We start from the raw sequence: 46,884 nt of genomic DNA, 5'->3' as shown, positions 1-46,884 counted from the left end.
ATCGTGTCCCACGAGAGTGGCTGGGACCACACCGCCACCAACACCTCCTCGGGTGCCTACGGCCTGGTCCAGGCCCTGCCGGGTTCGAAGATGGCTTCGGCCGGTGCGGACTGGAAGACCAACCCCGCCACCCAGATCAAGTGGGGCCTGGGCTACATGAACGACCGCTACGGCAGCCCCGTGGGTGCCTGGAACTTCTGGCAGACCCACCACTGGTACTGAGCCACCAGTAACAGCTGACGAATGAAGACGCCCGTCCGGGATCATCCCCGGCCGGGCGTCTTTGCGTGTGCGGGGAGCCGCGCCACAGGCGGTCATGAACGAGAACAGGGCGCGATCGCGGTCTGCGGGCACCGGTGATCGGCCGGCGCCGTTGAGCGGTCAGGCGCGGTCGTGGAGCGTGACCTGGTAGCCGTCGGGGTCGGCGAAGGTGAAGGCCCGGCCGAAGGGGCCGTCGATCGGTGCGGAGACGACGGTGTGACCGTCGGCGGCAAGAGCATCGTGGATGGCCTGGACATCAGTGAGGCGTCGAGGTCGCGCACTTGGAGCGAGATGAAGTCGGGGCCGGCGGCGGGCATCACCGAGAACGAGCAGTCGGAAGCGTTCCGGATCCTGCGGAGCATGGTGCGCTCCTTGCGTGACGGCAACGACGGCGCATAGCCAGGAAAGCGAGGGGTCCGTTCGGCCTCTCCGTTGTCGCAGGCGCGTGCTCGCGCCGGCTGATGGCTGGGGAGGCGTCCGCCCGCTCTGCGGCGAGCGCGGTCTCCCGCGGCGATGGTGGTGAGGGACGCGCTGCGGCCCACGGTTTCCGCACCGCCTCCCGGTAAACCGCCTTGACCGCCGACATCCTCGCCTTCTGCGCCGCCCACACCGGCCTGACCCCGCCACCGGAAATGGCCGCGGCCCCCGGATTTCACCGGGTGCGGTGGGTGTGGCGCAGCAGGGCCGCGGCCAGGGTGATGGCGGCCAGCAGCAGGACGGTGGCGATGCCGAACGCGAGGTGGAGACCGCTATTGAGGGCCTGCGCCGGGGAGCTGCCCGCCCTGGTGAGGGACTCGGTACGGGCGGCGGCGAGGGTGGACAGGATGGCCACCCCGAGCGCCGCGCCGATCTGCTGGGTGGTGTTGAACAGGCCCGAGGCGAGCCCGGCGTCTTGCTCGTCCGCGCCCGACATCGCCAGGGTGGTCAGCGCGGGCAGGGCCAGACCGAAGCCGGAGGCGAGCAGCATCACCGGCAGCAGGTCGCTGACGTAGTCGGCCCGTACGGGCAACCGGGTCAGCAGGCCCAGTCCCGCAAGGAGCAGGCCGAGGCCGGCGAGGAGGACGCGCCGCTCGCCGAAGCGGGCGTTGAGCCGCGCCGCGAGGCCGAGCGAGACCGCGCCGATGGCCAGGGCGGCGGGCAGCATCGCGAGCCCCGTGGCGGCGGCCGAATAGCCGAGGACGCGCTGCATGTAGAGGGCGACCAGGACCTGGAAGGAGAACAAGGCGGCCACCATCAGCATCTGGACCAGGTTGGCGCCGGCCACGGTGCGCGAGCGCAGTATCCGCAGCGGTACGAGCGGGGTACGGGCCCGGGTCTGCCGTAGGGCGAACGCGGTCAGCAGCACGAGGGAGAGCGCGCCGAGCCCGAGGGTGTGCGCGGCGGTCCAGCCGTACTCCTCGACGCGTACGACTGCGTAGATGCCCGTCATCAGACCGGTGGTGACCAGCACCGCGCCCGCCGTGTCGGCGCCCGCGCGCAGGCCGAGTCCGCGGTCGTCGGGGAGTGCGGGCAGGGCGACCAGGAGGGCGGCGAGGCCGATGGGCAGGTTGATGAAGAAGACCCAGTGCCAGTCGAGGGCGTCGGTGAGGACCCCGCCCAGCACCTGGCCCAGCGAGGCTCCGGCGGCTCCGGTGAAGGAGAAGACGGCGATGGCGCGGGCGCGTTCGCGGGGTTCGGTGAAGAGGGTGACGAGGATGCCCAGGCCGACGGCGGAGGCCATGGCGCTTCCCACGCCCTGGAGGAAGCGGGCGGCGATCAGCACGCCGGGGGAGGTGGCGAAGCCCGCGAGGAGGGAGGCGGCGGTGAAGACGGCGGTGCCGGCGAGGAACATCCGCTTGCGGCCGATCAGGTCGCCCAGGCGCCCGGCGAGCAGCAGCAGGCTGCCGAAGGCGATCAGGTAGGCGTTTACCACCCAGCTGAGGCCGGCGGGGGAGAAGCCGAGGTCGTTCTGGATGGCCGGCATGGCCACGGTGACGATGCTGCCGTCGAGGACCGTCATCAGCATCCCGGTGGACAGCACGCCGAGGGCGGCCCAGCGGGAACGGAGCCGGTGGGCCGGAGCGGAACCGACAGCGGGTTCGACGGTGAGGTGGGGGGCGGATGTAGGGGCGTATGGGGTCATGGGTCTCTCCGGTCGGCACGCATGCGGGAAGCGGGTGACGCCGGATCAGCTCCGGCGAATGGTGAGACCGTAGCAGATGGTTTTGTTGCAGACGATTTACTTCGGATCGAATTGCTAGGCTGGAGTCATGACCGCGATGGCGCCCTCCCGAACCGAGCCCGACCTCTCCTACCTCCTGGACCACACCGGCCACGTCCTGCGCACCCGGATGGCCGCCGCCCTGGACGAGATCGGACTGACCGCCCGTATGCACTGCGTCCTCGTCCACGCCCTGGAGGAGGAGCGCACCCAGGCCCAGCTCGCTGAACTCGGCGACATGGACAAGACGACCATGGTGGTCACCGTCGACGCCCTGGAGAAGGCCGGGCTGGCCGAGCGGCGGCCCTCCAGCACCGACCGCAGGGCGCGGATCATCGCCGTCACCGACAAGGGCGCCGCGCTGGCCGTGGAGAGCACCCGCATCGTCGACCAAGTCCACGCCGACGCCCTCGCCTGCCTGCCCCGCGCCGACCGCGAGGCCCTGTTCCGCATCCTGCGTCTGCTCTCCGAAAGCGCCCTCGCGGTCCCCTCGGAAAGCCCCCGTCCGGCGCGGCGTGCGCGACAGTAGGTGACGTCCGGGCGACGGACCGGAGCAGGTCCAGGCGGTCGACAGGTTCTGCCGGTCGGCCGAAGCTGAGCGGCGAGCTGTTCGCGGCGCAGGAGGCAGAGCTGGTCAAGGGCCCCGTCGCGCGCGGCTGGCGGATCGGACCTGTCATGCGTGGGTGCCGAGCATGACGGGTGCGGCCGTGCTGGTGATGATGTCCTCGACGGTGGTTCCGGGGGCGGTTTCCACCAGCGCCAGACCGCTTTACGTCACGTCGAGGACGCCGAGGTCGGTGATGACGCGGTGGACGCACCGTGTGCCGGTGAGGGGCAGCTCGCACGTTTCGAGGATCTTCGGCGTGCCGTCCTTGGTGGTGTGCTCCATGAGGACGATGACGCGACGAGCACCATGGACGAGATCCATGGCGCCGCCCATCCCTTTGACCATCTTGCCGGGGATCATCCAGTTGGCGAGGTCGCCGTGCGCGGAGATCTGCATGGCGCCGAGGACGGCGGTGTCGATGTGGCCGCCGCGGATCATGCCGAAGGACAGGGCCGAGTCGAAGAAGGCGGCCCCGGGCAGGACGGTGACGGTCTCCTTGCCGGCGTTGATCAGGTCGGGGTCGACCTCCTCCTCGTACGGGGAGGGACCGGTGCCCAGGATGCCGTTCTCGGAGTGCAGGACGACGTGTACGTCGGGAGGAAGGTGGCCGGGGATGAGGGTGGGCAGGCCGATGCCGAGGTTGACGTAGGAGCCGTCGGTGAGTTCGGCGGCCGCTCGCGCTGCCATCTGCTCGCGCGTCCAGGTCATCGGGAACGCACCGTCCTCTTCTCGATGGGTTTGTCGGCCCGCTGGGCGGGGGTGAGCCCCAGGACGCGTTGGACGAAAATGCCGGGTACGTGGACGTGTTCAGCGTCCAGTTCGCCGGGCTCGACCAACTCCTCGACCTCGGCGATCGTGATGCGCCCGGCCATGGCCGCGAGCGGATTGAAGTTGGCGGCGGCCCGGCGGAAGACGAGGTTGCCGTGGTGGTCGCCGCGCCAGGCCCGGACGAGGGCGTAGTCGGTGGTGATGGCGTGCTCCAGGACGTGGGTACGCCCGGCGAAGACCCGGGTTTCCTTGGGCGGGGAGGCGAGGGCGACCGTTCCGTCGGGTGCGTAGCGCCAGGGCAGTCCGCCGGCGGCGACCTGGGTGCCCACTCCCGCCGGGGTGTAGAAGGCCGGGATGCCCGTGCCGCCGGCCCGCAGGCGCTCGGCGAGGGTTCCCTGGGGCACCAGTTCCGCAACTGCTGGCCACGGGCGTCCTCGCGGCACTGACCGCGACACTGTCCGACGCGGCGTTCGACTCCTGGGGGTGGCGGGTGCCGTTCCTGCTCTCCGGCGTGCTGGTCCTCATCGGGCTGTGGATCCGGCTCTCCGTCGACGAGTCACCCGTGTTCAAAGCGGCCCTCGCGGCGGCCGAGAGCCGCAAGACGCCGCACGCCGCGAGGGAGAAGCCGCCCGTACTCGCTGTCCTGCGCGACCACTGGCGCGATGTCCTCATCGCCATGGGCGCCCGCATGGCGGAAAACATCTCCTACTACGTCGTCACGGCATTCATCCTGGTGTACGCCACCGAGCACGCGGATGCGAGCAAGCAGACCGCCCTCAACGCGGTCCTGATCGCCTCCGCCATCCACTTCGTCACCATTCCCCTGTGGGGCGCGCTGTCGGACAAGTGGGGACGTCGTCCCGTCTACCTCGTCGGCGCCGTCGGCATGGGGCTGTGGATCTACCCGTTCTTCGCGCTCGTCGACCGGCAGTCCTTCGCGGCCATGACTGCGGCCGTCGCGGTGGCCCTGCTCTTCCACGGCGCGATGTACGCGCCGCAAGCGGCATTCTTCTCGGAGATGTTCGCCACCCGCATGCGCTACTCCGGAGCATCCATCGGCGCCCAGTTCTCCTCCGTCGCCGCCGGCGCCCCGGCCCCGCTCATCGCCACAGCCCTGCTCTCCGAGTACGACAGCCCCACACCGATCGTCCTCTACGTCATGGCTGCCGCCCTGTTGACGATCATCGCTCTCGGTTGCGCCAACGAGACCCGCCACCGGGATCTGCTGGACGCGGAAGCCGACGAAACCGATCGCGACAGGCCGGGCAAGCGGTGCCCAGCCGCGAAACATCCGCCGTGCGCGGCGTTCTCAGGCGGCGATGATTCTTCGTCGCGCATATGGGTCTTCCTCACCTACGTGGAACAGCTCCCGGAGGAAGAACTTCGGCGTCGCATGGCCGCCGCCAGGTGAGGTTCCCCGGCAGGGGGCCTACTGATTCAGGCGCCGGCATGCACCTTGTGGGCTTGAGGTCCGTACCAGTCCAGGCACATGACGGTCGCGTCGTCCTGCACTTGGCCGGCGCACGCGTCGCGGACCGCGCCGACCATGGCCCGCACAGCCTCACGAGGATGCTCAGCGGCGGTGTCACGCACAAGGCCGTGCAGATCGACGCTCGCCGCTTTCCGGTCCTGCATGCCGTCGGTGAAGAGCAAGAGGCGGTCACCGGGACGCAGGTCGATGTCCTGCACCTCATACGGATATTTCACGGGTACGCCGAACGGAAGGTTGACGTGCAGCTTGACCTCCTCGACCTCGCCCGCGCGCAGGCGTAGCGGCCAGAGGTGGCCGGCGTTGACGAGCTGGGCACCACTCCCGTCCAGGGCGATCCGCAGAAGCTGGCCCGTGGCGAAGGTGCGGCGACCGTGGTCGAGGAGGGCCTGGTGGGTCTGGCGGGCCTGTTCGGCAAGGTCGGCACCGGCGCGGCGGGCGCCGCGGGAGGCGTTGACCAGGAGGGTGGCCATCAGAGCGGCGTCGACGTCGTGGCCCATCGCGTCGGTGATGGACAGGTGCAGCGTGTTCTCGTCGAGGCTGTAGTCGTAGGTGTCACCGGCGATGTCGGAGGCCGGGACCAGGGCGCCGGCGAGGGCGAACTCCGCGGACTCGCACGAGGGTGCCGAGGGCAGGAGCTGACGCTGGATCTCCGCTGCCAGCGTGACCGTGGCGGTACGGTTGCCCCAGTGGTAGAGGTCGGTGAAGCGGCGATCGGTGACGATGATGTACGCGAGCGCGTGCGCGACCTCCTCAACCTGCTCCAGCACGTCCTGGGTCACGTCGGCCAGGCGTACTTCCAGGACCCCGATCGTGTCGCCGCGGTTGGAAACGGGCGCGAACACCTGTTGCTCGGGGGCGCCGTTCGCCTTCACGACCACTTTCTGGGTGCGCAGGACTTCGTTGTACACACTGCCGTCCAAGGGAACCTGGTCAGCGCCATGCTCCTGTGGTGCTGCCCCCTCCTCATTGACCCGTAGCAGACGTCTGCCGACAACATCGACGAACAGGAACGACACATAACGCGCGCCGAACCGCTCGCGCAGATTGTGCGCTACGACATCCAGCGAGCGCACCGGCGCCGCAGCCTCCGCCGCCGTCAGCACGTCCGCAAGCCCGATCCGATCACGCCCCACAGCGACCTCCCTCAGTTCCGGACCGTTCTTCTTCCCCCTGCACCCCCGGTCATCACCGCCCCGACCGAAGCCACAGTTCCAAGGCCCAGCCACTTCGATCCCTTTCCATCGCTGACCGAAATCCCTGGCTCGCGGAGTTGCCGTAAGTGAGCGCCGGGCCTCATGATGCGGCAGGCGGCTCCCGCCACGTACGTCGGCACCGCTTTCACCCGTGGGGGGATCTGTCCAAATGGGCGCTTCGCTGCGCGCCTTGCGCGCTCTCGTCCTGCTCGCCGGCTTCTACCTGCTCGGCGTCTTCCTGCTCGCCGCCCTCGCGGGCGCCGACTACGCCGTCTGCACCCGCTCGCACGGCTCGATCGTCTACGACGTGGTCATCGGCTCGGTCGTCCTCGCGATCCCGATCGTGCGCGGATTCTTCATGCTGCGCACCCCCAAGGGCGATGCTGCGCCGACCGGGACCACCCTCAGCGTCACCGACTCCCAGGAGCCCGCACTGTGGGAGGCCGTGCGGGACATCGCCCGGCAGGTCGGCACCCGCGCGCCCGACGAGATCGTGCTGATGGAGAAGGTGAACGCGGCTGTCAGTGAGGACTCCTCTCTGCTGGGCCTGCGCCCGGGTACCCGCCGCCTCTACCTCGGCCTGCCGCTGATGATCGGCCTGGACGAGATGCAGTTGCGCGCCGTGCTCGCCCACGAGATGGGCCACTACGCCAACTTCGACACCCGCCTCACCCCTTTGATCGCCCGCGGCCGGGCCCAACTGATCCGCACCATCGCCCACTTCCACGAGCGCTCCGACAAGAAGATCGCCAACGAGCGCGCGAGGCAGGAGAAGCATGCCGCCAAGCGGATCGCCAAGGGCAGGAGGGCCACGAAGGTCGACACCCCGGGCCTGGGCGCCACGTACCGCGGCATGGCCGCGATCTACACGGCGTACGGCAACTTCTACCTGCGTGCCACCCACGCCACCGCCCGCAGCCAGGAGCTCGCGGCCGACGTGGCCTCCGTCCGGGTGGCCGGCCGCGACTCCGCCGCGTCCGCCCTACGCGAGATCAACGCCCTCGGCCCGGCCTTCGACTACTACATGAGCGCGTACGCCACCCTCGGCGTCGGCGCCGGCCTGCTGCCCCGCCCCGGGCAGGTCTTCGGCGGACTGCGCAAGCTGCTCGACGCCCGCGCGGAGGAGCTGCGAGAGCTGCGCCGGGAGCTCTCGACCGAACCCGCCTCCCCCTACGACTCCCACCCCGCGCTCGCCGAACGCGTGGCCCGCATCGAGGCCCTGCCCGACGACGGCCGCGCCGGGCAGAGAGCCCGCCCGGCTCTGGAGCTGCTGGCCGACGCGGACGCGGCACTGGTCGCGGTGGAGCAGGCCGTCCTCACCCCGGAGGCACGTGCTCTCCAGCGAGTGGACTGGGAGGACCTCGTCCACCAGTCGATGACCGTGTACGTCAGTCAGGGCGCGGACGAGATCCGCGAGGCCTTCGCCGCCGAGGGCGCCGGCCCCGGGCTCACGGCCGCGCTCGACACGATTGACGCCGACCCTGCGGTGCGCTGGCGGGTGGCCGACCGCCTCCCGAAGCCCGAACAGGCAGCGGCCGCGACCGGCCACGCGGACCGCGAGGCCGCCCGCGCGGTCGTGCGGCGCGCCCTGAACCAGCTGGTCACCGTAGAACTGGCGGTGTGCGGCGCCGCACGCTGGCAACTCTCCTGGTCCGACTCGGCCACCTTGCGCTACCCGGCAGACGACTTCGAGGACCAGCTTGACCAGGCCCTGGACGCCATGATCACCGACACACCCGACACCGAACCCCTGCGGAAGCTGGTGCTCACCGGGCGGTCGGTCTGATCACCTCGGCGTCTGCCGGTGAGTGTGGCCCTGCGGGGGTCAGCTCCCGGTGCGCCACTCGTGGTCGGGCAGAAAGGTCACGTCGTAGCGCTCGGCGCTGGTGCGGAACTTGCCGGGTTCGGGGACGACCGGTTCGCGCGGCAGGGTGAGCTCCTGGGTGGGGGAGCCGAGGTGGTCGAAGAACCGCTCGAAGGTGCCGCCGGGGCCGGCGGCCACGCCGACAACCCGGCTGTGGTGGCGTTCCATGCGGTAGGCGTGCGGGCAGTTCTTGGGTACGAAGCCGAAGTCCCCCGGGGTCAGCAGCCTCTCGTGCTGGTTGCCCTGGAGGTCTTCGACGAACAGGCGTACCGCGCCGTCGGTGATGTAGAAGACCTCGTGGGTGTCGGGGTGGGAGTGCGTCGGGATGATGTTGCCCTTGGGCCCTTCGACAGTGAAGAAGTTGAAGGTGTTCTCGGTCTGTTCGCCGCCCGCGTAGACCGTCACCAGGTCGCCGAAGAGGTGGGCGCGGTCGCCGTGCCCCTTCTCGATGAAGTAGGGCGTGCCCGGCTCCGCGGGGATGTGGGAGCGGGTGCGGTAGCGGGTGGCGTACTCGATGGTCATCTGCGATCTCCCGGTCGTCATGGAAGGAAGGGGCGGCATGCGGGCGAGGCCGCGGGGGTGCCGCGTCCCGTGCCCCGGCGGCGGCGCACGAGGAGCCCAAGGCCTGGTCGGCCCGTTTGAGGGTTTCGGACATTGGCAGAGACCTTGCCTGGCCGTTCCCCTGGGTCGCCCCGACGCGCTCCTCGCCCCACCCACGCTAGATCCGGGCGTTGCCCCGCACTCCTACACTTGGGACACGCCATGAAGAAAAACGGACACACTTCGCGGGGCTCATGCCCAGGAGAGATCGCGGCCGTCCCCTATCGTCCGACGCCGGGCACTCCGCCGGGCATCGAAGTCGTGCCGTTTGACCGCCTGGCCGAGCGCGCCCACAGCCACGGCATCGACCCCTACCGCCTCAGCCGCCCGTTCTTCCACTTGCTCCTCCACGTACGGGCCGGCACCGTGCGCTGCTCAGCCGACTTCCGTACCGACACGATCCGGCCCGGCGACTGGCTCTGGGTGCGGCCCGGGCAGGTTCTGCGGTTCCTTGCCCCGCCGGCGGAGGCCGAGGGCACCGTCGTCGTCTTCCCGGCCGGTTTCCTCAGCGACAACACCACCACGCTGACCAGCGCCGTCGAACTCACCCGAACCGGTCGCGTAACGCCCGCCACCCGACAGGCCGAGTCACTGACCCGCATCCTCAGCGCGCTCGAAGACGATTACGCCCACCTGTCCGACCTGCCGTTGACGGCCCACATCGAGACGATGCGGCATTTGCTGTCCGCCCTCCTGATCCGCCTCGCCCACCTTGAGGGTTCCGCACCTGCGAAAGGCGCGGCTCGTGAACCCTTCTGCCGCTTTCGCGAGGCCGTCGAGCAGGACTTCGCCCATACCCACCGCGTCGAGGACTACGCTGCCCGACTCGGCTACAGCACGCGCACCCTCACCCGGTCCACCCGCGCCGCTACCGGATGCGGAGCCAAACGCTTCATCGACGACCGGGTCCTCCTGGAAGCCAAACGTCTCCTCGTCCACACCACCCTGCCCCCCGCCGCTGTGGGCGACCGCATCGGCTTCAGCCACCCAACCGCCTTCAGCGCCTTCTTCCGTCGGCACACCGGCACCACCCCGACCGATTTCCGCGCCCTCGCCGCGGGCGCGCCTCCGGGACGGACGGCCATTCATCCCGCACCTCGTCCGTCATGGTCAGTACAACCCTTTGGATGAGCCGGGAGTCGTCTGGGTGTCTGCTGGCAAGAAGCACGTACCCGCTGAACACCCTCGACGACCGGGAGGTTTTTCTGTTGCGCAACGCAACTCGTACCACGCTGGCCTGCATGTCCGCGGTGACCGCCGTGTCTGGAGTCGTGGCTGCGGTGGCGGTCGCCATGGCTGATGGCTCTGTCTTCAGCAGTGACGATTCGAAGGCCGCCGCATATGCCCAGGGCTACGCATGGGGGAAGAACAGCGGGGAGGGAACTTCTGACGGAAACGGGTACAGCGCGTCCGCGTCAGCGTCGTCTGTCGCCGTTCCCTCCAGGGCATCCGTGGACCTCCGCAGTATCTACGACCCGTCGCCCGCCGGGTGTCAGGCATACGCGGTGCTCGTCGGTGCGGAAGACCGGAAGGCGTGGCTGCGAGGCTGCAAAGAGGCCCGGTACGTGCAGTTCGGAAAGCTGCACTGGGGACGCTCGTATTGAGCACCGGGCCCGCACGGAGCCAAGCGCCCGGGGGCAGCGCCCCGGTCACGTCGTCGGTGTCTGGTCGGCGGCCAGAGCCCGTACGCCCGGGGCGCAGGCAGACCGGAGCGCGGCCAACTCTGCTGCGGGCAGTCGCAGGGAGGTTCCCTGGCGGCTGCCGTCCAGGCGGGCGACGCCGGTGTCGAGCCACTGGGGGAGTGGTTCGACGCCGATGAAGTCGGCCAGGCGGGTCAGCTCGTTGCGGGGGTCGGCAAGGAGGTCTTCGTAGGCGAGGGTGGTCCGCTGGGGTGCGGGCACGGCGGCAAGGTCGGCCACGCCCTGGACGATGAGCTGTGACCACAGTGCGCCAAAGCCGGGAAGGGGCAGGTCGGGATCGAGGACCAGTGCGGAATCGAAGCGTTCGGTCAGCAGCGGTGACAGGGTGGGTGGCAGAGCACGGATCTGCTCCTCGGTGAGGTTCTCGATCCGGCCGGCCCCGCTGCGGGCGAGGATTTCCCGTAGCAGGAAGATCAGTCGGTAGCCCGTGTGCCGACTCATGGACAGCGCGCAATCGGGTCCGTCCCTGAAGAGATGCACGAACCGTGCGTACGGGAAGACCTTGCGCAGCAACGGCACCCGGTGCAGGGAGTAGCCCGATCGCTCGACCACCGCAGTGCGCCCTTCGCGGCTGCCCAGCAGGCTGAACAGGGCCGCGTAGTGGTCTGCGGCAGTCCGCGGCGGCCACCCGCGCACCTGCTTTTCCAGGTCGTCGAACAGTTCGTCCGGCCGGTCGGTCAGGTGCGGAAGCACCATCAGCGAGATCGCGGGGATGCCCGTGCTTTCGGTCGCGAAGCGTCCAGGACGGCGTGTATAGAGGAACTCCGGCATCGGGACCCCGCTGCGGATCATCGTCTCGAACTGCGGGTTGGGCTCAGCCAGCAGCCGCCAGAACTCCTCACCGTTCACGCGGCCTTCGGGGAAACCCCGGCTCTGCACCGACGACAGAAGTTCGTTGAGGCTGAGGACATCAGGATGCGCGTGGACGATACCCGACAGCGCGGTCGACCCACTGCGGCCTGTTCCGACGACGAACGTCAACGTGCGCACGTCAGTGATCTCCCTCGCAGACGACCGTAGCGATCGGGAGCAGACTTCCCCCTGGTGCCGCGATCTATCCCTGGCCAGGCGCCCAGCCGGTGCGGCGTGGCGTCGATCCGCCTCGCCGTATTCGAGAGCCGAGAGCCAAGAGCTGGCCATTGGCCCGGCGGGCGAGGAAAGGTGGCGACGATCCCCAACACGCCTGCGCGCGGGGCGGGCGTGTGCGCAGGATTGCGTCCATACGAAGCGCTTGTGAACGCCTGGGTGCTTTTGTTGACAGGTATGCATGCGCTCGATGAGGCTCCTGACCCATGCAGATGCCCGGTGGCCCTACGGCCACGCTTGTGGAGCGCCGCCACGTCGACCTGGTACGTGTCGCGAGCGCCATCTGTCGTCGCGCTGTCTGAACCCGACTCCCTTTCTTTCGACTCTCTCGGGTACGTGACGCCGTGGTGCGCCGTGCCCTGCTCAGGAGCGCACTGTGCCCTCGTACGACGATTCCCCCGCGACTCGCCTTTCCCCACCCTCCCCGCTGTCCCGGCGGTCCTTCGGCGGTGCTGTCGCCGCAGGCGTCACCGCCGCGGCCGTGGGTGTGCCCGCCGCCGACGCCCAGGCCCAAGCTCCGGAGCGTGAGCAGCCGTTCAGGGCAGCGCCGCACCGACGGGCCGAGCGGCCCAACATTCTCTTCATCCTCGGCGACGATCTCGGCTGGGCCGATCTGTCCTGCTACGGCGCCCCGCACATCAAGACCCCGAACCTGGACCGGCTCGCGCGGCAGGGGGTGCGGTTCACGGACGCCTACGCCGGGTCCGCGACCTGCTCGCCGACCCGGTTCAGCCTGTACACGGGGCGCCTGCCCGGACGTACGAAGGGTGGCCTCGCGGAGCCGATCGCGGACAGGTCCGTCGGGCTCGAGCCGTCCCACCCCACACTTGCCTCGCTGCTGCGCGACGCGGGTTACGCGACCGCGCTCATCGGCAAGTGGCACTGCGGATACCTGCCGGACTACTCGCCCACGAAGTCCGGTTGGGAGGAGTTCTTCGGGAACTTCGGCGGGGCCCTCGAGTACTACTCGAAATTGGGGCTCGGCGGGGAGTACGACCTGTACGCGGGCGACAGACGCGAGGGGGATGCCGAGTACAAGGACCTGCGGTATTACACGCGCATCCTCACCGAGCGCGCCGGCGAGTACGTCCAGCGCGACCACGGCGGCCGACCCTGGCTGCTGAACCTCAACTTCACCACTCCGCACTGGCCTTGGACCGCGGAGGGGGACGAGGAGGAGAGCGCCGAGATCGTCCGCAGGATCAAGGCGGGTGCCAAGGGTGCGCTCTGGCACCAGGACGGCGGTTCCGTCGAGAAATACGCGCAGATGGTGCAGGACCTGGACCGGTCGATCGGTGTCGTGCTGCGCGCGTTGGAGAAGTCCGGCCAGGGGCGGGACACGTTGGTGTTCTTCGCCTCGGACAACGGCGGTGAGCGCTTCTCGTACAACTGGCCCCTGTCGGGGAACAAGGCCTCGCTCCAGGAGGGCGGAATCCGCGTGCCGACCATCGTGCGGTGGCCCGCACGCCTCGACGGCGGGCAGGTCAGCCATGAGCCCGTCTTCACACCGGACTGGACTGCGACGCTTCTGGAGATCGGAGGGGCGCGCCCACACCCGGCGTACAAGTTGGACGGGACCAGCCTGGCCCCGTATCTACTGAAGGGCCGGCAGCTTGCCGAGCGTGACCTGTTCTGGCGTGTGCGCGGGGAGCGTGCGCTGCGGCGCGGGAAATGGAAGTACTACCAGGGCAAGAACGGCCAGGATCACCTGTTCGATCTGTCGCAGGACCAGCGCGAGCAGGCCGACCGAGCCGCGGACGAGCCGCAGGTCTTGAGTGAGCTGAAGTCGGCGTGGGAGGAGACGGACAGGGGGTTGCTGGCGTATCCGGCTGGGTGAGACGGGTTTCCGGGGCCGGGGCCGGGGGTGGGGCTGGGGTGAGCCGCTATGGAGCCCGGGGCCGGGTGACGCCGGGGCCGACGCCTCGGCATCCGGCGGCGAGGCGGGGGCGAAAACCCGTTGGTGGGGCGCGGCGGGGTCTGCTACCTTGCCGGAGGCCGTGCGAGAGAACGAGGAGGTGGTACCCGTGAACGCAGTATCGACGTGGGTGCTCTCCTCCGGAGTCACGGTCGGGCGATAGGTCGTCCGGGAGCGCCGTCCCGCACTCCCGAAAGGCACGACCATGCCCCTGCACTTCACTTCCCAACAGCGCTTCGACGACGGCGTCCTCGAGCGCCCGTTCACCCTCGGTGAGATCCCCGGCATCCTGTGGACGCCTCCGTCCGCCACCGCATCCGCACCGGCACCGCTGATCCTCCTCGGCCACCCCCCGCTGGGACTGGAGAAGATGTACCCCCGGCTGGTGGCCCGGGCCCGGCACGCCGCGGCGGACGGTTTCGCCGCGGCCACCATCGAACTGCCCGGAAGCGGTGAGCGGCCCCGCTGGCCCGCTCTCGATCAGGCCCGCGCGGACCTGCGCCAGGCCATGCGGGCGGGGGAGCCGGTCGGCGAGGAGATCGTGGACCGGCTCGTCCTCCCGCTGGTCGAAAGGGCGGTCCCGGAATGGCGGACCGCCCTGGACGCCCTCCTGTCGCTACCGGAAATCGGCGGCCCGGTCGGCTACTCAGGAGGAGTGATCTCCATCGGAATCCGGCTGGCTGCGGTCGAGCCGCGCATCGCGGCCGCCGTGCTGTTCGCCGGGAGCCTCGTGCCGCGCGCCATCTTCGACGAGGCTCGGCGGGTCACGATCCCGCTGCACGTCCTGCTGCAGTGGGACGACGAAGGCAACGATCGGCAGACCGCCCTGGACCTGTTCGACGCCTTCGGCTCCAAGGAGAAGACACTGCACGCCAATCTGGGCGGCCACAGCGGCGTCCCGCAGTTCGCGGGGGACGCCGCAGCCCAGTTCCTGGTCCGGCACCTGAAGTAGCGCCGGGCGGGCCGTCCACCGGCAGAAGGCAGGCCGAGTGAGGGCGTGACTCACGGAGGGGCGTTCCTGGTCTTCCATGCCCTCCAAGATGCGGGCCCCTGCCCATCCGGCTGGGGCCCGCACCGCTGACGGGCTGCGGCCCGCGTCACCGGCCGGATAAGTCGCTGGAGCCCGTATGGCCTGGCCTGTTACGGTTCGGGGGCCGGCCGCGGGACTCCAGTGCGACTTCCGGAACCTGCCTATAAAGCAATGATTCGCTGCTCGTGCTCCCCTTCCCCGGCCGGCATCAGCAATCCTGGGGGAAGGATGCGGATGGACTCGGAGTCGTACGGGGACCTCGTCGCAGCCGATGATGTGCTGCTCTTCGTCAACGCGGCGATCACCTCCACCGGCCAGCGCGAGTTCCACAGCGATGCGGACCGGCAGCGGCTGTCCCTGGACTTCCTCCACGCGTACATGCGGGGGAACTATCGCGACCTGTATGCCGGGGTCCTTGCGCTCGACATCAACGACCACAACGCCGTCCTCATCATCCGAGGGCTGCTGGAGACCCCTGGTGAGGCCACGGCCGACGAGCGCCGCAGCGAGGGCCGCCTCATCGCATCGCGTCTCGCGCGGATGCCGCCCCAACGCGTGTACAAACTGTTCGACGCCCTGCGCCGGGCCAAGGTGAACAACCGGCGCACCCGCGCGATCATGCGTGACTGGCTCTCCGCCCGCCAGGACCTGGCGTTCGATGCCGTGAAGTACCGCGGCAGCCTCAAACGAACCCTTCGCCATGCGCACCTGACCCCTGGCACCGAAGAGCTGGGGACGTTCATGTTCGCGCCGACGGCCCACGCGCACTATGCGACACCCCTGTTGGAGACGTGGCGCCGTGCCCACTACGAGCAGTCCGCCCTCTATGAGCTGCCCTATACGGTCGCCGAGGGCTTCGCCGCCAAGCACGGCGTCCCCCGGAACGTCTTCCTGGAGCGCATAGCCCCGCGGCTGACGCGCCTGGAAACCTTGCGGCTCCAGGAGTCCGCGCGGGCGCGCGAGATCACCGGGGTGCAGGCGGATCTGGCGAGGATGCCGCTTACCCGCCTGGCGACGTATGTGCTGTCGCTGCCGCTCGAGGAGCGCGGGCGTCGGCGTGCCGAGCTGACCCGTGCCCTGGAGTCGGTCGCCGCCCGGGTGGCCGGCTCCCACCGGGGGAGCTGGGGGAAGGTCACCGCCGTCCTGGACGACAGTTTCTCCACTTCCGGATCGGCGCACAAGCGTCGTCGGCCGCTGGCCGTGGCTCTGGCCTGCCACTATCTGCTCGCGGCGCTTTCCGATGACTACATCGCGCTGTGGACGTCCGGTCGGACGGATGCGCTGCTGACCTACCCGTACGGGCCGTCGCCGGTGGGGCGGCGCGTCCTGGACGCACTGGACACCGCCCCGACCCGGTTGGTGATCGTCTCCGACGGCTGGGACAACGCGCCTCCCGGCCTGGCCGCCGAGGTGCTGCGTATCTGGCGGACCAGGCTCGACTCCGAACGCCGCACCAGCATCGTGCATCTCAACCCCGTCTACGACGCCGCCGACTTCGACGTGCGCCGACTGTCACTGACGGTGCCCACCGCGGGTATCCGTGACGCCGAGGACCTTCCCGCCCTTGTGGAACTGGCCCAGTTCGCGGAGGGCCGTACCGGTTTGGCCGAACTGATCGCGTACATGGACACCCGCGCGGCCCGCATGACGCAGGCACACCCCCAGGAGCAGGCCCGATGACCACCCTGAACCTCAACGGGCTGACCCCTCGCCCTTCCCAGGTGTGGAACGCCGTGCGACTGGTGCCGCTCGTGCGGGACGAGCCCGTCCACGGTCTGCGTCTGGGCGCGCAGCTCTACGGTGATGGGGCCGGACTGGTGGACCTCGGTGCGCGCGGGACCTACACGTCCTACATCCCGCACGGATTCGTCGCCTCGTGGACCGAGGACGGCACGCCCGCAGCCGCCTACGGCACCCATCTGTCCGACGACGGCAACGCGGCCCCCGCCGCCACCATGGGCCTTCGCTTCCACCACCGGATGGCCCGCCGCCAGGCCAAGGACCGGCTGCGGTTCCTGCCCCTGCACCTGGCGCTGGAAGGCTATCTGGCCCTGCACTTCGGCGGTCCGTCCGTGGCCTGGGAGGAGTGGTCACAGCGCGCGATCCGTCAAGGACTCTCGCCGCGCGTCGAGGAAGCCTACGTGGGCGGTGAGGTGCGCGGGCTCGCGGACGCCCTGCGCGTCTTCGAGATCCACCCCGGTCAGTGCGGTGTGCTGCTCTACGTCGCCGACGCGCCGGCCGCCGCGTTCGTGGTCCCGCACCCGGACGACTACCGTGCGCTCCACGCCACGCTCGTGCAGGACCTGTACGGTGAACTGATCCACCACTACGCCACGCTGATGCCGCCGGTGGGGGACTTCCGTGCCCGTATCCCCGACGCGCGGATCCGCTCCCTCGCTCACCTGCGTACGGCCGTCGCCGAACAGGAGCGGGCGTGGACGCACTTCCACGACACGACCATGGCAGTCGGTTTGCTGGAATCCGCGTACACCTGGCAGACGGTCTACCGGATGGGAGGCTTCACGCTTTCCCGCTTTCTGCCGGAGTTCCGCCCCAAGCAGGAGAACCACATCGGCGAAGCCATCACCGACGGCAGCGGCAGGATCGCCTACCTCAAGACGTTCCGCTTGTCGGAGGCCCAGGTCCGGAGGGGGCACCTGCTGAGCGTGCTCGCCGCCCATGACTGGCACCTGGCGGACGCGGCGGCGGCCTTGGGGATCGACGAGGCCCAGCTGGGTCTGCGCCTGGAGTCCGCCGGCTTCGGTTTCCTGCTGCGCCGGGACGTGTTGGACGGATACTGCAAGCAAGCACGAACCCGTACGGAATGAACCGTACGGAATGAACCCGTACGGGACGAGCGCGGCGCGACGGGTGGCCGGTTGAGGGTGTCGCCCCGGGCGGGTGGAATGCCGGGCCCCGCAACGGGGTTGATGCCGGGCAGACGATCTCTGCTTCCAGTCGAAGTGTGGAAGTGTGGATGCGCGGCCGCCGGTGGGCCAGCCGGGCGGTGTCGCGCCGCGAGCAAGGGGGATGCCATGGGGCGGTCCGCGGTCTCTGCCGACACCAGGACGCCGGCCGACGGATCGGGCTGGTTCTGTGAGATGGTGCCGAGCGTGCTGACGTCCACACCGCTCAGCGATCAGCGCACGTCAGACGTCCACGCCCAGTACACCGGACTGGATCTCGGCCCGGTGAGGGTTTCCTCGGTCGCGTTCTCGCGGGTGTGCTCACGCCGGGTGGCGACCCCGGCCCGGCGGGAGGATCCCGGGTCGTATCAACTGGCCCTTGCCACGCGAGGTGCTTTCAACATCTCCCGGTTGCGCAATGCGTCCGTGGTGGCCGGTGGCCTCGTCCTGACGGACACCTCGCGCCCGATGGAGAACATCGGCTTCAGCGACTACGGGGCGGTCGAGGCGATCGTGCTCCAGATCCCTCGCACGGTCCTGCCCCTACGGCCCGACAGAGTGGACCGCATCCTCGCACAGCCCGGCCCCGCGCCTGCGGGAACCGGCGGAGGCATGGCCAAGATCCTCGCCGATTTCCTGCACTCCTTGCACCACCACGGCCCCCGGTGCGACCCCGACGAGCTGCGCCGCCTGGGCACAGTCGCCCTCGACCTTGCCACCGCGTGCCTGGCACAACGACTCGGAACCCAGTTCCAGGACGAGCAGCCGCTTCAGACACCGGCCGAGGCGCACGCCCAGGCGATGCTCCAGCGTGTCCTCCAGTTCATCGACGACCACCTCCACGACCGCGAGCTGACGCCTCAAGCCATCGCCGACCGGCACAACATGTCCCTGCGGGGCCTCTACACCCTTTTTCGCGACCAGCCGGTGAGTGTCGCCGAATTGATCCGCCGCCGCCGACTGGCCCGCTGCCACGCAGAGCTGGCCCGCCCCGAGTCGAACCACCACACGATCGAGGCCATCGCGGCCCGCTGGGGTTTCGCCAGCGCCACCGCCTTTGGCCGTGCGTTCCGGAACGCGTACGGGATCACCCCCGGCGAACACCGCGCAGCCGCCCGTCCTTCTGCGTGAATAGCGCCCCCGTGTGGAGATAGCCGGGTGGCGCGGGTGACGGAGGGGGGAATCGGCGACTTCGGCCTGGTGTTGTCGCAAGTATGGGTGATACCTCCCGTTACCGTCCTGCCGAGCCCGAGCCCGAGCCCGAGCCCGAGCCCGAGCCCGAGCCCGAGCCCGAGCCCGAGCCCGAGCCCGAGCCCGAGCCCGAGCCCGGGTCCTTTGCCGTACGTGAGCGCCTCGCTGCGGACCGCGCCGATACGCTCGCGCGGACCGCCGCGCTCAGCCGTGACTTCGACGGAATCGTCGCGGCGAACGCCCTGATCGCGGTCGACGACGAGCACGACCCCGAAGGGGGCACCACGGCCTTCGAGCGGGCTCACGTGGCTTCCCTGATGGCGGCGGCGCGCGAGCACCTGGAAGAGCTGGACCGCGCCCTGGAACGGCTGGAACACGGACAGTACGGGCGGTGCGAAGTCTGTGGCGAGACGATTCCGCCCGAGCGTCTGGAGATCCGTCCGGCCGCGACCCGCTGCGTCGGCTGTGCGCGCAAGGGCCGGTGAGGGCCGCCGGGCCCGCTGACGCCGATGGGTGCCTGGCAGTCCCTCCCGTATCCGTCGTGTCCGGGACCAGAGGGGCGTCTGCGACGGCAAAAGCCCGTGGATACGGCGGAGTTGGTGCTCACGGGGCCTCAAACCAGTGATAATCGCGTCGGCGCGTGAGTTCCTCGCCCCTTGCGGAGGGGCGCACTGATACGAGCCTGGGCATTGATGTGCCAGCACTTCTCCGGCACCCACCCCGGGGCGGAAGCACGAACTCCACCCACCGTCCCCACCCCCTCACTCGGGAGAAACTCGATGATCGATGGTCTGAAGTTCCCCGAAGGCGTCGGGCAGACGGCGTTGGTCGTCGCCTGGACACGACAGATGGAGAGCCGGCGTCCCGACGCCCTGTTCCATGACCCGTTCGCCGACGAGCTGTTGAGGGCGATCGCCGAGGACCAGTCCTTCGCCGAAGTGTCCGACATGGTCACCCGGGCGAGCCTCAGCACGCGCGAATACCCTACGTACTTCGCGGTACGCACCCGGTTCTTCGACGACGAGCTGCTCACCGCCATGCGCGCCGGAATCCGGCAAGTGGTCACTCTGGCTGCCGGAGTGGATGGACGGACCCTCCGGTTGGACTGCCCACCCGGAACGCGGTGGTACGAGCTCGATCTGCCGGACATGACGGCCTTCAAAGACGCGCTGATCGCCAACTCGCGGCTGGCCGCCACCTGCGAACGCCACGGAGTGGCTGCGGACTTGACCGCCAACTGGCCAGACGCGCTGCGCGAAGCGGGCTTCGACCCCGGCCTGCCGACCGCCTGGCTGGTGGAAGGGTTGCTGATGTACCTCTCCGACGAAGAGGGGGATGCCCTGCTCTCCGAGCTGTCCGCGCTGTCCGCGCCGGGCAGTCGGATCATGCTGGAGCAGCTGGCGGCGGTGATGCTGGGGGAGGAAGGCAAGCCCTCCCGGGAGCGGCTCGCGTCGCAGGGTGCCCGCTGGCGGTCCGCCCGGGACGACGTGCAGGCGTGGCTGGCAGGACACGGTTGGCATGCGGAGGTCTACAGCGGAGCCGACCCCCGCATCGGGCACGGCCGCACTGTCTCCCGTCTGCCGGCCTGTTGGGTGGCGACCGGAACGCTGACAAAGCGTGCGGATGCCGCCCCGGCTGGCTGAAGGTACCTCTCTGAAGGTTCTGAAGGTCCCTCTGCGAAGGGCTCGGTGCGGCCCGGCGAGGTGCCGCTTGCGCGGCGGGGAGGGGGAAGAGCCCTGAGCCGCGCCGCCAAAGAACCTTCACGTCACTGTCCTGGCCTCCTCGTCAACGCCCGGTCGACACCGTTGATTTCCAGCCAATGTCCATCGCCCGTATCCGCGCGGCGGAGGCGTAGGAAACCTACGTCCGAGGTGGGAACATCCGTTCGTGTCCGATTTCCGGCCGGGGAGTCCGCCGAAGAGGAGCGACCGGTTCCTGAGCGCTTGTGTGCGAACTTCCGGGGAACGGGCCGCCGTTCTGTGAGGGTCCTGTGCGAATGTGTGCGCTCCCGGTGGCCAGTGGGGCCACTGGGACGACATGTCTCACGGGGAGAAGATCATGCGTCCGCGTGCCTTCGGCATGCCTCTTCGGCATGCCCGTACGACAGCGAGAAGATCGCTGATCGCATCCGTCGCCGTTCTGGGTATCGGGGCGTCCGCGCTGCCCGCGGTGGCCGCCGGGCCGACACCCGCACCGGTCTCGGTGTGGGGGCAGAGCAAGGCGCGGGCCACCATGCCCGCGGTGAAGGTGGGGGCCAACAAGCCCCCCAAGAACCAGCGCAAGGCGGCACCCGACCCCGGCAAGCGCCAGTGGGAGGTCCGGGAGAAGGCGAGGCTGCGGGGTGAGCCGCAGGCCTCGCCCACGGCGGGCGTCACCTCCTCCTCCACGATGGTCTACGTCCCCACGGGGCAGGGCGACGTGCCCTGGCACCAGATCTTCGACTTCCGCATCACCGACGCACTCGTGGGGCGCATCGACTATTCGACCGGCAACCTGATGCTGGCCGCCACCGACTTCGACATCGCGGGCGTGGGCGACTCCCTCCAGCTCACCCGCACCTACAACTCCTTCGACGGCCCCTTCGGCCAGGTCGACGGCCCCTGGTGGACGGGGTACGAGCGCCGGCTCCAGACCTCGTTCACCGACGAGGTGATCTGGTACGACTCCTCCGGTGCGACCGTGGAGTTCACGAAGAACGCCGACGGGACGCTCACCACCCCGGACGGCTACGACAAGGACCTCAAGAAGAACGGCGACGGCACCTACACCCTCACCGACCGCAAGTCCGGCTCCCAGGAGACCTACGGCGCCGACGGCACCCTGAGCAAGGTCACCGACCGCAACAAGGGGACCATCACCGTCACCGCCAACAAGGACGCGGACGGCCGCCCCGCCGGGTTCAAGCTGGCCGAGACACGCTCCGGGCGCACCATCGACCTCGTCCGGACCAGCGCCACGCTGTGGACAGCGAAGGACAACAGCGGCCGGACGGTGCGCTACGAGACCGACGCCACCAGCGGCCACCTCATACGGTCCTGGGACCCGGAGGACAACTCCACCACCTACGGTTACGACGAGGACGGGCGTCTGATCAAGGTGACGACGCCCGAGTCCCGGGCGACGGTATTCACCTACGACTCCGCCAACCGCGTCACCTCGATGCGCCGCTTCGTCGAACTCGGCGGCTCCGGCGGCGACGCACCCACGTACACGTACTCCTACGACGCGGCCAGCCGTCTGGCGGCGGGCACCACGACCGTGACCGACCCGCTGCTGCACACCACGAAGTTCCAGCACAACGGCGATGCCGAGGTCACGAAGGTCATCGACGCGCTCGGCCACGAGCGGTCCAAGACGTACAAGGGTCATCTGACGCAGACCGCGACGGACGCGATGGGAGTGGGCAGCGAGGGCGGCAACGTCACCACCTACGGCTGGGACACCCGCGGCAACCCCACCTCGGCCAAGCTGCCCACGGGCGCCACCTCGACGGTGGCCGGCTGGTCGACGAAGGCCGGCCGGGACGTGCCCGCCACGGCCACCTCGGCCGACGGTGAGAAGACGGACTACGCGTACGACGCCGCCGGCAACACCACGTCCGTGGCACAGAGCGGCACCGGCGGCGGGTCGGCGACCATCGACTACAACCCCGCCACCCCCACCTGCGGCGGCTTCCAGGGCCAGCGCTGCAAGACCACCACCAAGATGAGCGGCACCCAGAACTCCGTGACGTCGTTCCACTACGACGCCCAGGGCAACCTGGACGCGGTGACGCCGCCCGCCCAGATCGGCAAGGTGACCTACCGCTACGACGCGCTGGGCCGGGTCACCAGCTCCAAGGACGGCCGGGGCGTCACCACGCTCTACACCTACGACAACCGCGACCGGGTCACCAAGGTCGACACCGGCAGCTACGACACCGTCGTGTACGTCTACGACGGCGACGGCAACCTGACCTCGCGCACCGACCGCACCGGGGTCCAGACCTACCAGTTCGACGCGCTGTCCCGGGAGACGATCCGGACCCTGCCCGACGGGTCGCAGACGGTCCTCGCGTACACCGCCGACGGCAACGTCGACACCTACACCGACCCCTCGGGCGTCGTCGACTACACCTGGGACGCGGCCAACCGGCTGACGGAGCTGAAGGACCAGGCGGGCCGCAGGACGACGTACGGGTACAACAACAACGACGCCCGGACCAGCACCACCTATCCCGGCAACACCGTGCAGAGCGTGGACGTGGACAAGTCGGGGCGGCCCACCACCATCAAGACCACCTCACCCAAGGGCACCCTCACCCATCTGACCTACACCTATGGCTACGGCACCGGGGGCGCGACCGACGGCTCGAAGATCCGCACCGCGACGGACGTCCTGGCCGGGCTGAAGACGTCCTACACCTATGACGCGGCGGGCCGCTTCTCCTACGCCAAGGAGGAGAAGGGCAGCACCCTCAACGCCTCCTGGCAGTACTGCTACGACCTCGCCGGCAACCTGACCTCGCAGGGCGTCGACCCGGGCTGCCCGCGCGGCACCACCTACACCGTGAACGACGCCCAGCAGATCACCGGCAAGAACGGCTCCACCACCAACTGGTCCTACGACAAGGCGGGCAACGAGACCGCCGGTGCCTCCACCCCGGAGTCCACCCGCACTGCCGAGCAGTGGTCGGACTACTCGCAGCTGAAGTCGATCGCCGTCGCCGGCACGACCTACGCCGGGCAGTACGCCTCGACCGACCAGTCCGAGCGCACCAAGCTGGGCCAAACCCTCTTCCACAACGGGCCGTTGGGCCTGTCGGCGGAGACGACCGGCGGCGTCGACACGGGATTCAACCGGGAGCCCGGGGGCACCCTGAACTCCATGACGACCGGGGGCAAGGCCTACTACTACCTGACCGACGCGCTCGGTTCGGTGATCGGCCTGGCCGACCAGTCCGGCGCCAAGGTCAACACCTACGCCTACAGCCCGCGCGGCGTCTCGCGCAGCACGGTGGAGGCGGCGCCGCAGCCCTACCGCTTCGCCGGCGGTCACCAGGACCCGACCGGTCTCTACCACCTCGGTGCCCGCTACTACGACCCGAACATCGGGCGCTTCACCCAGCCCGATCCGTCCGGCCAGGAGAAGAACCCCTACCTGTACGCGGAGGGTGACCCGGTCAACCGGATCGACCCGCGCGGACTGCTCTCCCTCGACCTCGGCATCGAGGCCTGCGACGTGCTGTGCCTGGGCGGGGGCGTCAGCGTCAACGAGGACGGCAGTGTCCACCCCTACCTCTCCGTGGGCGTCGGATCTCCCGGTGCCAGCGCCGACGCGAGCCTCGCCTCGGGCAGCGCCGACAGCGGCCTGACCGGCGAGGTGGCCTGCGGCTTGGGTCCCGCGGAACTCTCCGTCGCCACGGACGGCTCGGAGGGCGTGGGCACCGGCGGCAGCACCGGAAAGTGCTCGGCGAGCGCGAAGTACACGTTCTGAAGAAGTAGGCAGAAGTAAGAAGTACACGTTCTGAACAGGAGAGTGACGCGATGAACGACCTGGTGACGCTGGCTCAGGGCAACCGCCCGGACGGTCCGTCCTGGTTCCCCTACGCCTTCGTGGCGGTGGCGGTACTCGTCGCGATCTTCCTGGCCGTCCGTATGCGGAACAAGCGCCGCTGAACACCGGGTGGGCGGCCCCGTCGGGGCCGCCCACCCTCACCTTCCCTCCTCCTCACCCCTCGCTCATCCCTCCTCCCTGCTTCTGACTCCGGAACGGTGTGCCGATGCACGTACTCGTGGGACTCTTCCTGCTGGCCCTGGGGCTCGTCTTCGCCCTGTTCGCCCCCCATCTGGCCACCACCGGCGGCACCCGGAGCGCGAAGCGGACCTTCACCACGTCCAACGTGGCGGCCTTCCGCCTCATCGGCGCCCTGATCGCCGTGGCGGGGCTGCTGTACGCGGTCGGGGTCATCGGCTGAGGGTGTTGCGCGGCCGTGCCTGCCGTATCGCAAGGGGGTGGGACGGCGGCGTCCCGCCCGCAGGGCCGATCAGTTGCCGGAACACCTCAAGCACCTTGGCCTTCGGCCAGGTCGTCGTCGGGCGGACGTAGGACCTTCGCCGCTCAGACGCGACTGATCTTGGGGAAGGCCTTGTCCGTCTCGACGTAGTACTTGCGGACCAGCGGGCCGAATCCGTCCTGCGCATCGCCGAGGATCACGGCTTTGATGATCCGAACGCTCTTCGCCTCATCGAACGTCCCCACCTTCTTCTCGGTTTCCCCGAGGACCAGCGGTTGCCACATCCTCCGGAACTCCGCCGTAGCGCTGACGTCCGGGTCGAAGCCGAGATAGCAGCGGCGTCCAGAGAGCTCCTGCCCGACGGCCAGGAAGACGATCACATGGAAGCTGGTGGTGAACTTGCTCGCGCTCCCACCCACGTGTTCGGTCGGGCCGTTGATGAAGACGGCACGACCGGCCTTCACCGCTTCCTCGACAGCGGCCCACTTGCCCTCGATCTCGAACGGCGTCGACAGGTCCGAGGGCACATGCAGCCCTGTTTCAGGGCTCAACAGCGCGCCGACCCTTCGAGCCCGCCCTTGGCAATCGGAACGTGCCGCGGGTAGAGCGGAGAGTGAAGGGCGGAAGGCAACCGGTCCGAGAACATCGCGGTTGTCAGAGGCCGACCCTCTGAAGGGCCGTCATAGCGCTCCCTCGGCCGGTGCAGGGACGGCGCCTCGCCGCCGTACATCGAACGATGCAGCGCAAGATCGTTCAGAGGGCTGAGGAGCAGTCCTCCTCGCCCCTCCTAAGGTGAGACTGATCCCCGTCTCCCGCACTGCACGCAAGCGTGGTGTGTCTCTGCCAGACAAGGAGTCCAGCAGTGAGCCCTGCCTCCAAGAACCTCACCGAAGGATCTGTGACCCTGCTCATCGGCCTGGCCTTGAAGCTGTTCACCGATGGAGTCGAGATCCCGGTCTTCACCCTCACCAAGGTGGGGGTGGTCATGATGGTCATCGGCGGCGGTCTGCTGCTCATGGGTCTCGTTCAGGCAGCGAGGACGACCGGCAAGTCGATCGAATAGTTCGTGAGCCTTGGCGGCCGCAGGGCGGGGTGAGGGCCCAGCATGAGGTGGGTGGGCCTGGCGTCGAACTTGCGGTGGGTGCCAGAGCCGTGCACCGCCTTCGCGGGCCGGCGAGGGCGTGTGCGGAAGCGGCCGGGCGGCCGGGAACGCGGCACCTCTGGCAGGTCCACATCAGGCATTCCCTATCCTCCCTGTATGAAAAATCGTCTGCGCATGCCGCGGCTGCTGGCTGCCACGCTGATCGGGGTGCTCCTGCACGCCCTGCTCGGCATGCCCGCCACGGCGGCCGTGCCACCGCTGCCCAACACCTCGAAGTCGGCCGGCCAGCAGTGGGAGCTGTTTTCGCTCGCCACCGCCAAGTACGTCTCGGTGGAGGCGGCCGGCGGCGACGAGCTCCACGCGCGGGCGGGCACCCCCGGCGTCACCGAGCAGTTCACCTTGCACACCGACAACACGGCCAAGGGAGCGACGGTCTCCATGCGGTCGCAGGCGAACGGCCGGTACGTGACGGCGGAGTTCGGCGCCGGAGCCGAGGGCCGCTACGGCAAACTGCGGGCCCGCACGGACGGCCCTCCCGCCGCCTGGGAGAAGCTGGAACTCGTGCCACAGCCGCAGGCGGGCGCCGATGTGTACGCCCTGCGTTACCACGACGGCACCCAGGAGCGCTATGTGAAGGCCGATGCCTCGGCGAATGGCGACGGGCTGCTCCAGGCCCGTGCCTCGGCGGTGGCCTCGTGGGAGCTCTTCCGTCTGGTGGCCGTCGCCGCTCCCGCCGAACCCTCGCCGCCGCCGGCCGCGCCCCTGCGCGCGATCAAGGCGCTGACCTGGAATGTGTGCGCTGACAACAACAACGCCTGCGGCTTCTACCACACGGCGGCGGGCCCGTTGGCGGACCAGATCGTGGCCCGGGCGAAGACTGCGGGACACCCTGATGTGATCATGCTTGAAGAGTTCTGCGAGAAGTTCGCCAAGCCGGTGGAGCTGGCGCTGGAGACGCAGCTCGGCGGCGGCTGGGACGTACGGTTCGCGCCCGTCCAGTACGAGGTGCCCGGCACGAAGGTCAAGGCGCAGAAGAACTGCCGACCGGACGCCTCGGGAGCGGACCGGGGAGCGTACGGGGTGGCGCTGGCCGTGCCGGAGGAGAACACCTGGTACCGGGCAGTCGAACTGCCTTCCCCGCCCGGCGTCGAACAGCGAACCGCACTGTGCGCCACGGTGGTCTCCTGGGCGGCCGAGGTGTGCGCCGCGCACTTCAGCACGGGCGGCCCCGGCTATGACGACCCCGACCGCACCTTCCAGCCCCAGCAGGCACAGACCCTGCGCCAGGCGGCATCCCTGCCCGGCTACCGCGCGCTGCTCGGCGGTGATCTCAACGCCGCGCCCGCAACAGGCGTACCGGCCACGCTGTACGCCGCCTTCGAGGAGTGCGACGCGCACTCGGCGACACCGAACCAGCCGACGGCGGGCAGCAGCAAGATAGATTACCTGTTCGGCGGGGGCAGTTGGACCGGCTGCGGTGTCGCGGCGGATACCGGTTCCTCCGACCACCGGGCGGTGTGGGGCACGCTCACGCTTCCCTGAAGACGCGGATCACAGCCGCCCTGCGTGCCCCGGGCGCCGCCTCGCATGTGCCGCCCCCGCGCTCTCGGCCGGACGCGACGGGGCGGGCGTTTAATCGGATGTGCGCGCGGCGCGGGGCTGTTAGGTTCGTTGTGTGCCGAAGCTGAATCAGATCATCGCAGTCGAAAAGGGTGTCAAGTCCAAGGCTCTCCAGGAGCTCACCCAAGCTCATCAGGACGTGCAGAAGCCCGCCCTGCTGGCGGGTATCTCCCGGACCTACCAGCCCAAGGACGAGGAGGGCGAGCAGTTGCCGCCCGAGTCCACGCGGGTGCAGATCAAGGCTGAGGACGCTCTGCGGGCGACCGCCGGGACGCTGACGCGGCTCTTCGACGTGACCGCGACGAAGGACTGGGCGAACCGGTCCGCGGCCGCGGACGTGGTGGTCGACGGTGCGGTGCTGTTGCCCCAGGTGCCCGTCCCGTACCTGTTGTTCCTGGAGAAGCAGCTCACCGACCTGCACACCTTCGTGCGCAAGCTGCCGGTGCTCGACGCCTCGGAGTCGTGGAACCTGGACCCGTCGACGGACTCGTGGAAGACGGACCCGGTACGGACCATCCGCACGAAGAAGGTTCCGCGCAACCATGTGAAGGCCGAGGCCACGGAGAAGCACCCGGCGCAGGTCGAGGTGTACTACGAGGACGTTCCGGTCGGTTACTGGACCACGGTGAAGTTCTCCGGCGCGCTGCCCGCCCGGCGGGTCAACGAGCTCCTCGATCGCGTCGAGAAGCTCCAGCAGGCCGTCAAGTTCGCCCGCGAGGAGGCGAACAACACCGAGGTCACCGACCAGCGGGTCGGCGACGCGGTATTCGGCTACCTCTTCCGGTAGCCCCACATACGCCCTCCGTCGCGAGCGGAGGGTGCGCGATGAGCGCAAGCTGAAACTGATGTTGAAGCTGATGAAGGGGTGTCAGTTGGGGGTTCGAATCCCTCCCTCCGCACTGCGCGCGGGGGTGGCCCAAGCCTGGCAGAGGCGGCCCCATGAAACTCAGATTCTCGCTCCAGTCTCAGTATTCGCCGCCGAACACCGGATCGACCGAGCGTGGGCGAACATCGACGGATGGGGGTTCAAGTCCCCCCGGCGCCTCTTTCGTGGCGCTGTAGTTCAAAGGCAGAACACGTCGATCTCAACATGACCCGCGGTTCTTAAACGCCGTCGGTGTGCGCAAATGGGTGGCAAGCTGGAGCCCGGGAGCTGGACATGCTCCCGGGCTCCGTCACGTTCCGGCCCGCAGCTTGTGCGGTGACCGGGACGGGTGCCGGGACTGCCACAGGGGGGTCCTTTGTGTGCCTCGCGGCCGGTGAAAGCGCACCCCTGACCGGTTGTGCGCTGTCGTGCCAGTTCCTGGGCGCAGGAGGGCAACGAGGCCGGTCGGGTCGCTCGTAGCTTGAAGCAGTGCCGAGCCGCAGGTGCGGCGGGCACGCTGCCGATGGTTGCGAAAGGACCTCTCATGTTTGATATCAACGCCGTTCACGCTGCGCCCAGTTCGGACCTGCTCACGCCGGACAACGCGGTCATGCTGTTCGTCGACCACCAGCCGCAGATGTTCTTCGGCACCGGCAGCGGCGACCGTGCCGCGATCATCAACAGCACCGTGGGCCTTGCCAAGGCTGCTCAGGCCTTTGACGTACCGACAGTTCTGACCACGGTCGCCGCCGAGTCGTTCTCCGGGCCCCTGCTGCCGCAGCTCGCCGAGGTGTTCCCCCAGCACGAGGTCATCGACCGGACCACCATGAACGCCTGGGAGGACGAGGCGCTCGTCGCGGCGGTCAAGGCGACCGGGCGCAAGAAGATCATCCTGTCGGGTCTGTGGACCGAGGTCTGCCTGGTGCTGCCCGCGCTCTCGGCGCTGGAGCAGGGGTATGAGGTGTACGTCGTGAGCGACGCCTCCGGCGGCGTCAGCCCGGCCGCCCATGAGCACGCCCTTCAGCGGATGATCGCCGCCGGTGCGGTGCCCGTGACCTGGGTCCAGGTCCTGCTGGAGCTGCAGCGCGACTGGGCGCGGCAGGAGTCGTACGGCGCGGTCATGGAGATCGTCAAGGCCCACGCCGGTGCGTACGGCCTGGGCGTCGTGTACGCGCAGAGCGTCATCGGCGCGCACGCGGCCGGCTGACCCCGGTGGACACCGGCATTCTGATCCTGCGTCTGCTGGTGGGGCTGCTGGTCGCCGGCCACGGTGTGCAGAAGGTCAGCTCGCACTTGGGTGGCAAGGGACTGGCCGGCGGTACCGAGGAGTTCCGCGCCGACGGTTTCCGCGGCGGTGCCCTCACCGCCCTGGCGGCGGGCGGCGGTCAGATCGGCTCGGGCCTGCTGCTCGCCGCCGGCCTGTTGACCCCGCTCGCCGCGACCGGCGTCACCGGGGTCATGACGGTCGCGCTCACCGTGAAATGGCGCCACGGGCTCTGGGTGCAGAACGACGGATACGAGTATCCGCTCGTCCTCATCGGCGCTGCCACCGCCCTCGCGGCCACCGGCCCCGGCGCCTGGTCGCTGGACTCGGCCCTCGGTCTCACGCCCTTCCCGCTGTGGTGGGCCGCCCTCGCGCTCGTGGCCGGTCTCGGCAGCGGACTCCTCGCCCGGCTCGTCCTGCACCAGCGGGCCCCGGCGGCCCCGCACGCCGCCGCCGGCAGGTGATGAGCGCGTGCCAACCGCTCAGCACCTGCCGCGCTGAACCGGTTCGGCCGCCCGTGTACCCCCGACCGGGCGGCCGGACCTTCCCCCTCTCTTCCTCCTCAGGAGCACTCGATGGACACCCTCACGCCCCCGCCCGGCGGCGGCCAGCCGCTGCTGCATCAGAAGGGTGCCGAGACCCAGGCGTTCGGCACGCTCAAGCAGTTGCCGATCGGCCTCGGCCACGACACCCGCATGTACGGCTGCCAGCGGCTGAACCGCGTCCTCGCCGACACGCAGATCCTCTACTCGCTCTACAAGAAGCACCACTGGCTCATGCGCGGGGCGACCTTCTACTCGCTCCACCTGATGCTGGACAAGCATGCGGAGGCGCAACTGGCCATCGTGGACGCGCTGGCCGAGCGGGTCCAGAGTCTGGGCGGCGTCGCCCTCGGGGACCCGCGCCATGTCGCGGAGCTGACGGCGATCCCCCGTCCGCCGGACGGCGTCGAGCCGGTGCCCGTCATGCTGTCGCGGCTCCTCGACGCGCACGAGCGGATCCTGATCGACTCCCGGGACGCCGCCGCCCGGCTCTCCGCAGAGGGCGACGAGGGCAGCGCCGACCTTCTCGTCTCGGATGTCGTCCGCATCGGTGAGGCGCAGGTGTGGTTCCTGGCCGAGCACCTCGTGGACACACCTTTGGTGCGGGGCTGACGGACACGTACGACGTCCACGTGGTCGTGGTCGGGGGCGGACCGGCCGACGAGGCCGCCGCCGAGCTGAACCTTCGACCGCACCCCATCTTGTCCATCCCCAGAAGGAGAACCCCCGCATGAAGAACCGTCCGGTCCTCGAACCCGCCGCCCAGGCCTTCGCCGAGGCCACGGCCCAGCCGCCCTACCTCTACCAGATCCCCGTCACCGAGGGCCGCAAGGCCGTGGACGACGTCCAGAGCGGCGAGGCTGTTCCCCTGCCCGCCGTCGATGAGGAGTGGATCACCGTCCACGGAGGCGTCACCGGCGACGTGCGTGTCCGGATCGTGCGCCCGAGCGGCGCCACCGGACCCCTTCCCGTCATCCTCTACATCCACGGCGCCGGCTGGGTCTTCGGCAACGCCCACACCCATGACCGGCTTGTCCGCGAACTCGCCGTCGGCAGCCGGGCGGCCGTGGTGTTCCCCGAGTACGACCTCTCGCCCGAGGCGCGCTATCCCGTCGCGATCGAGCAGAACTACAGCGTCGCCCAGTGGGTCGCCCGGGAGGGCCACCACAAGGACCTCGACGGCACGCGGATCGCCGTCGCGGGCGACTCGGTCGGCGGCAACATGAGCGCCGCCCTCACCCTCATGGCCAAGCAGCGCGGCGATGTCACGCTCGTCCAGCAGGTCCTCTTCTACCCGGTCACGGACGCGCGCTTCGACACCGACTCGTACCACCGGTTCGGTGAGGGCTACTTCCTGCGCCGCGACGCCATGAAGTGGTTCTGGGACCAGTACACGACCGACGAGGCCGAGCGCGCCCAGATCACCGCCTCCCCGCTGCGCGCCTCCCTCGACCAGCTCACCGGCCTGCCGCCGGCCCTGGTCATCACCGCCGAAGCCGACGTCCTGTGCGACGAGGGCGAGGCGTACGCGGCGAAGCTCCGTGAGTCGGGCGTCCCCGTCACCGCCCTGCGCGTGCAGGGTGTCATCCACGACTTCGTGATGCTGAACGCCCTGCGCGAGACGCAGGGCGCGGAACTCGCCATCGGCGTTGCCACCGCCACCCTGCGCAAGGCCTTCGCATGAACGGGTTGTCAACGAGCATGCCGGTGGCGGGACTTGTCCCCGCCGCGCGGACGCAGCCCGGGCACGCCGACCTCTTGGTCCGCAACGCCAAGGTGTTCACCGGTGACCCGGACCGTCCCGAGGCTTGTGCCGTCGCCATCCGCGACGGCCGGGTCGCGGCCCTCGGTGACGACCATGACCTCGCCCACCTCGTCGGGCCGGGGACGAAGGTCGTCGACGCCCTCGGCCGCCGGGTGATCCCCGGCCTGAACGACTCGCACCTGCATGTCATCCGGGGGGGTCTGAACTACGTCCTGGAGCTGCGCTGGGACGGCGTACGAACCCTGCGGCACGCCCTGGCGATGCTGCGCGAGCAGGCCGGCCGCACCCCCAAGGGCCAGTGGATCCGGGTGGTGGGGGGCTGGACCGCCGAGCAGTTCGCCGAGCGCAGGATGCCGACCGTCGCCGAGCTGAACGCCGCCGCCCCCGACATCCCGGTCTTCGTCCTGCATCTGTACCAGTCGGCGCTGATGAACCGGGCCGCGGTGCGGGCAGCCGGTTTCACGCGCGAGACCCCCGACCCCCGCGGCGGGCAGATCGTCCGGGGGCGGGACGGCGAACCCAACGGCGTCCTGCTCGCCGCTCCCAGCGCTCTGATCCTGTACTCGACCCTGGCCAAGGCACCGGCTCTCGACGAGGCCGACAAGCGGACATCGACACGTCACTTCCTTCGTGAGCTGAACCGTTTCGGTCTGACGTCCGCGGTCGACGCCGCCGGCGGGTTCCAGAACTTCCCCGACAACTACGCCACGGTCGTCGACCTCGCCAGGTCGGGGGAGCTGACCCTGCGGATCGCCTACCACCTCTTTCCTCAGACGGCCGGGCAGGAGCTCGCCGACCTGAAGCGCTGGACCGAGATGGTCGAGCCGGGGGACGGGGACGAATGGCTCCGGCTCAACGGCGCGGGTGAGAACCTCACCTGGGCGGCCGCCGACTTCGAGAACTTCTCCGAGCCCCGTCCCGCGCTCGCGGAGGGGTACGAGGCCGAGTTCGAGAAGGCGGTCCGGCTGCTGATGGAGAACGGCTGGGGCTTTCGGCTCCACGCCACGTACGACGAGACGATCCGCCGCGACCTGGCCGTCTTCGAGAAGGTCGCGGCCGAAGGACTGTTCCCCGGCGGCAACCGCTGGCTCTTCGATCACGCCGAGACCGTCTCCACCGACAGCCTCGACCGGATCGCCGCCCTCGGCGGCGCCGTCTCGGTCCAGAACCGGATGTCCTTCCAGGGCGCCGCGTTCCTCGACCGCTACGGCGCCGATGCCGCCGCCCACACTCCGCCGGTCCGGGCCATGCTCGACCGGGGCCTGACCGTCGCGGCCGGAACCGATGCCACCCGTGTCTCCTCGTACAACCCGTGGGTGGCACTCCACTGGCTCGTGACCGGGCGCACCGTCGGGGGAACGGCGCTCTACCCGGCCGGGAACCTGATCGACCGGGAGACCGCCCTCGGTCTGTACACCCGTGGCGGAGCGCAGCTCACCGGCGAGCAGGACGCCAAGGGAACCCTGCGCGCGGGCTGCTACGGCGACCTCGCGATCCTGTCCGACGACTACCTCACGGTGCCCGAGGACGTCATCCCCGGCATCGAGTCCGTGCTCACCGTCGTCGGCGGCCGGATCGTCTGGGCGAGTGCGGAGTACGAGGGGCTCGACGCGGCCGTCCCGCCGGTCAGCCCGCAGTGGAGCCCGGTGGCCCACTTCGGCGGCTACCAGAGCGGCGCCCTCCAGGCATCGGCCGTGGCCGAGGCCGTCGCCGAGTCCGAGCAGCACCGCCGCTGGCGCGTGGCGCGCGGCTCCGTTCCCGAGATGACGCCGTCCTTCGTCGACCCCTGCTTCGATCACTGAAAGAGAGATCCACCCGATGACCGCAGCCTCTCCCGCAGCCGAAGGCGGCGACAGCCCGGCGCCCCCGCCGGACGCCATCCCGGGGCGCCGTTTCGAGCCGGACCTCCGGTCGATGACCCGGATCACCCTGCGCCCCATCGCCTCACCCATGCCGCTCGGCTTCTTCACGATCGCCATCGCTTCAGTGATGACGGGCTGTCTCCAGCTCGGGTTCTTCGACGAGGCGGCGCGCCCCGCCGTCGCCTACACCGTCCTTCCGGCCTTCGTCCTCCAACTCCTGGTGAGCGTTCTGGCCTTCGGTGCCCGTGATGTGATCGCGGCGACGCTGATGGCGGTGTTCGCCGGCAGCTGGCTGCCCTACTCGCTCGTCATGCTCACCGGCGCGGACGACGGCCTTCAGGTCCTGGGCGTGTTCAACCTGGCGCTCCTGTGCTTCGGGGCGCTGATGACCGCCGTGACCCGGCCCAAGCGCGCGCTGTGGTTCGTCCTCGCGGTCTCCCTGCCCCGCTGGGCGGCCACCGGCCTCGCGGGCATCACGGGCGCCGAGTGGCTGACCCGCACGTCGGGTGCGCTGGGCTTCGTGGTGGCGCTGGTCGCGATGTACACGGCGTTCGCCCTGATGCTCGAGGACATGCGCAGCGAGCAGGTCCTGCCCATCGGCCGCAGCGGCCCCGCCCACCTCGCGGTCGAAGGCGACCTGGGCGTCCAACTGCGCAACCTCGAACGCCAGGCGGGCGTACGCCGCACGCTGTGACCGCACCCACCACTACCGCACACCGTGACAGCAACCGTGACGGCGCAGGAATACCCCTGGCACCGCAGGTGACGGACCGGCCCGAGGGGCACCGTGCCCGCTTCGGCTTCTGACACACCCCACAATTTCTTTCCCACTCAGAGGAGTACCCGCATGTCCCGACACGACCGTCCCACCGTCGTCCTGGTCCACGGCGCCTTCGCCGATGCCTCTAGCTTCGCCCGCGTCATCCCCGAACTGAGCGCCGCCGGCCTGGAGGTGGTGGCCCCGGCGGTGCCCAACCGCGGCCTCGTCGACGACGCCGCGTACATCGCCTCGGTGATCCGTGCCATCGAGGGCCCCGTGATCCTGGTGGGGCACTCCTACGGCGGCGCGGTCATCACCCTCGCCGGGACGCAGGACAATGTCCGTGCACTGGTGTACGTGGCGGGATACGCGCTGGAGGAGGGAGAGAGCCTGGGTGAGCTTCAGGGCCGCTTCCCCGACTCCGGCCTTGCCGACGCGCTCGTCTACACCCCGTTCCCGGTGGCAGGCTCCGCGGAGGAGGGCACCGACGTCTCGGTGGCGGTCGACCGGTTCCCCGCCCTGTTCGCCGCGGACGTCGACCCCGGCCTCGCCGCGGTGCTCGCCGTTTCCCAGCGCCCCCTGGCCGCACGTGCCTTCACCGAGGCGGCGCCCGTCGCCGCCTGGAAGACCAAGCCCTCGTGGGGTCTGGTGGCCTCCCGCGACCACACGATCAACCCCGATGTGGAGCGCTATGGCTATGAGCGCGCCGGCATGACCACCGTCGAAGTCGACTCCTCCCACCTGGTCATGCTTGCCCACCCCAAGGCCGTGGTGGAGCTGATCCAGGACGCGATCCGGTCCACCGCCCCGGGGCCCGATCAGGCCGACTAGAACGATTAGTCGATATTGTTCGAGCGCTGGTAGCTTCTGATCGCCCCCGAGAGCCTCGGCGGGCGATCGGAGGAGATCCACCCATGAGGTTCGGCGCGAGGACCGCGCTCGCCGTCATCGCCGTTGCCGCCCTTGCCGCCGCCTGTGCCGTTCCCCAGGACAGCGCCTCGCGGTCACACCCCACCGCGGATTGCGGCCCGTACGCCCGGTACGGCAAGCACCCCGCCACCAAGGTCACCGTCTACGCGGAGAACCGGGACCGCGAGGCCGACCTGTTCGAAGAGACCTGGGCGGACTTCGCGCACTGCACGGGAATCGACGTCCAGTACGAGGGGGACGGGGAGTTCGAGACCCAGATCCAGCTTCGGGTCGAGGCCGGCAGCGCGCCCGACATGGCGTTCTTCCCTCAGCCCGGCCTCCTGGAACGCTTCGCGCGGGCCGGCAGGCTCAAGCCCGCGAGCGCCGGAGTCGCGACCCTCGCGAAGCAGGGCTGGTCGGCCGACTGGAACAGCTACGCGACCGTGGACGGCACCCTCTACGGCACCCCGCTGATCGCGAACGTGAAGTCGTTCGTCTGGTACTCCCCGAAGTTCTTCCGGGATCGGGGACTGAGCGTTCCCCACACGTGGTCCGAGCTGATGGCGATCACGGAGAAGGTCGCCGCCTCGGGTGTCAAACCATGGTGCGCGGGAGTGGAGTCCGCCGAGGCGACCGGATGGCCCGTGACGGACTGGATTGAGGACGTCCTGCTGCGCCAGCAGGGCACCCACGTCTACGACCAGTGGGTCACCCACAGGATTCCCTTCGACGACCCGCGGGTGATCCGGGCCATGGACACCGTGGGGTCCCTCCTCAAGAACGACCGCTACGCCAACGGCGGCTTCGGTCCGGCCCGGTCGATGGCGTCGATCTCCTACCAGGAGGCCGGCACACCGATCCTCTCCGGCGACTGCGCGATGCACCGCCAGGCATCCTTCTACGCCGATCTGTGGCCGAAGGGAACGACGATCGGACCGGACAAGGACGTCTACGCCTTCCTCCTGCCCGGGGCCGAGCCGGGCGCCCACCCCGTACTGGGCGGCGGGGTGTTCACCGCGGCGTTCGCCGACCGCCCCGAAGTGCGGGCGTTCCAGGAGTATCTGGCCTCCGCGGACTTCGCGAACGCCCGCATGAGGAAGGGCCCCTTCGTCTCGGCGAACAGGGGGGTGGATCCGGCGAACGCCGCGACCCCGGTCGACAGGCTCTCCATCCAGCTGCTCCAGGACCCCGGGACCCAGTTCAGGTTCGACGGTTCGGACCTGATGCCCGCGTCGGTCGGCGCCGGGACGTTCTGGAAGGGAGCCGTCGACTGGATCGGAGGCGCCCCCACCCGGCAGGTCGCCGACTCCATCGAACGGTCCTGGCCGAGCCGCTGATGTCGTTCGACGCCGTTGCCCAGCAACCCAAGCTGCTGTACCTGCTCCAGGGCATCGCCGCCTTCGCGGCGGTGGTCTGCCTGATCCTGCTGGCGCTGCACCGGGGGCCGGTACGCAGGAGGTCCGCGGCCCTGATCCTGCTGACCCCCGCGCTGCTGCTGCTCGTGACCGGTCTGCTGCTGCCCGCCCTGCGCACCGTGATGCTGTCCTTCACCGACCGTGGGGGAGAGGCGTGGGCCGGGTGGGACAACTACCGGTGGCTGCTCACCGACCCCCGGGCGCTGGTGGCGCTGCGCAACACCGTGGCGTGGGCGGTGCTCGTGCCGCTGACGGCGACGGCGGTCGGTCTCCTGTACGCGGCGGCCGTCGTGCGGTCGCGGTTCAGGGGGTTCGCGCTGTCGCTCCTGCTGATGCCGATGGCGATCTCCTTCGTCGGCGCGGGCGTCATCTGGAAGTTCGTCTACGCCTACCGCCCCGCGCAGGCCGGGCAGATCGGGCTGCTGAACCAGCTCGTCGTCGCGTTCGGCGGCGAACCGCGGCAATGGCTCGCCGACTCGCCCTGGAACGTCCTGTTCCTCATCGTGGCGATGGTGTGGACACAGGCGGGTTTCGCGGCCGTCCTGCTGGCCGGCGCGATCAGGGCCGTACCCGCCGAGCTGATCGAGGCGGCCCGACTCGACGGTGCCCGCGCCCGGCAGATCTTCTGGCGGATCGTCATGCCGTCGATCAGACCCACGCTGACCGTCGTGGTGCTCGCCCAGGCGATCGGCGCCTTCAAGGCCTTCGACATCGTCAAGACCATGACCGGTGGGCAGTTCGACACGGACGTCATCGCCCACGACATGTACGACCAGGCCTTCCGCTACGGCGAAACGGGCCACGGCGCGGCGCTTGCCGTACTCCTCTTCGTCCTCGTCACCCCCTTCGTCGCCCACCAGGTCCGGGCGCGGCGGGGGAGAGGGTGAACGGTGTGCGGGAGCGTCTGGCCTCCCGCGCCTTCACGCTGCTCGCCGTGGTGATCGCGGTCCTGTGGACGACACCGGCCCTGGCTCTCCTGCTCTCCTCGTTCCGCCCCGAGCGGGAGATCAAGACGACGGGCTGGTGGACCGTGTTGGGTGCGCCCCACCTCACGCTCGACAACTACGGCGAGGTGCTGTCCGGCGGCGCCAACGGATCGGGGCGCCTGGCGGAGTACTTCGTCAACTCCGTCGTCATCGCCCTGCCCTCGGTGCTGTTCCCGCTCGTGGTGGCCTTCTTCGCGGCCTACGCCCTGGCCTGGATCGACTTCAAGGGGCGCGACGCGCTCGTCGTCGGCATCTTCGCGCTCCAGGCCGTGCCGCTCCAGATGGCGCTCGTCCCTCTCCTGAAGCTCTTCTCCCAGGGCTGGCTGTTCCTGCCCGCGTGGCACCTCACCGGTCCCGCGCGGTTTGCTCAGGTCTGGTTCGCCCACACGGCCTTCGCGCTGCCGTTCGCGGTCTTCCTCCTGCACAACTTCCTGGCCGCACTGCCCAGGGACCTGATCGAAGCCGCCCGGGTCGACGGCGCCTCGCACGGAACGCTGCTGCTGCGGATCGTGCTGCCGCTGAGCCGCCCGGCTTTGGCGTCCTTCGCCCTCATCCAGTTCCTCTGGGTGTGGAACGACCTCCTGGTGGCACTCACCCTGTCGGGAGGCACGGCCGACACCGCGCCCATGACGGTCAGGGTGGCGAGCCTGGCCGGGACGTACGGCAACGAGTGGCAGCGGCTCACCGCAGGAGCTTTCGTTGCGGCGCTCGTCCCGCTGCTCGTCTTCTTCGCCCTGCATCGGCACTTCGCACGGGGACTGCTCGCCGGATCGGTCAAGGGATGAGAGCCGACCGGACCGAGGCGGAACGCCGGGCGGCGCCCGCGGGCGGACGGGTGAGCCGGCCCGGGCTGCGGGGCCGCGAAGCCGAGCTGGAACAGCTGCGCGCCCTGGTCGAGGCGGTGCGCCGCGGCGGGGCGGGAGCGATCGCGCTCCTGCTGGGCGAGCCCGGCATCGGCAAGACCGTACTGCTGCGGGAAGCCGTCTCGCTGGCCCGGGACCAGGGATTCGCCGTCAGCCATGGACGCGCGGAGGAACTGCACGAACTGGCACCGCTGGCCTCCCTGGCCTCGGGGCTGCTGCACGGCGAGACGCCGCTGCTCGCCCGTGGGGACTTCGCCGACCTCGCCGTCCACCACGACCAGCGCATCTGGCTCGTCGAACGGCTGGCCCAGCTGATCGAGGAGCGCGCGGCGGCCACGCCCGTACTGATCGCGGTCGATGATGTGCAATGGGCCGACCCGCTGAGCCGGTTCGCCCTGAGCCTCCTGCCGGCCCGGCTGCTCGGCTCCCCGGTCCTGTGGCTGCTCACGGGCCGGCAGGACCCGCACCTGTACGGGCAGGGGCCGCGGGCGACGACCCTCGCTCTGCGTCCGCTGTCCGAGAGGGCCCTGGCCGAGCTGGCACGCGACGTCCTGGGCGCGCAGGTGCCGGAGCGGGTCGCGGAGCTCCTCGGCGGGGCGGGCGGCAACCCCTTCCTCGCGACCGAGATGCTCTCGGGCATCGCGGCGCAGGGCGGGGAAGGGCCGGACGTGCCCGAGCGCCTGGTCCTGGGCGTGCGCGGCCGACTGGCCGATCTGCGGCCGGACACCCTGCACTTCCTGCGGATCGGCTCGGTACTGGGCCGCGCGTTCTCGCTCGCGGACGCCGCCGCCCTGTGTGCCCGGCCCGCCTCCGCACTCGGTGCCGCGGTGGAGGAGGCGATCGCCGCGGCGCTCCTGCGCGATGACGGCGAACGCCTTCTGTTCCGCCACGACCTGCTCCGGGAGGCCGTGTACGCCGACCTCGCCCCCTCCGTGCGCCGGGCGCTGCACCGGGAGGCCGCACGCCGGCTCGTCGCGGCCGGCCGGAGCTCCATCGACGCGGTCCCCCATCTGCTGAAGAGCGCCGACCCTGGTGACACGGAGGCGGTCGCGCTGCTCGGCACCGCCGCCACGGACGTGCTCGCCGTCATGCCCGACCTCGCCGCCGACCTGTCGCTGCGGGCCCTGGAACTCGTACCACCCCGTGCGCCCATGCTGTTCGACGTGGGCGAGCGGGCGATTGTCGCGCTGACCCGCGCGGGCCGGTACACACAGGCACGGGAGACCGGCGACGCGCTGCTCGCCCGGCAACCGTCCCTGGACGTCTTCGCCCGCCTGCAATGCGTCCTGGGCGACGCGCTGTGGCACCTCGACGACATCCACGAGCTGACCCGCCGCTCGACGGCGGCGCTGGCGGCCGTCACCGACCCGGTGACCCGGGCCCGGCTCACCGCCCGGCAGGCCCTGGCCCGCTCCCGCGGCCGCGACCTGGAGGCCGCTCGCGAGAGCGGCGAAGAGGCGCTCGCCGAGGCGGAGCGGACCGGTGACCGCGAGGCCCGCGTCCTCGCCCTGTGGGGTCTCGGCGAGATCGCCCTCAACGCGGGCGACTGCGCCGCCGCCGTCCAACACCACACGGCGCTGAGCGTGTTCGACGCGGCCTTCCTTCCCGAGGAGGCCGTCGCACGGATCCACCTGGACGACTTCGCCACCGTGGCGCGGCTGCTCCGGACGGCGGACGACGCCCCCCTGCGTCCCGCCATGCTGATCTGGGCCCAGGCGACCCTGAACATGGGGCTGGGCCGGCTCGACGACGCGGACGCCGGCTTCATCACCGCCGAGCGGCTCGAAGCGGACCTCCACGTGCCCGGCAACCTGGTCAACATCCGCGTCAACCGCGGTCTGCTCGCGTTGCTGCGCGGTGATCGCGAAGCCGCGCGGGAACACCTGGATGTCGTACGAGCGACCGTGGCCGACCGGCCGAACACGGGCAACCACGCCACGCACCAGTACTTCGAGGCCGTCATCGCCGATGCCGACGGTGACCACGCGGCCGCGGCCGAACGGATCCGCTCCGTGCAACGGGACCACCCCTTCCTGCGGTGGCGGCTCCTGCGCCCTCACGTCGCCCAGGCCGTGCGCATCGCCCTGAACGGCGGGGACCGGAAGCTGGCCGAGGACCTCGCGGCCCAGGCTGGCGCACACGCCACGCGCAACCCCACCGTGCCGACCGCCCGGGGAACGGCCGCCCACGCGGCCGCCCTGGTGAGCGCCGACCACCACCTCCTGGAGCGTGCGGTCCGCATCCTCTCCACCGGCCCCCGGCCCCTGCTGCTCGCCGCCGCGTCCGCCGACCTCGGGCGCGCACTGCTGACCGTCGGCGACGCCGCCGCGACACCTGCCCTGACCAGGGCGTACGACCTCTACGCCCAGGCGGGGGCCGACGCCGAGGCCGACCGGGTACGGACCGATCCGGACCGGGCCACCAGCCGCCCCGGCCGGCGCACCGGACGGCTGCGGCCACGCGCCGACCAGGGCTGGGAGGCACTCACGGCCTCCGAACGCAAGGTGGCCCGGCTGATCGCCGCGGGTCACACCAACCGGTCGGCCGCGCAGGCCCTCGTCGTCTCCCCGCACACCGTCAACACCCATCTGGCGTCGATCTTCCGCAAGCTCGCGGTGCGCTCCCGGGTCCACCTGGCCCGGATCGTCCTCGCGCAAGACGACACCGCGACAGCCACCGGCGGCTGAGCGACCTCTGCGCCCCCGTGCAAGGGGTGGTGCGCGGGCGGACAACAGCGCGTGCACGGCCGGTCCTAGCGTGACGGGCATACCGCGCCGCCACGACGCGCGGACCAGCCGACCCGAATTGAGGAAGCGCCCCCATGCCGTACATCACCGTGGGCCAGGAGAACACCAACCCCGTCGAGCTGTACTTCGAGGACCAGGGGGCCGGGCAGCCGGTCGTCCTCATCCACGGCTTCCCGCTCGACGGCCGCTCCTGGGAGCGCCAGAGCGCGGCCCTGCTCAGTGCCGGCTACCGCGTGATCACCTACGACCGCCGCGGCTTCGGGCAGTCCTCGCAGCCGACCACCGGATACGACTACGACACCTTCGCCGCCGATCTGAACACCGTGATGGAGACCCTCGACCTGCACGACGCCGTTCTCGTCGGCTTCTCCATGGGCACCGGCGAGGTCGCCCGCTACCTCTCCACCTACGGCTCGGGCCGGGTCGCCAAGGCCGCCTTCCTGGCCTCGTTGGAGCCCTGCCTGCTCAAGAGCGACGACAACCCGCAGGGCGTTGCCCCGCAGGAGTTCTTCGACGGTGTCGTCGCCGCCGTCAAGGCCGACCGCTACGCCTACTACACGGCCTTCTTCAACGACTTCTACAACCTCGACGAGAACCTGGGCACCCGCATCAGCGAGGAGGCCGTCCGCAACAGCTGGAACACCGCGGCCCGCGGCGGCTCCTTCGCCGCGTCGGCCGCGCCCGCGACCTGGTACACCGACTTCCGCGCTGACATCCCGGCCGTCGACGTGCCGGCCCTGATCCTGCACGGGACCGCCGACCGCATCCTGCCGGCCGAGGGCACCGCGCGCCCCTTCCACCAGGCGCTGCCGTCGGCCGACTACGTCGAGATCGAGGGCGCCCCGCACGGTCTGCTGTGGACCCACGCCGAGGAGGTCAACACGGCCCTCCTCGCCTTCCTGGCGAAGTGACGCCGCACCGTTGACCTGCCGGGGTGGCACCGGAAGCCCCGGCGTCACCCCGCCCCCGGTTCCCGTGCGGGAACCGGACGAGCTCAGGAGAGCAGACCCCCCATGCAGTTCGGCATCTTCACCGTCGGGGACCTCACCCCCGACCCCACCGACGGTCGCACGCCGACCGAGAACGAGCGCATCAAGGCGATGGTCGCCATCGCGCTCAAGGCCGAGGAGGTCGGCCTGGACGTCTTCGCCACCGGCGAGCACCACAACCCGCCGTTCGTGCCGTCGTCGCCGACCACCCTGCTCGGTCACATCGCCGCCCGCACCGAGAAACTGATCCTGTCCACGGCCACGACGCTGATCACCACCAACGACCCGGTGAAGATCGCCGAGGACTTCGCGATGCTCCAGCACCTGGCCGACGGCCGGGTCGACCTCATGCTGGGGCGCGGCAACACCGGCCCGGTGTACCCGTGGTTCGGCCAGGACATCCGCCAGGGCATCAACCTCGCCAAGGAGAACTACGCGCTGCTGCGCCGGCTGTGGCGCGAGGACGTCGTGGACTGGGAGGGCACGTTCCGTACGCCGCTCCAGGCCTTCACCTCGACACCGCGGCCCCTGGACGGCGTTCCGCCCTTCGTCTGGCACGGATCCATCAGGTCGCCCGAGATCGCGGAGCAGGCCGCCTTCTACGGCGACGGCTTCTTCCACAACAACATCTTCTGGCCGGCCGACCACACCCGGCGCATGGTGCAGCTCTACCGGCGCCGGTTCGCGCACCACGGTCACGGCCGGCCGGAGGACGCCGTCGTCGGCCTGGGCGGCCAGGTCTTCATGCGCAAGAACTCCCAGGACGCCGTACGGGAGTTCCGTCCCTACTTCGACAACGCGCCGGTGTACGGCCACGGCCCGTCGCTGGAGGAGTTCACCGAGCAGACCCCGCTGACCGTGGGCTCTCCCCAGCAGGTCATCGAGCGGACCCTGTCGTTCCGGGAGACGGTCGGCGACTATCAGCGTCAGCTGTTCCTGATGGACCACGCGGGCCTGCCCCTGAAGACCGTCCTGGAACAGCTCGACATCCTGGGCGAAGAGGTCGTGCCCGTGCTGCGCCGGGAATTCGCCAAGGGGCGTCCGGCCGACGTGCCACAGGCTCCCACGCACGCGTCCCTGCGGGCCGTCCGGGAGGTGTCCGCCGCGTGAAGCTGACCGTCGTCTCCGCGGGGCTGAGCACCCCTTCTTCCACCCGGCTGCTCGCCGACCGGCTGGCCGAGTCGGCCCGCGACGAACTCACCGCCCGGGGGCGGACGGCGTCGATGGACGTGGTGGAGCTGCGCGAACTGGCCCGTGACATCGCCAACCACCTCGTGACGGGGTTCCCTCCGCCGCGGCTGGCCGCCGCGATCACCGCGGTGACGGCGGCCGACGGTCTGATCGTCGTGACGCCCGTGTTCGCCGCTTCCTACAGTGGTCTGTTCAAGTCCTTCTTCGACGTGATCGACCCGGACGCCCTCACTGGGAAGCCGGTCCTGATCGCGGCGACGGGCGGTACCGCCCGCCATTCGCTGGTCCTGGAGCACGCCTTGCGTCCGCTCTTCGCCCATCTCCGTGCGGTCACTGTCCCCACCGCCGTGTTCGCGGCGTCCGAGGACTGGGGCTCGGGCGGGGACGAGTACACCGACGGTCTGCCCGGCCGCATCCGCCGGGCCGCCGCCGAACTCACCGCGCTCATGGCGGCGCGCCCGGTCGCGCAGGAGCCCGAGGACGACGTCACCGCCCTCGAACGGCAACTCGCCGACCTGCGCTTCGACTGAGACGGGCCGCGGGCCGCCCGATGGCGGGCCAGTTCATATGGTTCATACTGTTCCGCCGTACCGCATGAGGACCGAGCCCGTCCCTTGCGGCCCAGGCCGGCGGAGTGAGCGTGAACCAGGTGACGACGAGGACCGCTCGCGAGGAGCGCGACGGCCCGCGGGTACCACTGCGCGGCAGGGACACCGAAATGGCGTTCATCGAGGCGCGGCTGGACGCGCTCGGCCGGGGCGAAGGCGGGATCGTCCGGGTCGGGGGTCCCGCCGGCATCGGCAGGTCCAGGATCCTCGCGGAGGCAGCAGCGGCCGCGCGCCGGCGCGGGATGCGGGTGTTCGAGGGGGCGGCGGAGCCCGACGAGCAGTTCGTACCGCTCGGGCCGCTCCTCGAAGGCGTACTCGGCGGCGAGGAACCGCTCTCGGGCGCTCAGCGCCTGCGGGATCTCGCCACGACACCCGGCCAGCGGTTCTGGCTGCTTCAGGAGATGGGGGAGCGCCTGCGGGAGGCGGCGCGCACGGGCCCTCTGCTCGTCGTCCTGGACGACCTCCAGTGGTGCGACGACCTGACCCTGCTCAGCTTCCACACCCTCGCGGCGGGACTCTCCTCCCACCCGATCCTGTGGCTGGTCGCCGTGCGCGGCGGCAGCGTGTCGGCTGGCGTGCGGACGACCCTGGACAGGATCCGGCATGCGGGCGCGCACGAGCTGGTCCTCGGAGCGCTGGGGGAGCGGGCGGTGGCACGGATCACCGAGGACGTCCTGGGCGCCCCCGCCGGGCCGGATGTCCTCCATCTCGCCCACCGCGCCCAGGGGGTGCCCCAGCTGCTCATCGAGGTGCTCGGCTCGCTGGACGAGGGGGCGGTGACGATCGACGACGGCACGGCCGGGCTGGCCGCCGAAGTTCCCGCCCCCCGCGTGCTCCCCTCTGTCGTGCGCCGCCTCGATGAGCTGTCCGGTGAGGCGCGGGAGCTGGTGCGGACGGCGGCCGCGGTGGGCGGCCCGGTCACCGTGGCGCTGCTGGCCGAACTGCTGGGCAGGTCCTCGGCGGCGCTCATCACAGCGGTACGGGAAGCACTCGACGCCGACCTGCTCGCCGAGCACGGCGATCGCCTCGTCTTCCGCCACGACCTGATCCGTGAGGCGGTCGAAGCAGCGCTCCCCCCGTCCCTGCGTCAGGCCCTTCAGCGTCGGGTCGCCGGGCTGTCGTCGGCAAGCGCGGCCTTTTCCCTCGCTCGTCCGGCACGGTCGGCGGGGACAGCGGGCCAGAAAGACGCGGCGGAGGCCGAGCGGCTGCGCACCGCGGCGGCGGACCTCGCGGCCACCGCTCCCGGACCGGCCGCGGAACGCAGCCTCGAGGCCCTGGAACTCACCGCCGCGGACGCTGGGGAGCGGCCGCAGGTCATCGCCGAGACGATCCCGTTGCTCTGGCAGACGGGCCGGGCCGCCCAGGCGCGTGAGCTGGGATGCTCCGCCCTGGCGGCCGGCACCCTCGGGCCCGGGGACGAGGCGCGCATCCGCCTGGCCCTGGCACGGCTGGCCGTACCATTCGACTTCTGCGAGGGGGTGCGGCAGGCCCGCGCCGGGGCGGCGCTGCCCGGGATCTCCGTGGCCGTGAGGGGACAACTGCTCGCCACGCTCGCCGTCTGCCTGTCGATGTCGGGCGAGCACGCGGCGGCCGAGGAGGTCGCCGCCCGGGCGTGGCAGAGCGCGGCGGCAGCGGGGGACCGCACCGCGGAGGCCACGCTGACGACGGTCCGCTCGGCCCTCAGTTTCCACCGGATGGACCTGACCGAGGCGTTTCGGCAGGCCGAGCGGTCCGCCGCGCTGGCCGACGCCCTCGGCGTCAGCACCTCGCTGTGGGTGCCGGAGGCCCTGTGGCACGCTCTGCTGTCGCACACCGTCGGACGCACCGCGCAGGCGCTCGCCGCCGCGGAGGAGGGCATCCGCATCACCGCGGAGCAGGGCCGGACGGCCGCCACCCGTATGTGGCTCATGACCCGCTCCCGCATCCTTCTGGAAGCCGGACGGCTGGCGGAGGCCCGGGCCGACGCCGAGGCTGCGTTTGAGGCGGCCGACGGTCTCGGCCCGGGCAGCCTCGCCGACGTCACGATCCGCTACGTGATGATGCGCGTCGCCGTCCATACCGACGACGGGGCGACCGCACGGGCGTACGCGGCGGAGGCGAGGCGTATGCGCGGCGACGGTGCACCCGTTGTGCGGCACTTCGGCTCCTGGATGCTGGCGCTGATGGCCGACTTCGAAGGCCGGCCCGACCGTGCCATGGCCGAGCTCGACGAGGTGATGGCGGCGCCCGCCGAGGACCGGCCCGCCTACGCCGGGTTGATCGATCCTGCGGACGCCCCGGTACTCGTCCGTCTGGCGCTGCGGGCCGGCGCGCACGAACGGGCCGCGCAGGCGGTCGTCCTGGCCGAGCGGCGAGCGGCGCTCAACCCCGGCCTCGCGTTCCTCGCCGCCACCGCCGCGCACGCCCGGGGCCTCCTCGACAACGACCTCGCCCCGCTCGTACGCGCCGTACGGCTGTACGAGGACTGCCCCCGGGTGCTGGCCCGGGCGTCGGCCCTGGAGGACGCCGGACGCAAGCTGGCGGCCACCCGCAGATCGGAGGCGGTGCCGTACTTCGACGCGGCCCTGACGCTGTACGCGCGAGCGGGC

At 70.3% G+C, this 46,884-nt stretch carries 39 protein-coding genes and 5 pseudogenes (1 of these 44 cut by a window edge); 36 read left to right on the top strand and 8 right to left on the bottom strand.

Features of this window, described 5'->3' with window-relative positions:
• Nucleotides 1–222, top strand: a 222-nt coding sequence (locus ABZ404_RS26610) for a transglycosylase SLT domain-containing protein (protein ID WP_358990958.1), incomplete at its 5' end; no start/stop codon positions are given.
• 159 nt (nucleotides 223–381) lie between these two features.
• Here the strand turns inward: ABZ404_RS26610 and ABZ404_RS26605 are convergent.
• Nucleotides 382–522: pseudogene (locus tag ABZ404_RS26605) on the bottom strand (VOC family protein); the annotation flags it as partial.
• A 48-nt stretch (nucleotides 523–570) separates the two neighbouring features.
• On the opposite strand from ABZ404_RS26605, the pseudogene ABZ404_RS26600 reads away from it, so the two are divergent.
• Nucleotides 571–660, top strand: a pseudogene (locus ABZ404_RS26600) (MarR family transcriptional regulator); the annotation flags it as partial.
• Nucleotides 661–913: 253 nt separating this feature from the next.
• Here the strand turns inward: ABZ404_RS26600 and ABZ404_RS26595 are convergent.
• Nucleotides 914–2,383 carry an MFS transporter gene (locus ABZ404_RS26595; RefSeq protein ID WP_358833018.1) on the bottom strand — a complete coding sequence of 490 codons (1,470 nt, stop codon included), beginning with the start codon at nucleotides 2,381–2,383 and terminating at the stop codon, nucleotides 914–916.
• Nucleotides 2,384–2,510: 127 nt separating this feature from the next.
• On the opposite strand from ABZ404_RS26595, the gene ABZ404_RS26590 reads away from it, so the two are divergent.
• Entirely contained in the window at nucleotides 2,511–2,990 is a 480-nt protein-coding gene (locus tag ABZ404_RS26590) for a MarR family winged helix-turn-helix transcriptional regulator (protein WP_358833019.1), read from the top strand.
• A gap of 144 nt (nucleotides 2,991–3,134) precedes the next feature.
• On the opposite strand, the pseudogene ABZ404_RS26585 reads toward ABZ404_RS26590, so the two are convergent.
• Nucleotides 3,135–3,776, bottom strand: a pseudogene (locus tag ABZ404_RS26585) (CoA transferase subunit B).
• Nucleotides 3,773–4,246: pseudogene (locus ABZ404_RS26580) on the bottom strand (CoA-transferase); the annotation flags it as partial. The pseudogenes ABZ404_RS26580 and ABZ404_RS26585, both read right to left, overlap by 4 nt.
• Here ABZ404_RS26580 and ABZ404_RS26575 point away from each other — a divergent pair.
• Nucleotides 4,234–5,247, top strand: a pseudogene (locus ABZ404_RS26575) (MFS transporter); the annotation flags it as partial. The pseudogenes ABZ404_RS26580 and ABZ404_RS26575 sit on opposite strands and share 13 nt — an antisense overlap.
• Nucleotides 5,248–5,273: 26 nt before the next feature.
• On the opposite strand, the gene ABZ404_RS26570 reads toward ABZ404_RS26575, so the two are convergent.
• A complete protein-coding gene (locus ABZ404_RS26570) occupies nucleotides 5,274–6,461 on the bottom strand; it encodes a PP2C family protein-serine/threonine phosphatase (protein WP_358833020.1) in 1,188 nt (395 codons plus the stop codon).
• A gap of 229 nt (nucleotides 6,462–6,690) precedes the next feature.
• On the opposite strand from ABZ404_RS26570, the gene ABZ404_RS26565 reads away from it, so the two are divergent.
• The gene (locus ABZ404_RS26565) at nucleotides 6,691–8,307 is read left to right on the top strand and encodes a M48 family metallopeptidase (protein WP_358990955.1); all 1,617 of its coding nucleotides are present in this window, start codon (nucleotides 6,691–6,693) and stop codon (nucleotides 8,305–8,307) included.
• Between the two features lie 39 nt (nucleotides 8,308–8,346).
• On the opposite strand, the gene ABZ404_RS26560 is transcribed toward ABZ404_RS26565, so the two are convergent.
• The gene (locus ABZ404_RS26560) at nucleotides 8,347–8,907 is read right to left on the bottom strand and encodes a quercetin 2,3-dioxygenase (protein WP_358835165.1); all 561 of its coding nucleotides are present in this window, start codon (nucleotides 8,905–8,907) and stop codon (nucleotides 8,347–8,349) included.
• A 240-nt stretch (nucleotides 8,908–9,147) separates the two neighbouring features.
• Here ABZ404_RS26560 and ABZ404_RS26555 point away from each other — a divergent pair, with 240 nt between their 5' ends.
• Together ABZ404_RS26555 and ABZ404_RS26550 are read left to right on the top strand one after the other, a co-directional pair.
• Nucleotides 9,148–10,116, top strand: coding sequence for an AraC family transcriptional regulator (locus ABZ404_RS26555; protein ID WP_358835162.1), 969 nt, complete (start codon nucleotides 9,148–9,150; stop codon nucleotides 10,114–10,116).
• Nucleotides 10,113–10,589: a hypothetical protein gene (locus ABZ404_RS26550; RefSeq protein ID WP_358835161.1), complete on the top strand. Its 477-nt coding sequence runs from the start codon at nucleotides 10,113–10,115 to the stop codon at nucleotides 10,587–10,589. Before ABZ404_RS26555 ends, ABZ404_RS26550 begins: the two co-directional genes overlap by 4 nt.
• Before the next feature lie 45 nt (nucleotides 10,590–10,634).
• Here ABZ404_RS26550 and ABZ404_RS26545 read toward each other — a convergent pair whose 3' ends face one another.
• A complete protein-coding gene (locus ABZ404_RS26545) occupies nucleotides 10,635–11,675 on the bottom strand; it encodes a sulfotransferase (RefSeq protein ID WP_358835160.1) in 1,041 nt (346 codons plus the stop codon).
• Between the two features lie 302 nt (nucleotides 11,676–11,977).
• Here ABZ404_RS26545 and ABZ404_RS26540 point away from each other — a divergent pair, with 302 nt between their 5' ends.
• The 11 genes from ABZ404_RS26540 to ABZ404_RS26490 all read left to right on the top strand — a co-directional run bounded on the left by ABZ404_RS26540 (nucleotide 11,978) and on the right by ABZ404_RS26490 (nucleotide 24,769).
• On the top strand, nucleotides 11,978–12,073 hold the full coding sequence (locus ABZ404_RS26540; protein ID WP_358835159.1) for a putative leader peptide: 96 nt from the start codon (nucleotides 11,978–11,980) through the stop codon (nucleotides 12,071–12,073).
• A gap of 74 nt (nucleotides 12,074–12,147) precedes the next feature.
• Complete coding sequence (locus ABZ404_RS26535) at nucleotides 12,148–13,608, top strand: sulfatase-like hydrolase/transferase (RefSeq protein WP_358835158.1); 1,461 nt, start codon at nucleotides 12,148–12,150, stop codon at nucleotides 13,606–13,608.
• Nucleotides 13,609–13,897: 289 nt separating this feature from the next.
• Nucleotides 13,898–14,638, top strand: a complete 741-nt coding sequence (locus tag ABZ404_RS26530; protein ID WP_358835164.1) for an alpha/beta hydrolase — start codon at nucleotides 13,898–13,900, stop codon at nucleotides 14,636–14,638.
• Nucleotides 14,639–14,944: 306 nt separating this feature from the next.
• Nucleotides 14,945–16,396: a hypothetical protein gene (locus tag ABZ404_RS26525; protein WP_358835157.1), complete on the top strand. Its 1,452-nt coding sequence runs from the start codon at nucleotides 14,945–14,947 to the stop codon at nucleotides 16,394–16,396.
• Nucleotides 16,393–17,544, top strand: a complete 1,152-nt coding sequence (locus ABZ404_RS26520; protein WP_358835156.1) for a hypothetical protein — start codon at nucleotides 16,393–16,395, stop codon at nucleotides 17,542–17,544. The genes ABZ404_RS26525 and ABZ404_RS26520 overlap by 4 nt, the downstream gene beginning before the upstream one ends.
• A 489-nt stretch (nucleotides 17,545–18,033) precedes the next feature.
• Nucleotides 18,034–18,753, top strand: a complete 720-nt coding sequence (locus tag ABZ404_RS26515; RefSeq protein WP_358835155.1) for a helix-turn-helix domain-containing protein — start codon at nucleotides 18,034–18,036, stop codon at nucleotides 18,751–18,753.
• A gap of 284 nt (nucleotides 18,754–19,037) precedes the next feature.
• Nucleotides 19,038–19,298, top strand: a complete 261-nt coding sequence (locus ABZ404_RS26510; RefSeq protein WP_358835163.1) for a TraR/DksA C4-type zinc finger protein — start codon at nucleotides 19,038–19,040, stop codon at nucleotides 19,296–19,298.
• Nucleotides 19,299–19,592: 294 nt separating this feature from the next.
• A complete protein-coding gene (locus tag ABZ404_RS26505; RefSeq protein ID WP_358835154.1) occupies nucleotides 19,593–20,456 on the top strand; it encodes an SAM-dependent methyltransferase in 864 nt (287 codons plus the stop codon).
• A gap of 415 nt (nucleotides 20,457–20,871) precedes the next feature.
• Entirely contained in the window at nucleotides 20,872–24,288 is a 3,417-nt protein-coding gene (locus tag ABZ404_RS26500; RefSeq protein WP_358835153.1) for an RHS repeat-associated core domain-containing protein, read from the top strand.
• 50 nt (nucleotides 24,289–24,338) lie between these two features.
• On the top strand, nucleotides 24,339–24,470 hold the full coding sequence (locus tag ABZ404_RS26495) for a hypothetical protein (protein ID WP_358835152.1): 132 nt from the start codon (nucleotides 24,339–24,341) through the stop codon (nucleotides 24,468–24,470).
• 104 nt (nucleotides 24,471–24,574) lie between these two features.
• Complete coding sequence (locus ABZ404_RS26490) at nucleotides 24,575–24,769, top strand: hypothetical protein (RefSeq protein WP_358835551.1); 195 nt, start codon at nucleotides 24,575–24,577, stop codon at nucleotides 24,767–24,769.
• A gap of 143 nt (nucleotides 24,770–24,912) precedes the next feature.
• On the opposite strand, the gene ABZ404_RS26485 is transcribed toward ABZ404_RS26490, so the two are convergent.
• Nucleotides 24,913–25,359, bottom strand: a complete 447-nt coding sequence (locus ABZ404_RS26485) for a hypothetical protein (RefSeq protein WP_358835552.1) — start codon at nucleotides 25,357–25,359, stop codon at nucleotides 24,913–24,915.
• A 311-nt stretch (nucleotides 25,360–25,670) separates the two neighbouring features.
• Here ABZ404_RS26485 and ABZ404_RS26480 point away from each other — a divergent pair, with 311 nt between their 5' ends.
• The 18 genes from ABZ404_RS26480 to ABZ404_RS26395 form a co-directional block, all read left to right on the top strand.
• Complete coding sequence (locus tag ABZ404_RS26480; protein ID WP_358835553.1) at nucleotides 25,671–25,871, top strand: DUF5708 family protein; 201 nt, start codon at nucleotides 25,671–25,673, stop codon at nucleotides 25,869–25,871.
• A gap of 195 nt (nucleotides 25,872–26,066) precedes the next feature.
• Nucleotides 26,067–27,452, top strand: a complete 1,386-nt coding sequence (locus ABZ404_RS26475; protein ID WP_358835554.1) for an endonuclease/exonuclease/phosphatase family protein — start codon at nucleotides 26,067–26,069, stop codon at nucleotides 27,450–27,452.
• 133 nt (nucleotides 27,453–27,585) lie between these two features.
• Nucleotides 27,586–28,317, top strand: a complete 732-nt coding sequence (locus ABZ404_RS26470) for a hypothetical protein (protein WP_358835555.1) — start codon at nucleotides 27,586–27,588, stop codon at nucleotides 28,315–28,317.
• 622 nt (nucleotides 28,318–28,939) lie between these two features.
• Complete coding sequence (locus tag ABZ404_RS26465; RefSeq protein ID WP_358835556.1) at nucleotides 28,940–29,602, top strand: hydrolase; 663 nt, start codon at nucleotides 28,940–28,942, stop codon at nucleotides 29,600–29,602.
• A 5-nt stretch (nucleotides 29,603–29,607) separates the two neighbouring features.
• Nucleotides 29,608–30,123 (top strand): DoxX family membrane protein, encoded by a 516-nt coding sequence (locus ABZ404_RS26460; RefSeq protein WP_358835557.1) that lies wholly within the window; start codon nucleotides 29,608–29,610, stop codon nucleotides 30,121–30,123.
• 111 nt (nucleotides 30,124–30,234) lie between these two features.
• Nucleotides 30,235–30,813, top strand: coding sequence for a DNA starvation/stationary phase protection protein (locus tag ABZ404_RS26455; protein WP_358835558.1), 579 nt, complete (start codon nucleotides 30,235–30,237; stop codon nucleotides 30,811–30,813).
• Nucleotides 30,814–30,931: 118 nt separating this feature from the next.
• Nucleotides 30,932–31,885, top strand: a complete 954-nt coding sequence (locus tag ABZ404_RS26450) for an alpha/beta hydrolase (RefSeq protein ID WP_358835559.1) — start codon at nucleotides 30,932–30,934, stop codon at nucleotides 31,883–31,885.
• A gap of 17 nt (nucleotides 31,886–31,902) precedes the next feature.
• On the top strand, nucleotides 31,903–33,768 hold the full coding sequence (locus tag ABZ404_RS26445; protein WP_358835565.1) for an amidohydrolase: 1,866 nt from the start codon (nucleotides 31,903–31,905) through the stop codon (nucleotides 33,766–33,768).
• Nucleotides 33,769–33,784: 16 nt separating this feature from the next.
• Nucleotides 33,785–34,522, top strand: coding sequence for a GPR1/FUN34/YaaH family transporter (locus ABZ404_RS26440; protein WP_358835560.1), 738 nt, complete (start codon nucleotides 33,785–33,787; stop codon nucleotides 34,520–34,522).
• 153 nt (nucleotides 34,523–34,675) lie between these two features.
• The gene (locus ABZ404_RS26435) at nucleotides 34,676–35,419 is read left to right on the top strand and encodes an alpha/beta hydrolase (protein ID WP_358835561.1); all 744 of its coding nucleotides are present in this window, start codon (nucleotides 34,676–34,678) and stop codon (nucleotides 35,417–35,419) included.
• Nucleotides 35,420–35,502: 83 nt separating this feature from the next.
• Nucleotides 35,503–36,834: an extracellular solute-binding protein gene (locus tag ABZ404_RS26430; protein WP_358835562.1), complete on the top strand. Its 1,332-nt coding sequence runs from the start codon at nucleotides 35,503–35,505 to the stop codon at nucleotides 36,832–36,834.
• Complete coding sequence (locus tag ABZ404_RS26425; RefSeq protein WP_358835563.1) at nucleotides 36,834–37,799, top strand: sugar ABC transporter permease; 966 nt, start codon at nucleotides 36,834–36,836, stop codon at nucleotides 37,797–37,799. The genes ABZ404_RS26430 and ABZ404_RS26425 overlap by 1 nt, the downstream gene beginning before the upstream one ends.
• A gap of 5 nt (nucleotides 37,800–37,804) precedes the next feature.
• Nucleotides 37,805–38,683, top strand: coding sequence for a carbohydrate ABC transporter permease (locus ABZ404_RS26420; RefSeq protein ID WP_358835564.1), 879 nt, complete (start codon nucleotides 37,805–37,807; stop codon nucleotides 38,681–38,683).
• The gene (locus ABZ404_RS26415) at nucleotides 38,680–41,448 is read left to right on the top strand and encodes an AAA family ATPase (protein ID WP_358990952.1); all 2,769 of its coding nucleotides are present in this window, start codon (nucleotides 38,680–38,682) and stop codon (nucleotides 41,446–41,448) included. The genes ABZ404_RS26420 and ABZ404_RS26415 overlap by 4 nt, the downstream gene beginning before the upstream one ends.
• A gap of 134 nt (nucleotides 41,449–41,582) precedes the next feature.
• Entirely contained in the window at nucleotides 41,583–42,419 is an 837-nt protein-coding gene (locus ABZ404_RS26410; protein ID WP_358833798.1) for an alpha/beta hydrolase, read from the top strand.
• A gap of 102 nt (nucleotides 42,420–42,521) precedes the next feature.
• Entirely contained in the window at nucleotides 42,522–43,607 is a 1,086-nt protein-coding gene (locus ABZ404_RS26405) for an LLM class flavin-dependent oxidoreductase (RefSeq protein ID WP_358833799.1), read from the top strand.
• Nucleotides 43,604–44,218 (top strand): FMN reductase, encoded by a 615-nt coding sequence (locus ABZ404_RS26400; RefSeq protein WP_358833800.1) that lies wholly within the window; start codon nucleotides 43,604–43,606, stop codon nucleotides 44,216–44,218. Before ABZ404_RS26405 ends, ABZ404_RS26400 begins: the two co-directional genes overlap by 4 nt.
• A gap of 119 nt (nucleotides 44,219–44,337) precedes the next feature.
• Nucleotides 44,338–46,884, top strand: the 5' portion of a protein-coding gene (locus ABZ404_RS26395; protein WP_358833801.1) for an AAA family ATPase. 285 nt of this gene lie beyond the right edge of the window; the window shows 2,547 of its 2,832 coding nt (coding positions 1–2,547); its start codon is at nucleotides 44,338–44,340; the stop codon falls past the right edge of the window.

Source organism: Streptomyces sp. NPDC005878 (assembly GCF_040629815.1).
In the GTDB taxonomy this organism is placed as follows: Bacteria; Actinomycetota; Actinomycetes; order Streptomycetales; family Streptomycetaceae; genus Streptomyces.
The sequence above is the reverse complement of the archived record's forward strand: the minus strand, read 5'-3'. Positions and strand labels throughout refer to the sequence as shown.

Coding starts and splice junctions, on each gene's coding strand:
- ABZ404_RS26595 (WP_358833018.1), bottom strand. CDS start 2,383: ATGACCCCATACGCCCCTACATCCGCCCCCCACCTCACCGTCGAACCC.
- ABZ404_RS26590 (WP_358833019.1), top strand. CDS start 2,511: ATGACCGCGATGGCGCCCTCCCGAACCGAGCCCGACCTCTCCTACCTC.
- ABZ404_RS26565 (WP_358990955.1), top strand. CDS start 6,691: ATGGGCGCTTCGCTGCGCGCCTTGCGCGCTCTCGTCCTGCTCGCCGGC.
- ABZ404_RS26560 (WP_358835165.1), bottom strand. CDS start 8,907: ATGACCATCGAGTACGCCACCCGCTACCGCACCCGCTCCCACATCCCC.
- ABZ404_RS26555 (WP_358835162.1), top strand. CDS start 9,148: ATGAAGAAAAACGGACACACTTCGCGGGGCTCATGCCCAGGAGAGATC.
- ABZ404_RS26550 (WP_358835161.1), top strand. CDS start 10,113: ATGAGCCGGGAGTCGTCTGGGTGTCTGCTGGCAAGAAGCACGTACCCG.
- ABZ404_RS26540 (WP_358835159.1), top strand. CDS start 11,978: ATGCAGATGCCCGGTGGCCCTACGGCCACGCTTGTGGAGCGCCGCCAC.
- ABZ404_RS26525 (WP_358835157.1), top strand. CDS start 14,945: ATGCGGATGGACTCGGAGTCGTACGGGGACCTCGTCGCAGCCGATGAT.
- ABZ404_RS26520 (WP_358835156.1), top strand. CDS start 16,393: ATGACCACCCTGAACCTCAACGGGCTGACCCCTCGCCCTTCCCAGGTG.
- ABZ404_RS26505 (WP_358835154.1), top strand. CDS start 19,593: ATGATCGATGGTCTGAAGTTCCCCGAAGGCGTCGGGCAGACGGCGTTG.
- ABZ404_RS26500 (WP_358835153.1), top strand. CDS start 20,872: ATGCGTCCGCGTGCCTTCGGCATGCCTCTTCGGCATGCCCGTACGACA.
- ABZ404_RS26495 (WP_358835152.1), top strand. CDS start 24,339: ATGAACGACCTGGTGACGCTGGCTCAGGGCAACCGCCCGGACGGTCCG.
- ABZ404_RS26490 (WP_358835551.1), top strand. CDS start 24,575: ATGCACGTACTCGTGGGACTCTTCCTGCTGGCCCTGGGGCTCGTCTTC.
- ABZ404_RS26475 (WP_358835554.1), top strand. CDS start 26,067: ATGAAAAATCGTCTGCGCATGCCGCGGCTGCTGGCTGCCACGCTGATC.
- ABZ404_RS26465 (WP_358835556.1), top strand. CDS start 28,940: ATGTTTGATATCAACGCCGTTCACGCTGCGCCCAGTTCGGACCTGCTC.
- ABZ404_RS26455 (WP_358835558.1), top strand. CDS start 30,235: ATGGACACCCTCACGCCCCCGCCCGGCGGCGGCCAGCCGCTGCTGCAT.
- ABZ404_RS26450 (WP_358835559.1), top strand. CDS start 30,932: ATGAAGAACCGTCCGGTCCTCGAACCCGCCGCCCAGGCCTTCGCCGAG.
- ABZ404_RS26445 (WP_358835565.1), top strand. CDS start 31,903: ATGCCGGTGGCGGGACTTGTCCCCGCCGCGCGGACGCAGCCCGGGCAC.
- ABZ404_RS26440 (WP_358835560.1), top strand. CDS start 33,785: ATGACCGCAGCCTCTCCCGCAGCCGAAGGCGGCGACAGCCCGGCGCCC.
- ABZ404_RS26435 (WP_358835561.1), top strand. CDS start 34,676: ATGTCCCGACACGACCGTCCCACCGTCGTCCTGGTCCACGGCGCCTTC.
- ABZ404_RS26430 (WP_358835562.1), top strand. CDS start 35,503: ATGAGGTTCGGCGCGAGGACCGCGCTCGCCGTCATCGCCGTTGCCGCC.
- ABZ404_RS26425 (WP_358835563.1), top strand. CDS start 36,834: ATGTCGTTCGACGCCGTTGCCCAGCAACCCAAGCTGCTGTACCTGCTC.
- ABZ404_RS26415 (WP_358990952.1), top strand. CDS start 38,680: ATGAGAGCCGACCGGACCGAGGCGGAACGCCGGGCGGCGCCCGCGGGC.
- ABZ404_RS26410 (WP_358833798.1), top strand. CDS start 41,583: ATGCCGTACATCACCGTGGGCCAGGAGAACACCAACCCCGTCGAGCTG.
- ABZ404_RS26405 (WP_358833799.1), top strand. CDS start 42,522: ATGCAGTTCGGCATCTTCACCGTCGGGGACCTCACCCCCGACCCCACC.